At 57.6% G+C, this 45,230-nt stretch carries 41 protein-coding genes; 25 read left to right on the top strand and 16 right to left on the bottom strand.

All coding sequences use genetic code 11. The features are described 5' to 3' along the window. From EKD03_RS18840 to EKD03_RS13445, 3 genes are all read left to right on the top strand, one after another. The coding region (locus EKD03_RS18840; RefSeq protein WP_238613518.1) for a hypothetical protein at nucleotides 1-254 on the top strand (254 nt) is incomplete at its 5' end. Between the two features lie 29 nt (nucleotides 255-283). Further along, a complete protein-coding gene (locus EKD03_RS13450; protein WP_129631688.1) occupies nucleotides 284-1,066 on the top strand; it encodes a hypothetical protein in 783 nt (260 codons plus the stop codon). Beyond that, nucleotides 993-1,799, top strand: coding sequence for a hypothetical protein (locus EKD03_RS13445; RefSeq protein ID WP_129631685.1), 807 nt, complete (start codon nucleotides 993-995; stop codon nucleotides 1,797-1,799). Before EKD03_RS13450 ends, EKD03_RS13445 begins: the two co-directional genes overlap by 74 nt. Before the next feature lie 159 nt (nucleotides 1,800-1,958). Here the strand turns inward: EKD03_RS13445 and EKD03_RS13440 are convergent, their stop codons facing one another. From EKD03_RS13440 to coaBC, 6 genes are all read right to left on the bottom strand, one after another. Next, complete coding sequence (locus EKD03_RS13440) at nucleotides 1,959-2,906, bottom strand: lysylphosphatidylglycerol synthase transmembrane domain-containing protein (protein ID WP_129631682.1); 948 nt, start codon at nucleotides 2,904-2,906, stop codon at nucleotides 1,959-1,961. 6 nt (nucleotides 2,907-2,912) lie between these two features. Further along, nucleotides 2,913-3,851, bottom strand: a complete 939-nt coding sequence (locus EKD03_RS13435) for a glycosyltransferase family 2 protein (RefSeq protein ID WP_174842873.1) — start codon at nucleotides 3,849-3,851, stop codon at nucleotides 2,913-2,915. A gap of 3 nt (nucleotides 3,852-3,854) precedes the next feature. After that, the gene (locus tag EKD03_RS13430) at nucleotides 3,855-5,330 is read right to left on the bottom strand and encodes a glycosyltransferase family 39 protein (RefSeq protein ID WP_129631679.1); all 1,476 of its coding nucleotides are present in this window, start codon (nucleotides 5,328-5,330) and stop codon (nucleotides 3,855-3,857) included. A gap of 15 nt (nucleotides 5,331-5,345) precedes the next feature. Next, nucleotides 5,346-7,718 carry a glycosyltransferase family 39 protein gene (locus EKD03_RS13425; protein ID WP_238613517.1) on the bottom strand — a complete coding sequence of 791 codons (2,373 nt, stop codon included), beginning with the start codon at nucleotides 7,716-7,718 and terminating at the stop codon, nucleotides 5,346-5,348. 244 nt (nucleotides 7,719-7,962) lie between these two features. Further along, the gene (locus EKD03_RS13420) at nucleotides 7,963-9,033 is read right to left on the bottom strand and encodes a HEAT repeat domain-containing protein (protein ID WP_129631676.1); all 1,071 of its coding nucleotides are present in this window, start codon (nucleotides 9,031-9,033) and stop codon (nucleotides 7,963-7,965) included. A gap of 154 nt (nucleotides 9,034-9,187) precedes the next feature. Then, entirely contained in the window at nucleotides 9,188-10,402 is a 1,215-nt protein-coding gene (gene coaBC, locus EKD03_RS13415; RefSeq protein WP_129631673.1) for a bifunctional phosphopantothenoylcysteine decarboxylase/phosphopantothenate--cysteine ligase CoaBC, read from the bottom strand. 63 nt (nucleotides 10,403-10,465) lie between these two features. Here coaBC and EKD03_RS13410 point away from each other — a divergent pair, with 63 nt between their 5' ends. Next, a complete protein-coding gene (locus EKD03_RS13410; protein ID WP_129631670.1) occupies nucleotides 10,466-11,362 on the top strand; it encodes a class I SAM-dependent methyltransferase in 897 nt (298 codons plus the stop codon). Here the strand turns inward: EKD03_RS13410 and EKD03_RS13405 are convergent. The 5 genes from EKD03_RS13405 to EKD03_RS18450 all read right to left on the bottom strand — a co-directional run bounded on the left by EKD03_RS13405 (nucleotide 11,307) and on the right by EKD03_RS18450 (nucleotide 16,214). Further along, the gene (locus EKD03_RS13405; protein WP_129631667.1) at nucleotides 11,307-12,173 is read right to left on the bottom strand and encodes a class I SAM-dependent methyltransferase; all 867 of its coding nucleotides are present in this window, start codon (nucleotides 12,171-12,173) and stop codon (nucleotides 11,307-11,309) included. The genes EKD03_RS13410 and EKD03_RS13405 overlap by 56 nt on opposite strands. Further along, nucleotides 12,174-13,172 carry an HD-GYP domain-containing protein gene (locus tag EKD03_RS13400; protein WP_129631664.1) on the bottom strand — a complete coding sequence of 333 codons (999 nt, stop codon included), beginning with the start codon at nucleotides 13,170-13,172 and terminating at the stop codon, nucleotides 12,174-12,176. 204 nt (nucleotides 13,173-13,376) lie between these two features. Then, nucleotides 13,377-13,820 (bottom strand): HesB/IscA family protein, encoded by a 444-nt coding sequence (locus tag EKD03_RS13395; RefSeq protein WP_129631660.1) that lies wholly within the window; start codon nucleotides 13,818-13,820, stop codon nucleotides 13,377-13,379. A 230-nt stretch (nucleotides 13,821-14,050) separates the two neighbouring features. Continuing rightward, the gene (locus tag EKD03_RS13390; protein ID WP_161569264.1) at nucleotides 14,051-14,917 is read right to left on the bottom strand and encodes an FHA domain-containing protein; all 867 of its coding nucleotides are present in this window, start codon (nucleotides 14,915-14,917) and stop codon (nucleotides 14,051-14,053) included. After that, the gene (locus EKD03_RS18450; protein WP_161569263.1) at nucleotides 14,910-16,214 is read right to left on the bottom strand and encodes a VWA domain-containing protein; all 1,305 of its coding nucleotides are present in this window, start codon (nucleotides 16,212-16,214) and stop codon (nucleotides 14,910-14,912) included. Before EKD03_RS18450 ends, EKD03_RS13390 begins: the two co-directional genes overlap by 8 nt. A gap of 631 nt (nucleotides 16,215-16,845) precedes the next feature. On the opposite strand from EKD03_RS18450, the gene EKD03_RS13380 reads away from it, so the two are divergent. The 19 genes from EKD03_RS13380 to EKD03_RS13290 all read left to right on the top strand — a co-directional run bounded on the left by EKD03_RS13380 (nucleotide 16,846) and on the right by EKD03_RS13290 (nucleotide 35,176). After that, nucleotides 16,846-18,045: an ArsA family ATPase gene (locus EKD03_RS13380; RefSeq protein WP_129631651.1), complete on the top strand. Its 1,200-nt coding sequence runs from the start codon at nucleotides 16,846-16,848 to the stop codon at nucleotides 18,043-18,045. Between the two features lie 73 nt (nucleotides 18,046-18,118). Then, nucleotides 18,119-18,361, top strand: coding sequence for a bacteriochlorophyll c-binding family protein (locus EKD03_RS13375; protein WP_129631648.1), 243 nt, complete (start codon nucleotides 18,119-18,121; stop codon nucleotides 18,359-18,361). A gap of 62 nt (nucleotides 18,362-18,423) precedes the next feature. After that, nucleotides 18,424-19,644 (top strand): hypothetical protein, encoded by a 1,221-nt coding sequence (locus tag EKD03_RS13370; protein WP_238613516.1) that lies wholly within the window; start codon nucleotides 18,424-18,426, stop codon nucleotides 19,642-19,644. A gap of 67 nt (nucleotides 19,645-19,711) precedes the next feature. Beyond that, nucleotides 19,712-21,226 (top strand): hypothetical protein, encoded by a 1,515-nt coding sequence (locus tag EKD03_RS13365; RefSeq protein WP_238613515.1) that lies wholly within the window; start codon nucleotides 19,712-19,714, stop codon nucleotides 21,224-21,226. A gap of 93 nt (nucleotides 21,227-21,319) precedes the next feature. Then, entirely contained in the window at nucleotides 21,320-22,564 is a 1,245-nt protein-coding gene (locus EKD03_RS13360; RefSeq protein WP_129631645.1) for an ArsA family ATPase, read from the top strand. Nucleotides 22,565-22,630: 66 nt separating this feature from the next. After that, a complete protein-coding gene (locus tag EKD03_RS13355; protein WP_129631642.1) occupies nucleotides 22,631-23,731 on the top strand; it encodes an ArsA family ATPase in 1,101 nt (366 codons plus the stop codon). Nucleotides 23,732-24,139: 408 nt separating this feature from the next. Then, the gene (locus EKD03_RS13350; RefSeq protein ID WP_129631639.1) at nucleotides 24,140-25,132 is read left to right on the top strand and encodes an alpha/beta fold hydrolase; all 993 of its coding nucleotides are present in this window, start codon (nucleotides 24,140-24,142) and stop codon (nucleotides 25,130-25,132) included. Between the two features lie 2 nt (nucleotides 25,133-25,134). Further along, nucleotides 25,135-26,022: a hypothetical protein gene (locus EKD03_RS13345; RefSeq protein ID WP_129631636.1), complete on the top strand. Its 888-nt coding sequence runs from the start codon at nucleotides 25,135-25,137 to the stop codon at nucleotides 26,020-26,022. Between the two features lie 52 nt (nucleotides 26,023-26,074). Next, nucleotides 26,075-26,674: a hypothetical protein gene (locus tag EKD03_RS13340; protein WP_129631633.1), complete on the top strand. Its 600-nt coding sequence runs from the start codon at nucleotides 26,075-26,077 to the stop codon at nucleotides 26,672-26,674. Between the two features lie 209 nt (nucleotides 26,675-26,883). Continuing rightward, nucleotides 26,884-27,564 carry an esterase/lipase family protein gene (locus EKD03_RS13335; RefSeq protein WP_129631630.1) on the top strand — a complete coding sequence of 227 codons (681 nt, stop codon included), beginning with the start codon at nucleotides 26,884-26,886 and terminating at the stop codon, nucleotides 27,562-27,564. Between the two features lie 14 nt (nucleotides 27,565-27,578). After that, the gene (locus tag EKD03_RS13330) at nucleotides 27,579-28,268 is read left to right on the top strand and encodes an esterase/lipase family protein (RefSeq protein ID WP_174842872.1); all 690 of its coding nucleotides are present in this window, start codon (nucleotides 27,579-27,581) and stop codon (nucleotides 28,266-28,268) included. A 387-nt stretch (nucleotides 28,269-28,655) separates the two neighbouring features. Next, nucleotides 28,656-29,744 (top strand): bacteriochlorophyllide d C-20 methyltransferase BchU, encoded by a 1,089-nt coding sequence (bchU, locus tag EKD03_RS13325; protein ID WP_129631627.1) that lies wholly within the window; start codon nucleotides 28,656-28,658, stop codon nucleotides 29,742-29,744. Nucleotides 29,745-29,756: 12 nt separating this feature from the next. Next, nucleotides 29,757-30,677 carry a (bacterio)chlorophyll synthase gene (bchG, locus tag EKD03_RS13320; protein WP_174842871.1) on the top strand — a complete coding sequence of 307 codons (921 nt, stop codon included), beginning with the start codon at nucleotides 29,757-29,759 and terminating at the stop codon, nucleotides 30,675-30,677. Nucleotides 30,678-30,753: 76 nt separating this feature from the next. After that, entirely contained in the window at nucleotides 30,754-31,071 is a 318-nt protein-coding gene (locus tag EKD03_RS13315; protein WP_129631621.1) for a hypothetical protein, read from the top strand. Nucleotides 31,072-31,097: 26 nt separating this feature from the next. Further along, complete coding sequence (locus EKD03_RS13310; RefSeq protein ID WP_129631618.1) at nucleotides 31,098-31,511, top strand: hypothetical protein; 414 nt, start codon at nucleotides 31,098-31,100, stop codon at nucleotides 31,509-31,511. Nucleotides 31,512-31,735: 224 nt separating this feature from the next. Beyond that, nucleotides 31,736-32,914, top strand: a complete 1,179-nt coding sequence (locus EKD03_RS13305; protein WP_129631615.1) for an NAD(P)/FAD-dependent oxidoreductase — start codon at nucleotides 31,736-31,738, stop codon at nucleotides 32,912-32,914. Nucleotides 32,915-32,953: 39 nt separating this feature from the next. Continuing rightward, on the top strand, nucleotides 32,954-33,850 hold the full coding sequence (locus tag EKD03_RS13300) for an alpha/beta fold hydrolase (RefSeq protein ID WP_129631612.1): 897 nt from the start codon (nucleotides 32,954-32,956) through the stop codon (nucleotides 33,848-33,850). A 1-nt stretch (nucleotide 33,851) separates the two neighbouring features. Next, a complete protein-coding gene (locus tag EKD03_RS13295) occupies nucleotides 33,852-34,139 on the top strand; it encodes a hypothetical protein (protein WP_129631609.1) in 288 nt (95 codons plus the stop codon). A gap of 107 nt (nucleotides 34,140-34,246) precedes the next feature. Continuing rightward, nucleotides 34,247-35,176 (top strand): peptidoglycan DD-metalloendopeptidase family protein, encoded by a 930-nt coding sequence (locus tag EKD03_RS13290; protein WP_129631606.1) that lies wholly within the window; start codon nucleotides 34,247-34,249, stop codon nucleotides 35,174-35,176. A 31-nt stretch (nucleotides 35,177-35,207) separates the two neighbouring features. Here EKD03_RS13290 and EKD03_RS13285 read toward each other — a convergent pair whose 3' ends face one another. Further along, a complete protein-coding gene (locus EKD03_RS13285; RefSeq protein WP_129631603.1) occupies nucleotides 35,208-38,828 on the bottom strand; it encodes a glycoside hydrolase domain-containing protein in 3,621 nt (1,206 codons plus the stop codon). Nucleotides 38,829-38,947: 119 nt separating this feature from the next. Further along, on the bottom strand, nucleotides 38,948-39,370 hold the full coding sequence (locus EKD03_RS13280; protein WP_129631600.1) for a hypothetical protein: 423 nt from the start codon (nucleotides 39,368-39,370) through the stop codon (nucleotides 38,948-38,950). Nucleotides 39,371-39,563: 193 nt separating this feature from the next. On the opposite strand from EKD03_RS13280, the gene EKD03_RS13275 reads away from it, so the two are divergent. Together EKD03_RS13275 and EKD03_RS13270 are read left to right on the top strand one after the other, a co-directional pair. Next, nucleotides 39,564-40,229: a response regulator transcription factor gene (locus EKD03_RS13275; RefSeq protein ID WP_129631597.1), complete on the top strand. Its 666-nt coding sequence runs from the start codon at nucleotides 39,564-39,566 to the stop codon at nucleotides 40,227-40,229. After that, nucleotides 40,226-42,736 (top strand): sensor histidine kinase, encoded by a 2,511-nt coding sequence (locus EKD03_RS13270; protein WP_129631594.1) that lies wholly within the window; start codon nucleotides 40,226-40,228, stop codon nucleotides 42,734-42,736. The genes EKD03_RS13275 and EKD03_RS13270 overlap by 4 nt, the downstream gene beginning before the upstream one ends. A 7-nt stretch (nucleotides 42,737-42,743) precedes the next feature. Here EKD03_RS13270 and EKD03_RS13265 read toward each other — a convergent pair whose 3' ends face one another. From EKD03_RS13265 to EKD03_RS13255, 3 genes are read right to left on the bottom strand one after another with little or no spacing between them, the layout of a single operon-like run. Continuing rightward, on the bottom strand, nucleotides 42,744-43,499 hold the full coding sequence (locus EKD03_RS13265; protein WP_129631591.1) for an ABC transporter permease: 756 nt from the start codon (nucleotides 43,497-43,499) through the stop codon (nucleotides 42,744-42,746). Nucleotides 43,500-43,508: 9 nt separating this feature from the next. Continuing rightward, nucleotides 43,509-44,456, bottom strand: coding sequence for an ATP-binding cassette domain-containing protein (locus tag EKD03_RS13260; RefSeq protein WP_129631588.1), 948 nt, complete (start codon nucleotides 44,454-44,456; stop codon nucleotides 43,509-43,511). Nucleotides 44,457-44,469: 13 nt separating this feature from the next. Beyond that, nucleotides 44,470-45,045, bottom strand: a complete 576-nt coding sequence (locus EKD03_RS13255; RefSeq protein WP_129631585.1) for a PadR family transcriptional regulator — start codon at nucleotides 45,043-45,045, stop codon at nucleotides 44,470-44,472. Between the last annotated feature and the right edge of the window lie 185 nt (nucleotides 45,046-45,230).

The raw sequence follows: 45,230 nt of genomic DNA, 5'->3' as shown, positions 1-45,230 counted from the left end.
TAGAGGTCGAACAGTTCATCGTTTTTCATAGTTCAGATTGTAGCATATCCCTGATTTTCTGGGTGCGTAAGGTGAGTCATATAACATACGTCTCGCGTTCTGGTACATATGAATTTACTGACGACACAACGCTGCGAATAAATCTTGATGGAGAAACACAAATGATCGTGCATACAACCATTTCTGGTGACCGCATGCTCTGGAACATTGAGGGGCGGGAATCTGAACTAAAACGTGTTGGCCCAGAAGACTAAAAAACCAGTAGGCAAGCAGAGGAATTCTGATGCAACAGCGAATCAACAATCTAAAAGACAAACTCCGGGCAGGCGTCGAGATTGGCAAATGGCGTACCCGTGTACTCAAACTGGGTCTTGATCGTTCGTCCTCTGAGAAGGAGCGGAAAAAGGCTGTCGCCGCCCTCGGTGCCACCGCATGGGAACAGCGGGTTGAACACCCTGACTATGCTGAAGTGTTTGCCCAATTGGTTAAACTAGCACAGCAACGTAGCGCAGTGCAGACGGAAATCAGCGCACTAGAGAGCACTATCCAGCAGGCTGAGATGGAGAAGCAGCAGCTTGAAAACGACTTCACCTCGCGCCTCCATAGCGTAGAGCAACGTAAGCTCGCCGCAACGGTCAAACTCCCCAAACCAGAGCCATCGTCACAGAATCAAAGCTCCCGCACCACGAAGCAACTGGTTATAGACGAGAATCCAGCTACAGATACAACAGCAACCACTACCCCACTGGATACCGACATAGAGGAGATCCGAGCCGAAATCAGTCGCTGTGACCAAGAGATTACGGCAATCAAGGCCGAACAACAACAGGCGCTGAGCCAAGCAAACGCGAAGCTCAGTCAACTCCGCCAAGAACTCAAAGATAAGCGGGGGCAACTTGCCAGCCTAGAGCGACAGTTCCCCGCTTTGCAACAGAACCTTGGTGAACAGGTTGATCGGGTACGTCCAGAGAGTCCCCACCTTGCGGATCACTATGCCCGCCTCAACACGCTTGATCAAGACATTGCGCGGCTATCAAACGCTCAACCAACAAATCACCGGGGCTGACAAGGGGGCAACCCATGCCTTGTATTTGCTCGTAGGTGGTACAGCCATAGTGGTACTGCTACTCGGTCTGTTCGTTTTCAATAGTTTGGGTGGATTTAGTGGTGGTGGTGTTTCTGAACGCCAGATGCGAACAGATATGGCGAAGTTGGAGATATACTGGAATATTGCCAATGTGGCTAATGCATCTGGTAGTCTGATAGGTGTGCTTGAATGGGATATTCAACCCAACCAGATTAGCAAGTTCAAGATTGTGAACCGAAAAACCAATCTCGAAGCAGGTATCGATATCATATCAGCACAAGCAGAGCTACGCAATGATGTGATGACGGTCAGTATGGATTTGGAGTTCTTATATCGAAAATATGAACAGGGATGGGTACTCGATAGGGATATATCCATAGATAATGAACTTATCGTGGTAAATGTACGAGATAAACCGACTGTCGCTCGTGTTGAGCAGGATGTTCGTGATGGACATAAGAATGACCGCGAATGGAATGGTTGGTGTCCTGTCCACCGTATAAAAGATATCACTATTGAGGGTATCTATGGTGGGATGGATTCTGGAAAACCATCGCTCGTCTACTATGTCACTTCTAGCTACAATGCAGTTCCACAAGCACAACCAGGTCAACTTCAAGCACCAGATCTCTGTTCACATGGCGAGGATTGGATTGTTAAGTACCAATGGAACGGCAGTCGGTGGAGTTTGGTGAGAGTTTCAGGATGGTAGGAAAGCGGTAGAACAAGTTAACCGCAGAGGACGCAGAGGGACGCAGAGGATGAGCACACATCAGGCCATATTGCCGCAAAAGAACGCAGAGCGATGGTATATTGTCTTCCTCTGCGCTCTCTGCGTCCTCTGCGGTTGATCTCCGGGGTAATCTGTGGACTACCCTTCCTTCCCCAACGGGTACCAGAAGGAGACAATAAACCCCACCAGAATATGCTCCAGATTGATCAACAAGAAGAGCGCCGAGAGAATCAACGCCTGATCGGCGCTATACCCATACGGCATCACAATCGCAATCAGCACCGCATCGCGTATACCAACTCCAGCAATCGAGATCGGCAACACCTGCAACACCGAGGTGAGTGCCGCAGACCCCACCACCACATACAGCGGCACCGCCGTCAGGCCCAGCGCCCAAAAGAGCAACCAGATCCGCCCAAAGGTGAAACTCGCCGAGATGAGGGTTGCACCACTGATCACACCGATCAGTGCCGGGCGCAGCGTGAGACTCGATAGTTGCTCGTTCCAGGTATCCAGGCGCTCCTTCAAACGCGGCGCGACCCGTGGTAATAGCCCCGTCAATACCCACTCACGCGGGCCTCGCGCCGTGAGTACCACGGTCAATACCACCAACCCCACGCCCATCAGCACCACTAGCACCGTTTGAAGTTCGCGGCTGGGTAGCAGTTGGCCCAGTGCAAAGATGCCCAGTGTTCCCAGTACCGCCATGATAATCAGATCGAAAAGCCGATCCAAAACCACGCTCAACATCGCCGGAGCCATCGGCTGGCCGCGCTCGCGCAGGTAGACCGCCTTGAGCAGATCGCCCGCTTGCCCCGGCGTCGTCGCGCCATAGAAGAGGCCCACCGTATAGAGCGCCACCGCCGTCCGCATATCCAGGTGCAGATCCATCTCGCGCAGCAGCCGCACCCAACGCCACGATTTAATGATCACAAACGGCGGCATGAGCACTAACGAGAGGATGATCGGCCACAGCACCGCGCTCTGTAACGTCTCAATCAACGCCCCCAGGTTTGCATTGGCCAAGAAGACGATCAGCAGGAGTGGGCCGAGCAGTTTGAGTAGCCAGGGCAGGTAGCGCCGCATACACGTTTACTCCTCGCGCCGCTGGAAACGTAGCGCGGCGATCTGTTCGGCGTTCAACCCGAACATAAAGACGATGATGCTGCCCACAAACAGACCTACCGCTGAGTTGGGAATGTGGAACCGCAATGGGTCGGTGATGAAGAAGCTGATCATGAATGAGACCAGCGCCAACAACACCATCACGATGGAGACCGGGAAGTAGACCCGCAGCGGCGCGAAGAGCGAGACGATGCGCAGGATGATTAGCCCGAAGCGCACGCCGTTCTTGAGGAGCTTCTGCCCGCTCTGCCCGCCTTGCCGCCGCTGGCCCTCAATCGGTACATAGGTGACGCTATAGCCGCCTTTGAGCAGCGCCAAGGTGCTGGTGGTCGGGTAGGAGTAGCGGTTGGGCAACAGGTGAATGAATTCCATGATCACCCCGCGCCGCATCGCCCGATAGCCACTGGTCAGATCGAGTACCGGCGACTCGACCAGGTAGCCCCCCAGAGCATCGAGCGCCCGGTTGCCCCAGCGCCGCGCAATATTGTCGCCCTGGGTGGTGCGCGAACGCGCCCCCACGACCATATCGTAGCCCTCGGCCAGTTTACCCAGAATATCCGGGATGTAGCGCGGGTCCATCTGGCCGTCAGCGTCCATCAGCAACACCACATCACCGCGTGCGCGCCGAATCCCCGTCTTCACCGCCGCGCCATTACCGCGATTCATCGGGTGGCGCTCGACCCTCGCCCCGGCCAATGCCGCCTGCGCCGCCGTATCATCGCGGCTACAATCATCCACCACCAGGATCTCGGCCTCCGGCAGGGCTTCGCGCACCCGCCCAATCACCTTCGCAATCCCGTGGGCCTCGTTATAGGCCGGCATCACCACCGTTACCCGGAACGGGTAGGGGTGACACATCTCTAACGGCGCGGCCACATCCGGCGCACCGATCACATCTTGCTGCATAGCCTACCCAATCCACATACGCCCGATCTGCCAACAGAGGGCCAGCATCAGGATGAAACCGACGATCACCCCAGGGGTACTCAGGAAGTAGCGTGCATCTTCCAGACTCCCCGCAATGCCGTCACGGAGCGTGCTTACCCAAGCTCCCAACCCATAAAGACCGACTGCGCCGTAGAGCAGCAGCAGGAACCAGATCAGGACCAGATTCTGCGCTACTCCTTGGCCGAGGAGCACCATCAAGCTGGCCGAAATGAGCCACGCCCATGCCAGCACCCGCACGCCACCTTCGCGCAGCGGCGTCCCAAAGACCACCAGACTCATTGGGGCCACCAGCATCCAGATCAGGTTGCTCAGCATCCCCAACCAGCCCGCAACTCCCTCCAGGGGGAGCCGCAGCAACCCCGCCCCCCACAGGCTGTCGCGTTCGGCCCACAGCCCCGCCAGGATGGCCAGCGGCTGCTCGCGCACCAAACGCCCCATCTCAGCCAGCAGCGCCGCTTGGGGTTGCTCGGTGGGCATGGGCGCAGTGGAATCCCCAGCGGCACCCCGCAGCGCCACCACAAGATCCACGAGGCTCTGGGTATCAATCAGCATGAACTGCTGGGTCGCCCGGTAGGTCGTGATCGTCCACGGCGTCAATGTCAACACCCACGGGATGAGCAGAATCAACCCCTGCTGCACCACCGCAAAGAGCCAGCGCCGCCCAGAGAGCCGCCAACTCCAGCCGCGCACCCGCCCGCTAAAGCGGTCGGGCTGACGACCACCCGCATCGAAGCGCACATCTTTGGTTGGCACCCACTCGCCACGTACCACCTCATCATCATCCGCCAGCCGCCGCCAGACCTCGATCAGCACAAAGAGCAACGTCCAAGCCAACGCCCACAGCAGCGGCGCATAGACCAGCGTGGCAAGCGCCAGCGCCACCCCCGCCCCAACCAGCCATGCCGCACTCGGCTCGGCAGCGCGGTAGCTGTCGCGCCAATGCACCAGCAACCAGAGGTGCAACACGAGCAAGCAGAGGATCAGATTCGCACTCAACAGACGCCCCGGCAGATCAACCAGGGGCAACCAGATCGTCAGCAGCGTAGCGAAGATCACCCCGATGCGGCCATCAAAGATCCGCCGCGCCAGATCATAGCCCAGCGGAATGAGCAATACGCTCAACCCCATCTGCACCACCTGGAGCCAGAAGAGATCGAAGCCCAGTAAGAAGGTGACGAAGCGCGCATAACCGGGCACACTGAAGAGCCAGGTTTGCCCCACGTTGCCGCCGGTCTGGGTCAGCGCCAGCGCCTCCTCCAGCGTAAGCGGTGCCCGGAGCAACCAACGCAGCGCGCCGCCGCCCAGCATCAGCAGCACAAGCAGCAGCAGATCCGACGCAGCGAACCGCCATTCGGGCATACCGATGGAGAGCGAAAGACGCCGGTAGCGCCAGCGCCGCGATTCCTGGCGCATACGATCTGTCGAGGATGTCCGCATAGATTTCTGGATACCCTACGGCCCAAGCCGGTATATGCGATATCGTCCGCTACTACTCACCTGAGATGCCTGGGGATCATCGAGCGGCGGCAGGCCAAGTGTCGCATCCCAGAGCAGAAATTCAGCCCCTTGCTGCCGCAGCAGATCGAGATCCGCCGTATCACCCGCATTGGGCCACGCAACCACGCGATGGGCGATGGCGGAGTATTTGGCCAGCGGAATCCGTGCCGGAACCCGCGCCGCCAACCGCGCATCGGCTGGAAGTTCGCGCAGCACCATCTGGATCGCCGCCACCTCATCGGCAGGCTGGAGGCCCAGCGCATAGCTCACCCCGGATGACCAACCGCCCCATAGTACCACACTCAGCACCAGACCCACACCGAGCAAGCGCCGCCCGCCGCCCGTCAGCCAGTGCAGCGCCGCCGCCGCCCCCAGCGCATAGATCGGCACCAAGGGCAAAAAGAAACGCGGCAGGATGAAGGCCATCCCCACCAGCGCCACATAGAGCAGGATCAGCCCGCAGAGGGCAAACATGTAGGGGCGAAGCATCGCCCGCCATGTGACCGGAGCAAGGTGGCTTGGCTGGCGGCGATGCTTCGCCCCTACCTCCCCATCGGCATCTGTAGGGGCGCATCGCGATGCGCCCCTACGGCCAAAAACCCCCAAAATCCCCGCCACCAACCCACCCAACGCCAACCAATTCGCCGGCCACCCCAACAAGCGCAACTGATCCGCCCGCCCAAACTCACTCGTATCCTCAGCGCCACTGCCCAGGAACCCCACCACATTACGGCCCCAGTTGGTCAGAAACCGCACCGGGTCGGCCAGGATCACCTCGGTTAAGCCAATCGTATTCGGCACCTCATCCCAGCGCCCCCAATCCGTATCGGCATACACCGCCAACCAGACATTCTTGGCCTGCTGGTTATAGAGCGGGCTACCCGTCTGCATGGTGTTGATGAGCACCTGCGGCGCGGCCACCAACCCAAACCCCAGCCCAAAGAGCAGCAGCGCCCTTCCCGCCGCCCGCCCGCGCAGCAACCAGAGCGTCCCCAGCCCCCAGATCAGCACCACGAGGCCCAAATGGCGCATCAGGAAGGCCAGCCCGCCACACATCCCCGCCAGCAACACCCAGCCCCAGTGGCGGCGTTCCTGGCTGCCCCACACCAAGAGCGCCACCGCCAGATTCAGCGCCGCAGCAAAGGGCATATCGCTGCCCACATACAACCCATACTGCGCCACAAAGCCACTCAGCGCCATGGTGATCAGCGCCACCAGCGCCGCACCGGGCGGCAAGATCGCCCGCGCCAGCCCGTAGCCTGCCGCCAACACGACCGCCCCACTCAGCGCCGCCACCACCCGCCCGGCCAAGAAGGCGTTCTGGTCGGTGAAGGGCCGCACCAGCCAGAGCAAGAACGGGTAGCCCAGATTGTAGAATCCATCGGCCTGCAAAACCTGCGCCAGACTCTCGCGGGTCGCAAAGACGCGGAAATCGTTCTCCACCCCCGGACGCGCCAGCGTCACATGCGCCTCAGCCGCCAGCAAGATCGCCGCCGTCCAACCCAGCACCACCACCCCCGGTGCCACCCAGGTGAGCAAGCGCGGCCAACGCACCACCAGATCGGGGCCGATCCGCAGCAGGAGCAACCCGGCCAAAGCGAGGCAGATCGCCGGGGGCAAGCCACGCAGCGGGTAGGGGTAGAGCGGCGGCGGGCCGTGGTAGAAGATCAGCCAGAGCAGGCCATACAGGAAGAGCGCGGCCAAAACCTGGCGCCACGATGCCAACAACCCGGCCAGCAACGCCCCGATCAGACCCGCATACACCAACTGCGACGCCGCAGGCCAGACGAAGGGGCCACGCAGCGTGTAGGTGGCCGAATCTACCAGCACCCCCACCTGACGCCCATCGGTCAGCGTTGTACTAGGCGTCGCATCAATCTGCACAAAAAAGTCGTTCGCCTTGAGCATGCGCGCATCAAGCGCAACCACATGCTCCTCCCACGCGCCACTCGTCTGGAACTGCGCCAACACCTGGGAACCATTCAGCCACAGCGTGACCACGGGCAAGCCGCCAGCGCTACTCCAACCGCGCAACCGCACGCGCAGCGTACCCGGCGTTCCCGCCAGCGGAAAGCGCAGCACCGCCACCTCCGGGCGCGACCAGCGCACCGCCCCATCCGCATCGGCAAGGTAAGCTGAACCGGGCCGCTCCGGCTCAAAGAAGCCCTGAACATAGGCCGCATCATAGCCACCCACATCCACATCATGCTGGGCGGGGAACTGGGAGAGCAGGGTGATTAGCAGCACCGCCGCGCATGCAGCGAGCAAGGCCCGAACCCAAGCAGCGGCGTAACTATTCACACTTCGCCTAACATCGTAACTGTTCACACTTCTCCTAGCCTCCAGGTTTTGACGCCAAGACGCAAAGCCTGCAACAACCCTTTGCGTCTTCGCGCCTTTGCGTCAAAACGAGGTTTCTTTTACCCCAAGGGTGAACAGTTACCTAGCCTCCAGGTTTTGACGCCAAGACGCAGAGGCGCAAAGCCTGCAACAACCCTTTGCGTCTTCGCGCCTTTGCGTCAACACGGGGTTTCTTTTACCCCAAGGGTGAACAGTTACGAAGCAACACGCATTATGGGGCGGTCGTCGGCTCCTGCACCGGCAGATTACCACTGGGAGCACTCACCAGTGCCGCATTGATCCAGCCAGTACCGCTCCCATCGGGATTATCAATCCGCGAGGCCGCATTCACGCGATCCCCCAGACGCACCAGATACCACTGATTATTGGCGGTACGTGCCAGAAAGATGATCGCATCACCCTGGTTCAACTGCCCAATCGGGTTATTACTCGTGTTGGGTTGCGGGCGCACAAACGAGATCTGCAACACCGTCCCACTCACCACCACCGTCAGCGTTGGGGCCAGGGTTGGAGTCGGCGCACTTGTCGGCGCAGGCAGCAACGCCGCCGGTTCAGCGGTCGGCAACACCACCGTCGGCACCTGCGTCTGCCCCGGCACATACACCCCAAAGCGATCCCACTCGGCACGCACCGTACTCACCACACTAAACGCCAGCGTCAGGGCGAGAATCATAAGCACCGAGGTCACCGCCGTCTTGATCAGTTCAACACTCTGCCCCCACACACTGCGCTGGCTCAGTTGATCGAGCGCACTCTGCGCCGCGCCTGCCACCGGCTCACCCCAACTCGTCCGCCCCTGATCATGCTGGGCAATGCGGCGCAACTCAAAGATCGCCCGCACATCACCCACCGTCATCAAGGCCCGCACCGCGCTCCAACGCACATTACTATTCGGATGCTTGAGCGCACTCAGCAACGGCCCCGCCGCCCGCCCATCACCGATGCGCCCCGCAGCATCAGCCGCCCGATAGACCGAGAGCCAGGAACCCTGCGCATGAATCTGCTCACAGAGCAAAGGCACCACCGGCGCTCCGATTTCAACCAATTCATCCACTGCCGTGGAGTGGGAAGGATGGCTCGGATCACCCAATGCGGCGACGAGGTTGATCATCTGCTCACGCGGCGGCAGCGCCCGCCCATGACGGTAGGGGCGCGGACGACGTGCGCCTGTCGTAGGCAAGCGCCGCGTCAGCCGTTCTAGCCCTCCCCCCACCGGGCCAACCTGAGTCGTCCCACTTGCTGCCCGCTCCTCCGGAGGAGTCTCGTTGCGCTCTGTCGTCATAGTATCGTCTTAGTTATTGTAACTGTTCACACTTAGGGTAAACAGAAGCCTCTTCATTGACGCCAAGGCGCAAAGACGCAAAGACTTTGATTGGAACCGCTATTGAAGGCTTTGCGCCTTGGCGTCTTTGCGTCAAAACCAAGATGCTAAATGCTTAAATATCACGGGCAGCCCGCCACTGCGCAAACCGCTCCACAATCACATCAAGCAACGCCGCCGCCGCCGTCGCCTTAGGCTGACGCGGCAGATCCAGCCTCCCGGCGCGATCCAACACCGTCAAGGCAATTTCCGGCTGGCCAATACTCGCCACCGCATCGTTAGCCACGATCAGATCCAGCCCCTTGCGTTCCAACTTGCTCTGCGCATTAGCGAGAAGATCATTCGTCTCTGCCGCAAACCCCACCTTAAAGAAGTCACGGCGCTCAGCCAAGCCCGCCACAATATCCGGGTTAGGGATGAGATGCAGCGTCAGACCAGCATCACCCTGCTTCTTGACCTTCTCTTCAGCAGCCTGAGCGGGGCGGAAATCGGCCACCGCCGCATTCATAATCAACAGATCAGCCTCAGCCAGCGCCTCACGCAGCGCCGCCTGCATCTGAAGTGCCGTCTCAACCCACACCACCTCCACCGCCCCCGGCGGAGTCAGCGCGGTTGGCCCGCTCACCAACGTCACCCGCGCACCCAGATCGCGGGCGCGGGCGGCCAGCGCATAGCCCATCTGCCCAGAGGAGCGGTTGCCAATATAGCGCACCGGGTCAATCGGTTCCTGGGTTCCACCTGCACTAATCACCACGTGACAGCCCGCCAGTGGCCCGTGCTGCCGCCCCAACACAGCGCGGATCTCGGCTTCCAGCACCGGCGGTTCAGGCAAACGCCCCTTGCCCACCACTTGCTCGGCCATCCGCCCCTCAGCCGGTTCGAGAACAAAATAGCCACGGGCGCGCAGCGTGGCTACGTTCGCCACTGTCGCCGGGGCAGCATACATCTGCGGATTCATCGCCGGAGCAATCAGCACCGGCGCACGGGTGGCCAAGATCGTCGTGGTCAACAGATCATCGCTCAGGCCCGCCGCAATATGCGCGATCCGGTTCGCAGTTGCCGGGGCCACCACCACCAGATCCGCCTGTGCGCCTAGCGTCACATGGCCCACCGCACCATCCTCTGGCAAGGCCCACATATTCACCAACACCGGACGCCCCGTAAGCGCCTGGAACGTCGCCGCCCCCACAAAACGGGTCGCCGTCTCGGTCATGATCACATCAACCAGCGCCCCCGCCAGGGTCAGGTCACGCGCCAACTGCGCCGCTTTGTAGGCGGCGATACTGCCACAGACCCCTAGCACGATCCGCTTGCCGTTGAGCACATCCATCGCGCCCCCCTTCTGCATACAAGCTGCGCAGCCATTGTAGCACAAAGCAGCGAGGTTTGAAGATTGCACTATAATAAGCGTATGATCAACCCCCACTTTACCCACGCCATCCACGCCTTTAGCGCCCAAAACTACCCAGCCGCCGCCCATGCCGCCGCACGAGCGACCACAGACGATCCCCACAGCCTACTCTACGCCGCCGCCGCACGCTACCTAGCTCGCGTTGTCAACCATGGCCAAGCTGCAGTGTATGTAACTAGCGATGCCTTCGCAGCCTTTATCCGTGGCGGTGGCAACCTCCAACTCTACGCCCAAACCAGTGCCGCCCTGCGCCAGATCTACACCAGTTATGCCCAGATCAACCTTCTTGATATTGGTGTAGGTGATGGCATGGCGCTGCTGCCCGCCCTTAGCCCCCAGGTGAGCCAGATCTGTCTGGTTGAACCATCAGCCGCGATGCTGGCCCAGACCTGCGCAGCTCTCGATGCGCGCGGGGTCACCTACTCGGCCTTCGCTGGCAGCATCGAGGCGTTCCGTAGCCACAATGGCGCATGGGATGTGACCCAAGCCACCTTCAGCCTCCAGTCGCTTCCGCCACAGACCCGCCCTGAAATCCTTGCCTGGTTGCGCCAGCATACCCAACGCCTGCTCATCGCTGAGTTTGATGTCCCACCATGGGCCGATCTCGCTGATCCTGCTCGAATTGACTATTTCAGCACCCGCTACGAAGTGGGGTTAGCCGAATACCAAGACGATGCGGGACTCGTTGCACAGGGCTTTTTGATGCCAGTCTTCTTCGGCTGCTTTGATCGCAATAACGCCCGCACCAACTATGAGCAACCCATCAGCGCGTGGGCCGACGATCTGCGTCAGGCTGGATTCAGCCAGATCAGCCAGCAGATGATCAGCAACTACTGGTGGGCACCGGCCTATCTGCTTGATGCGCAACCAGGAGACTAAACACCACCACCCCATACTGCCACTGAGCACGCAAGCGCAGACCCGCCGCTGCATAGCGTCGGTTGAGGTCATCAAGGCGCCAGAAGGCCACCCCGCCCCGCGTTAAGAGGCGCTGAAGCATGCGCCCCGCCCGGCTCTCCGCCTGTACCAGATTCATCATCACCCCACGCCCATCGGGGGCCAGCGTGCGCCGCCACTCCGCCAGCGCACGTTCAACATCCCCAATCTCATTCAGTGCGCCACCCATCGTCAAGCCCACCACACTCCCCGTCGGGAACGGCAAGGCTTGGGCCTTGGCCCGTACATAACTGATGCGCAGCCCTTCAGCCAGCGCAAACGCCCGCGCTTGGCGCAACATCGGCCACGAATGATCGATCCCCACCGTCACCCCGGTGGCTCCGGCGCGTAGCCGTTCAAGCGTGCGCGCATACAGCCCATTGGAACAGGCCACATCCACAAACAGCCCACCCCGCTGGGGCGCAGCCAACCCCGCAATCAGGGGCAGTTCGTAGGTATACCCCAACGGCTGGCCCGTGAGCAGCGGTAAGGCGCGTGGACGCCAAAATCGCTCGTAGCCCCATGCAGTGAGCGCGAGCGCATTCGTAAACTGCGCCGGACTGCCCGGCAGAGCCAGTGGCCCCAGCAGATCGAGCACCCCGTCATTGATCGAGTAGCGCCGACCACACTGCGAGCAGCGCATCCGCCCACGCAGAATCGCCCCATCCGGCGCAGTCGTGCGGATCTCCACCAGCACCAACCCCGCCGCAGGGTGCAGCGGACACCCCAGAAAAGGCAGCGCCTCAAGATACATCTAGAGATGCCTCTCCTGCTGCGAGCGACTATCCGTGATATCTGGCTCGATCAAGCGCCCCTCTTCAATCAGCCGAATGAAGAGATCAAGCAGATCGGGGTCCCACTCATGCCCCCGTCCGGCGCGCAAGCGACACAACGTCTCTTCCAGCCCCAACGACTTACGATACGGGCGATCCGTCATCATCGCATCATACGCATCAACAATAGCCACGATGCGCGCCCCCATCGGAATATCTTCCCCACGCAACCCATCAGGGTAGCCCGATCCATCCCAGCGCTCGTGGTGGTGCCGAATGATCGGCCCAACCTCGCTCGCAAAACGCATCGGGGCCACAATCCGCGCTCCCTCCTCCGGGTGGCGCTTAATATGGTTGTATTCCTCTTCGGTAAGTTGGCTCGGTTTGCCCAAAATCGCATCATCAATCGAGATCTTGCCAATATCATGCAGCAACCCGCCCAAACGGGCCGCCTTCACCTGATGATGATCCAGATTGGCCGCTTGGGCTAACTGCTCACTATAGCTCGACAAGCGCCGCAAATGGCCCTCGGTATAGGCATCCTTCGCCTCAACCGCCAATGCCAACATAAAGATCACGCTCTCGGTTCGATCCAACTGATCTGTCAGCCGCTTGATACGCAACTGCGAACGTAAACGTGCGCGTAACAGGCTCTGCTCAATCGGCTTGGTGAGAAAGTCATCCGCGCCTACCTCAACCCCACGCCGCCGATGCTCACGATCATCAAGTCCGGTCAACATCGTAACCGGGATCAATGCGGTGCGTTCATTATCCTTCAGCCGCTTACAGACTTCAAAGCCATCCAGAATCGGCATCGTTACGTCAAGAAGAATCAGATCTGGTGACTCATGCAAGACCTTATCAAGCGCCTCAAGTCCATTGGTTGCCGTGATCGGTGTATAGTTCTCGCGTTGAAGAATACGCACAAGAATATCACGGATAGCCGGATCATCATCGACCACAAGGATCTTTGCTGACACAATAGTGGCCTTTCCCTCGCACACATCCGAGTACCTTGTGGTGCGCCATCGAGATAAAATCTCTTCGCAATGCTCATCTAGCCCCGAAGTATAGCATAGTCATCCTACCGTAAAGATATATTAATTAAAAACATCTAAACTTTTAAATACCTAAACAAAAAAAACTGGAGAGAGCCAAACTCTCTCCAGTCACCGTATCAGAAGCTAGGCGCAGCAACTACCGCAGCCGCTCGACGCATCATCGCCACAACACTCCTCATCACCATTATCATCGGCGGTACGGAAGGAGTGACCACAACCACAACTGGTGACCGCATTGGGGTTATCAATCTTGAAGCCGCTGCGATCCTCAACGACCACAAAATCAATCGAGGCACCCGTCAAATAGAGGGCGCTCTGCAAATCTACCCGGACACGCAGCGCTCCGGCCACAAACTCATGATCATTCTCTTGACGCGGCTCGCTATCAAAGATCATGCCATACTCAAAGCCTGAGCAACCCCCACCATGCACAAACACGCGCAGCGAAGAACCCTCCACCTGGCGCTCGCGCTGCATAGCCACCAACTTATCGAGGGCAGCTTCAGTCAACTGAATCATCGGCTGAGCCACAGTCTGCGCATCCAGATTCTGCTCGGTCATCGTCATACCTCGGTACCTGCTGCTTTCCACGTACCCGAAAGTACGCACTAGAAATTCCTACTTCGCCCCAACATGTCATCATCGGAATGGTCAGTCACCCTTCACGATCCCATCGCTGAAAGAGCTTCACCGCCACCCCAAACCAATGATCACGACTTCGGGAGATTCCTTAGAGAAGTATACCAGATTTTGAGCGAATGACTAGTATTTACTTATGAAAAGGGGCGGTATCAGTCCTACCTGGCCACAAACTCCAGCTCGGCACCACCAATATGAATACGATCCCCATGCTGGAGTGAGCACACCGCCCCCGGATCGAGGCTCACTCCAGCAACCTGAGTCCGACCATCCACATTGGGCAGCACCGCCAACACAAAACCGCCGTCCGCCCGCCGCACCACCGCATGCCGCCACGCCACACCCGCATCAGGCAAATAGAGGTCGTTGCCATCATAACGCCCAATCGTGGCCGTGTCGGTCACCTCACGCACCAAACCCTGTTGCTCGCCCGCAATCACCCGCAGTTCGCCGTGCGCAAAGACCTGGCGCGCCATGGGGATGAGGGCACCAATCGCTGCGCCAATCAGCACCAGACCAATACCGCTCAGTACCATCTGTACGATTCCGGCCTGCGCCAAAAAGAGTTGCGTCAACCCTTCATACAGAAGGCCGCCCAACAAGCCGCCCAGTAATCCACCTAAACCAGCATAGGCCGCCCGCTGGAGCCGGTGGTGAACCAGTAGATCGCTCAGACCAATTAACAGACCCAGCAACATCCAACTCAGCGCCCGCCCGATCCACCCGCCCAGCAGCACCAAAAAGAGCCACTGGGCCAACACCATCCCCAATGCCCCGGTCAACAATCCGGCGATACCGCCCAAGAGACCGTCGCGTAAGGCCCGTTGGGGTTTACGTTTGATCATGGCACCATCAGCCGCCGCCACAAACGCGCCAATCCCCACACCCAACCCCGCCCCCACAAAGGCCGCCGCCGCCCAGATGCTCCAGGTCTGCGTAACGACGCTCCCCACCAGCCACCAACTGGCTAAACCGCCTAACCCGCCAAAGACCGCCGAGTAGTAGATCTGGAGTTGCTTACTCATCGCTCTGCTCCCGTGCATGGGCTGGTTCACCACACACCGCACAGACGTTGGCTCCAGGTGCCAGCGGGCGACCACACATATCGCAGAAGGTGCGCCGTCCTGGCTCCGGCTGCGGCTGGCTGGTTCCACAGCGCCCACAGAAGCGCGCCCCGGCCCGCAACGGCGCAGCACACTGCACACAGTGAGCGGCGGGCATCTGCGCCTCCTCTATGGGCAAGATCGTTGGTGGGCGCGACGTTGCCCGCCCGCGCCACCACGTCGGCAGGACTAACAAGCTCAACAAGGGCAACAAGAGCGCCAACCCCACCAACGGATGCGCCGTCACAGCAATCAGATGGCGCTCCGTATAGGCCGCCACCGCCTGCGCACCCGCCACCTCGACCCGAATATCACGCCGGGTACCATCGTAGAAGGGGCGCGGGCTGCGATACGTGAGCCGGTATTCACTCTGCAAACCACCCGCAATCTGCCGGTAGAGATCGGCCAGTGCAACCGCATCGGGGCTGTACGCATAGCTGCCCCGCGTCTCAGCCGCAATCCGCTCCAACACCGCCTCATCAATCCCATCATCACCTGGGCTGCCGCGCTCCCCCAGACCAATGACGGTCACGGGTTGATTGGCCGCATTGGCATACGCAATCGCAGCATTCAGGGAAATCGAACTCCCAACATCATTGGGACAACTCGCCAGATCACGACAATCCTGGCCATCCGTCAACACCACCAGCGCTCGTCGCCCCGGCTGGTCGCGCAGCAGATCCACCCCCGCCACGATACTATCGTAGAGGGCGGTGCCCCCCTCGGCACGCAGACGCCGAATGGCCGCATCAAGTACGATCTGATCCGCAGTGAAGGGTTCTAATACCGCCACCTGATCATTAAACCCGATCAGCGCCACTTGGTCATCAGAGCGCAGCATCCCCACAAACGCCTGCGCCGCCTGCCGCGCCCCCACCATCTTCTGGCCTTCATCCATACTGCCAGAACGATCAACCACCAGCACGGTATGTATCGCACTCCCCCCCGCACCAACAAAATCGCTTAGTTCGACGGCAACCCCATCCTCTATTATGTGGAAGTCATACCCACCCAGGTCACGCCGCATCTCCCCGCTTGCATCACGCACCGTGACATAGAGCGCTACCGCTGGGTAAGCGCTCGTATCAACCTGAGTCACCCGGATCAGATCCGCTGGGCCAGGTTGCTCTGCGGTGGGTTGACGTATAAACAATATCAGGCCGATCAGCAGCGCCAAAATGAACAATCCAGCCGAGAAGAGCACGGATCGTGGACGCATGAGCAGCCTCCCGCCAAAAAGTAGTCCAATCTCAACCATAGCAATACAAAGCACATCGAACGACCGACTACAAACGCCCAAAATGTGAGCCATCAGCGAACCAAGCACGGCATTTCGATGCACCACCTCGCTCTGCATAGCCCATAAGAGTATGACGTTCATGAGCCGCAGAGAGTTCCATAGAGTTGTAAAATAACTACCTATCGGGCCAGCAAGGTTACAAATCATACAACGACGACCCAAACCGAGGGTACAAAAGGTTGACATCAGCCAGGCGACACACTGGCCCAGAAAGCGGGAAATAATGACATCATCCACCTGTTTATGCAGTGCGTTAGACTGACTGGACAGGCAGATTCGCCGCGTCAGAGCCACACCGCGCAGCATAGCCATAGCCCATTGACAAGAGCTATTTTGGTTGACACTGCTACGCAATCGTGGTACTATTGCAGCACAGTCAGGAAGGCACGACAATAATTTCGAGACAAGTCGCTTTTGGCATTTAAGCAAAAAAAGCCGAGCAATCATCGCAACGCACACTCTAGCGACCGTGGTGCCGTCGCATGGCTGGCTCGGGCTACCCGTTAGCCCCATTTGATCATTTGTACATCCCGATCCTGGAAAGGCACACATGCGTACTCTTATCTTTACCGGCAAGGGCGGCGTAGGCAAGACAAGTGTCGCTGCATCAACCGCGCTGCGGGCCGCAGACATGGGTCTCCGAACTCTGATTATGAGTACCGACCCGGCGCATAGTTTGGCCGACTCGCTCGATATTGACGGCTCACTGGGGCCAGAACCGGTGAAGATCACCTCGCACTTAGATGCGCTTGAGGTCAGTATTCACCATGATATTGAATCAAACTGGGGTGTTGTGCGTGAGCACTTTGCCCAGTTGATGATCGAGCAAGGGGTTGAGGGGATGCTGGCTGATGAGATGAGCATCCTTCCAGGGATGGAAGAAGCATTCCCGCTCATCCGCATTAAGAAACATCGCGACGAAGGCGACTACGATCTGCTCGTCGTTGACTGTGCGCCAACGGGCGAAACCCTCCGGTTGCTCTCGTCACCTGAGACCTTCAAGTGGGCAATGGGTATGCTGCGCGGAGCGGAGAAGTTTGTCATCAAGCCGTTGCTACGGCCAATGAGTAAACTCAACCCGTCGCTCAACAAAATGATCGCCCCCACCGAGGTCTATGAGGCAGTGGACGACATGTTCGCCCAGATGGTTGGTGTCACTGAAATCCTGACCAACCCGCTAGAGACCTCTGTCCGGCTCGTGATGAACCCTGAGAAGATGGTCATCAAAGAGAGCCAGCGCGCTCTGACCTATCTCTCGATGTATGGGATGACGGTCGATACGGTGGTGGTGAACAAGATCCTGCCGGTCGACAAAGACAGCGGTTATCTGAACCACTGGAAGGATGTGCAGCAGCGCTACCTCCAGGAAGTTCACCACTCGTTTAATCCGTTGCCGATCCGCCATGTACCGTACTACCCCGAAGAGGTAGTCGGTATCGAGAAGTTGCGAATAATGGGCCGTGATGTCTACGGGGACGTGAACCCGGCGGCGATTGTCTACAAAGAATCGCCGATGGACATCAACAAAGCGCCCGATGGCAGCTACCGAGTACGGATTAAGCTGCCGTTCGCTGATGTCAGCCAACTCGATCTGTTCCAGAACGGCGATGAGCTCGTGGTGCAGATTGGGGACTTCCGCCGGATTATGACCTTGCCGCTCAGCCTAACCGGGTTGGAGGCAGGCCAGGCCGAGATGGAAGATTCTTGGCTGATCGTACCCTTCTACGCCCCCCAGGGCATCACCCGATAACAGGGGTCTACCGGGGCTCCGCCCCGTGGCCTATAATGAGGAGCGTCCGGTCTACCTTTAAGGAGGAATTTGTATGGCCACTCGAGGCTGGTTCTCTGAGTCCGCTGGTCAAGTCGCTCAAATTGGCGACATCATGTTCCAGGGGCACTGGCAGTGGGTTTCCAATGCGCTGCAGGCAACGTCGGCAGCCGTTGAGACCATCAATCGCAACGCATACCCCGGCATCTCCCGCAGCGGCAGCGGCGAGGGTTCGTTCAGCACCCCGGCCGTGAGCAGCTTCCGCCCGAAGCGCATTCGCTCGCGCTTCAATCGCTAGTCGGGCTGTAGGGTACAGGAGTTAGGAACAGGGGACAGCCGAGGAGTTCCTCGCTGTCTCCTATGCCCTATCTCCTGTATCCTGTATCCTGGTATACCACCCTGATGATCAACCTGCTCTACTATAGCCATACGGTCGTCCCCGCCCACCTCGGAGAGCTTGAGACGCTGGGGCTGCTAGAGCGTGATGAGCAGGTGCTCGTCGCACTCGATGGTGTTTTGCTGGATGCTAACGGCAAACGCCTGAGCGGACCCACGCTTCATGACTACTGCCTGATCACGACGCTGCGCATTCTGCTCTGGGCGCGTGACTACGGCGGTCATATTTGCTACGCCTTCCCTCTTGCCGAATTGGCCTCGATTCAGGGCCAAGGGCTTGATCCGCTCCACGCCCAAATCATCTTCAATTTTGTCGCACTTGATGATGCTGAGGAAGATGAAGGCGAACAGCGTTTTACGCTCGCTCTGCTCCCAGTTGCCAATCTTCAGCCTGGCATGGCGCTGCTGCGCAATGCGTCCGAGACTGCCCGCGATCTGTTGAACGCTGGTATTAGTGCGCGTGAGGCTGGCCCCGATATTCTGGCTGTTCTGAGTGAACAGATCTATGGCCATGTAGATGGCCTCCGCCCCGGTGAGTCGCCCTATCGTTGGCCTGGTGCGTCTGGGCAGCAACAACTCACGCCGGTGGCTGGCTTTAACCAAGAATTGGTCAGTCTGCCCCCAGAACGGATCTATGCGGCGAGTCGTTTGGCACGTTCAGCCTGGGATACGCTGCGTCGCTCGATTCGTGATGCCGATCTGCCCTTTGACCTCAATGCGCTGAATACGACCAGTCTGCGTGACTTGACTGAGACGATTCGGGCCGTCAATGAGTTGATGCAGACTGTCGCAACCAATCCGAGTGCCCAGCAGATGGCGATGGCGTTTATCAATCGCCAAACTGGTCGCTCTGCGCCCGAACCAGCCCCCGCACCAGCACCGACACCCTATCAGGCCGCCGCTCCAAGTTCTGCACCAACCCCAGAGCCTGCCGCACAGGGTTCAGCGATGCAGTACCACGAGATACCGTTTCGTAACCGCGAACGACCTGGGAGCCAGACGTCTGCCCCCGCACCGCAAGCCGCAGCACCAGAACCCGCTCCAACCAATTCGGATCGGCGTGAGATCCCGCTGCGCCGTCGCGGGCCTGCCAATAATGGTGCTAGTCCTCGCACAACCGGGCCGCGCCCCCCGGTCTCGATCAGCGGTTCCGGCGATGCCGATGTTGATGAAGCCCGATCCTAGTATGGGCTTGGAGATCCGGCTAGCCGCCGCCGATCCGCCCCTGCCCGCAGTCCTATGGAGGTAGACGATGATTATCCGACCGTACCTCGGCAGCCATGTGACTCCAGCGAGCGCCGATGAGTTGCGCCATCGCGGTATCCTCGAAGAGGATGAGACGCTGCTGGCCATCTTTGACGGTGTCCTGCTGGACGAGAATCGCCGACGTATCGGCGGCGTCGCACTCTCCGATTTTGTGGCGCTGACTGATAAGCGCCTTGTGACATGGGCGCGGGGACTCTTTAATGATACCGTTGACTCCTTCGTCTGGAAGGATGTTGATGTGGCCCGCGCTGAGACGTGGGACCCTTGGCATGGCCGCGTCATCCTGGCTTTCCGCTTGGCTCCCATCGCTCCCCGCAGTCGGCGGATTGTCGTCAAGGGGATCGCGGCAAATGGGCAGGCCGAAGATGAGCGTGTGATTACCAATACCCTCGACTATATGCCCGCTGAGGATGTGACCCCGTTGGCCAATATGGTCGCCTGGGTCGGCGATCAGGTGGTGTCCGGGGTCTCCGGCGAGACGCTCATCCGTGGATTTACAGACCAGTTCCCCGCACCTGATCGCGAGCATGCGACTTTCTTTGCGCCAGAGCCGCCGCCCCCGCCGCCCCCACCACCGCGTCAGGTTGAGAAGCGACGCAAGAATTGGTGGCAGCGTGCCTTTGGTGAGCCAGAAGAGCCGTTGGTACCCAATAGTAGCAATCTGATCAATGCCTACGAGAGCCGCCGCAGTAGCCAACCGGCTGGCTCTGGAACGCCAACCTATCAGCCACCAATGGATACGGGTTCGCCTATGTCGCCGCTGCCATCCATGATGGAGCAACCAAGCGTCTATGAGATGAGCCGATCTATCCAACTCTTCCTTGAGGCTCCGCGCCGCCTGATGACGGGCATGCGCCGCGCTGGTGAGATGATGAGTGGCGCGACCGATCTGGTCAGTGGCTTGCAGAATCCCCAGGTGCGCCGCACGGCGATGATGGGGATCTATCAGGCAGCAGTGCAGCAAGAGGTGGATAAAGGGCCTCTCGCTCCAGTAGCTCCGATGCTGCGTGCGGCAGTACGTCTCACTGAGCCACTGCCGAATAGCGAAGGTACAGCCGGGCCAGCATCGGCCTCGCGTCGCCTTCAGGTCAAGACGGCAGCCGTCGCTCCCCGGCGCAGCCCGCCCAGCCAAATCCTGAACGCAGAACCATCACCGGCAACCGATAGTGTGCCGAGTGAAGCGCCCGTGCGCCGGAGCATTAATGTCCGGCGGGTCGAACAGGCAGAGGTAGATGAGGCCATGCCCGATAGCCCGCCACCGGTTGTACGCTCGATGCCCGCATCAGCCCGCATCGCGGTACGCCAACAAGTCGCGGTGAAGCGAACCAATGGCGCAACGGCAACCGAAGCCCCACCCTTCGCCGCAGAGCCGGTGGAAACAACACCGGCGGCAGCACGGGTTCCTGTACGCCGCATGACGATTAAACGCAATGATGAGCCGCCTACACCTGTAGCAGAAGAGCAACCTCAGGCTCCGGTCGCGGTCAGCAATGATGCGTAGTGTGGCCCCCTATCTCCACTCCCGCTTCTGCCCCGCCCCGCGCTTGCGTGGGGCGGGGTTGCACGGGAAGGGCGTAACTTCTCGGAAGGCACCATGACGCGAGTCATTATCTATTCTGGTAAAGGTGGTACGGGTAAGACGACCATCTCAGCCGCAACGGCAACGCTGTTGTCGCGGATGGGGCGGCGTACACTCGTGCTCTCAAGCGATCCCGCTCACTCGCTGGCAGATGCCCTCGGTGTCGAGATTAGCCGCGACCGCCCAACGCTGATTAGCCCGCATCTGTATGGGCTTGAGATTGATACGCTCTATGAGTGGCGTCAGAATCTGAGTGGCTTCCAGCAGTTTGTGACCTCGACCTACTCCAATCGGGGGGTTGAGCGTTCCACAGCGGCTGAACTGGCGAATCAACCCGGCCTTGATGAGATCCTCGCGCTGCAACGAGTGATGGCCGAGGCTCAGAGTGGGCGCTGGGATGCGATTATTCTTGATACCGCCCCTACCGGCAATACCCTGCGCCTTTTGGCGTACCCCGAACTGATCATCGGTGGGGATGTGGGCAAGAAGTTCTTCCGCGTCTATCGCGGGATTGCCAATGTGGCCCGCCCCTTCCGCCGCGATCTGCCCGAGGATCGGTTCTTCGATGAGGTGGGAACCTTGCTCGATAAGATGGAGCGCCTCGCAAACTTCTTGCTGAGTAGCGATGTCAGCCTGCGCTTGGTGCTCAATCCTGAGAAACTGCCGCTCCTCGAAACGCGCCGCGCCTATACCTTCATCAATCTCTATGGCCTGATGCTCGATGCTGTTATGGTCAATAAGATCCTGCCACGGCGCTCGGATCTCGGCCCCTATTTTGATTACTGGGTGGCACTCCAGCAGGGCTACCTCGAACAGATTGATACCAGTTTTACGCCCACCCCCATCTTCCGCACGGTCTTGCAGGAGGGTGAACCGATTGGGGTGGAGGCGCTCGAACGAATTGGTCGTGCCACCTTTGGCGATGCCGATCCGGGGGCACTCCTCTTTGAAGATCGTCCGATCTGGCTCGACCAGTGGAATGATGAGGGTGAACCGGGGCTCTTTGATCTCTGCCTGCGATTGCCGTTTATTGATGATAACGAGGCGATTGAGATTGTGCGCAATGGCCCGGATTTGACACTGACCATCGGGCGGTTGCACCGAACCATTTCCCTGCCACGCATCCTCTACGATTGTGTCCTGGGGAAGAATCGCTACGAAGATGGCGTGCTGCGCTTGGAATTCTTTGAAAGTCCAAGCAATGATCAATCCGAACGAACGCCCAAGTCTGCCGACAATATGCGTGTCGAAGCCGCCTAACACCAACGCTCTGTGTTGCGTGTTGAGTGTTGGGCACTCAATATTCAACACTTGTAACGCAACACTATGCAAATACTGATCTTTTCCGGCCATACGATGGTTCAGCAGAGCGCCGCTGCCCTTGCCACCGCAGTCCACGCGGCACGGCGCGGTCAGCGTGTGCTGATTGCCTCGACTGGGCCAAATCATCTGATCGGTGCCCTCCTGGCGCAGAATCTGACCACGCATCCCTTGGAGCTTGAACCGAATCTCTCGGCGGTCGAAATCGGCCCGCTTGATGAGATCGGGAATCGCTGGGAACAGATTCGCCCTTCGCTGCGCAGTGGTTTGGCCTCACGCCTGCGCGATATTGGCAGCGATGAGATCCCCTGTTTCCCAGGAATTGATGCCGTTAGCGCCCTCCTCGTCGCCGCCCGCACGCTTCAGAGCAAACAATTCGATCTGCTCGTTGTTGATGGCCCGGCTCCTGACACTCTGGTGCGTGCCCTGGCACTCTCCGATACCATGCGCTGGTTGTTGCGGCTCGTCTTTGGCCTCGACCGTGGCCCCGGTCGTTCGCGCACGTCGCAAGAGACGGCAATCATTCCCACAGCGCTCATCCCGCCAAGTACCACCGCACCACTCCAGGATCTGCGGGCGGAGTTTGAGGAGCATCGCGCACGCCTCAACGCAAATACGGGGGCGCGGATACGCCTCGTCGCCACTCCCGAAGAGTTGCACTTGCCCCCCATCCGCAATGATCTGGTCGCCTTGGGGCTGTATGGCACCGCGACGGATAAGGTGATCGTCCCCGCTGATCTCAGTGAGGTCGGGGCCGATCTGCGCCACACCTTCAGCCCAGAGGCTGGCCCCTATCGGCCAGCATTGCACTTTGGGCCGCTTCCCACCTCTCCCGCCGACCGCGATACCTGGGCACTGCGCGGTGCTGCGCTCTACCGCGATGGGGATATCGGGACACCAACCCCCTTCCCCGCTGTTGGCGAACGGGAATTGCGGCTCGGTATCCCCTTCCTGGATGCGAAAGCACTCGATATCGCCATCGCCAACGAAGAGGTGGTCATCCGCATCGGTCAACTCCGCCGCCATGTGTTACTGCCTGGTCTGAGTGAAGGTGGCCGCCTGCGTGCCCGTGTTGAGGGTGAGTCGCTGCGCCTGTGGGTTGAGTAACGACACAGCGATCTATGCGTTGCTCTTGACGGAGATTGGCAGTAAGCTACCCAAGCCTAAAGGACTTGGGCTTTACTCTGGCGCTACCAGCCGATGAGCGACTGGCATCCGAGTAGTATGGCCTGCTTACCGAGGCCCTGCCGGGCGAACCCGGCAGCGGTTGCACGTCGAAGGAACGTCCACCTTCAACCTTTTACCCATCGGAGGTTTCCCCGATGGAACCGCCAAGGTTCAGTTGTGTATGTACCAACCGTTTGCCCTGCAATCCTTCGCGACAGGGTGCCTCGTACAGAACATTTCTACTACATATCGAACGTCTGTACAACTCTGGGCTAAAGCCGCTCAAGCGGGGCACTCCTCCCACGGCTAAAGCTCGTGGGTTTCCGCGCCTAAAGGCAGGATATATCTATGAACGGCCAGATCATGACCGCGCCCTCCACAAACTCAACGCTGCCGACACAGAAGTATGAGGAGTACCGCGCCGAAGTTGAGGCGAAGTTGGCCGGGAAACTCAGCCATGGCGAGCGTCGCCGTCTTGAGCATGAACGCGAGTTACTACAACGCGCCAAGTTCATTAAACTGAATGGGGTGGTTCACCACTACCAGGATGTTGGCCCGCGTGATGGGGAGCCGCTGGTGTTGGTGCATGGCTGGGACTGTTCGGCCTTCTGGTGGCACCATATCATCGATCCGTTGGCGGCGGCAGGCTATCGGGTGATCAACTATGATCTGAAGGGCCACGGCTTCTCCGACAATGACCCGGCACATGGCTATACCGTGGCGGGTTTCAGTGAGGATCTACAGGCATTGGGCGATGCACTGCACCTGGCACCCCAGCATGTGGCCTCGTTCTCACTGGGGGCGTTCATCGCACTGCACTATGGAGCCACGGCTCCTGATCGCGTGCGCTCGCTCACCTTCTTCAATTTTAGTTTGATGAACTATAATCGGGTGGCGTCATCTATCTTGCCGATGACCCTCGATACGATCTTCAACCGGATTCTGCGCCCGATCACCCGGACTGGGTTCTGGCCGTTACCCTTCATCTATGCACGGCTGGTTCTGGCCCAAAATACGCCCACGATTGGGGATATTAAGCTCGGTACGCTTAGCCTACGCTACTGCGAACCAGCCGCGATTCGTATCTCGACCCACGAGCTTGCCCGGCGCGAAGTGCTTGATGCCGTCCCCGAACAGATGCGGCGGGTGAAACAGCCCACGCTGCTGGTGGCCGGAGCGGGCGATCCGGTGATGCGACCCAACGATGGACGAAAATTGATGGCCTTAGCCCAACACGGTACCTACCTCGAAGTGCCAAAGTGTGGGCATCTGATTCTGTTTGAGCTACCTGAGCAGGTCGTACAGATCCTGCGCCTATTTCTACGTGGTGTAAGGGGGTAACCATGCAACTACTCTTCCGTTCCGGCGGCCAGCGCATGCTGATTGACATGGAACAAGCTGGCAACCAAACGTTGCAGGTCGGTGAATATACCTACCGTCCGGGTCAGATGGCACGTAAAGTACGCCGTCTGGCAACCCAGATGTGGGGCAATAACCTTACCCCCGGTGTTCTTGAGCAGCGCCTTGTCTTTGAGGCCATGGATAATGTGGCAGCGATGAGTCCCTGGAGCGATAGCGGCAGCTTCTCGCCCAGTAGTGGCTCGGTTGTCACTTTGGGGCGCTGGGACGAAGATGGGAGCGTGGGGATTGCCCTACACGAGTTGGCCCACGAGATGCACATGCGCCACGGGGGGTACGACCATAGCGATGGGGTGTTGCGCGAAGCACTCTCGCTGCTGGCCGAGCGTGAAGCGGGGCTCCAGCGCACCTTCGAGCGTGAACCCTACTACACCGCGAGTAACCTCATCACCCAGATCTGTGATATTTCGAGCTTTGGGCGGCAATCGTTTCATAAACGCTGGGAAGAGATTGCCGACATTACCAGCGACGTTGGGCTAGCAGATCTGGTAAACTATTACCTTGATCGCAGCGAACACCTCGGTCTGGGTCGCTGGCTGAAGCGTTATACAGAAGACATTGAACTGCGCGATGCAATCTTAAACCATCTCGCCGTGGTCAGCTTGCGCTACAGCCTGAGCTATCGTCGCCACCTGATCGAGCAGTTTGTGCGTTGTCCACGCGAGATTTCGCCGGATCAACTGAGCTATGTGCTGGAGTCGATCTCCACCCTTGATCGTCGCTATCCCAATGACGATCTGGATCAGATCATCGACTTCTGTTTTGCACCGCACACCCGCCAGCGGCGGCGGTTGCTCGCTTTTGGTTCATAAGGATGATCGACCGGCGCATCGCGCCATCTGTTCGCAATGAAGAGGTAGAGTTATGAGCAACTATGAACAGAAGAAGCCGTACAGTTGGATGCCAGAAGGGCTGCGTCGCTTCCTCAACCTAGAGTATGATGATGCTCCAGCCACAGGCAGCAGCAGTTCGGCAAGCTACAGTTCGGCCCCAGTCGCCAAATCAACTCCGGCAGCAGCTCCGAGCAGCGGCTGGACACCACCGAGCAGCCCGTCGTTCCAAGCCTCGAACATGTCGGGGTACACACCACCCGCATCGTCCGGCTACAGTGCCCCAACCTTCCAGCCGGCAACGGGGAATGGCGGTAGCCCAACCGTTTCGGGGCAATTCGATGTGCTCTCGATCACTGGCGCACTGAAGGGCTTTGTCCATGGTGCGTTACCACCTCAGGGAGTTGAGGAGTTCAGCAAAGAGCTTGTCAGCACCTCGCGCAGCGTCTTCGATATGTATAGCCGCTGGTTCCTCTTCCAGACCGAAGACGTGGTTAAGCTTGGTCAGAGTGTGATCAAGACGGTGACGGATCTGCTGCCCAGCGGGAGTACCCCTGGCACCCAGCCCCGCCGGATCAAGGTGATGGTTGCCAACGGCGATCAAGAAGAGACCCCGATCAAAGTCGAAGCGTAGTCAATCAACCATTGGTGGGGATCGGGGGAGGCTTCGCCTCCCCCGCAAAACACTTTTTTCTCTGCTGTTGGCGGCTTCGCCGCCAACAGCAGAGAAAAAAAGGGTTTGGGGCGCAGCCCCAACCGTGGGTTTTAGGGCAGCAGCCCTAAACTTCATGCCCATGAAGTCTCATCCCTACCAGATCATCAGTGTTTGCAAAGAGAAAACCTATGAACCGGCCGGTTGTGATCGTAGGTGGGTGGCTCTCATCACCCGCCGACTACACTGCGATGGCCCGTGTCCTCGCTGCTCCCCCCTATAACCGCATCGTCTACATCACCGATATTAGCCGCCGCGAATGGGCTGCTCTACGCGATCCCCACTTCAGCCCAGTCCTTGATCTAGTTGCTAATACCGTCCAACTCGCCCTGCGTGAAACGGGCGCGGATCGCATCGATCTGATTGGCCACAGTGCCGGTGGGCGGGTATCGCGTGCCTATCTCGGTCATCTGCCCTTCGCCGGTGTCACCTATGATGGCCAGCGCTATGTAGCCAGCCTCACCACCCTTGGCACCGCCCACGAAACGTATGAAATCTGGGTCAAGGAGTTTGCTGGTCAGGTCAACGAGTTCTACCCTGGGGCCTTCTACGAGCATATCCAATATCGTTCGGTTGCGGGCGAGAGCGTCAAGGGGCGCAAGTACGGCAACCTCGAAGAGATGCTGGCCTACCAATCTTACGAGACCGCCTTTGGGAGTGGGAAGCAGATCGGCGATGGGATCATCCCAACCGTCAGTTGCTACCTCGCCGGTGCGGATAATCTGGTATTGAAGGGAGCACGGCACGCACCCTACAACGCGCCCAGCAACTGGTATGGTGCGCGAAATGTGATACCACTCTGGTTTGATTGATGGAACGAGGCAAGATGCGACAACCACTTGTGATCATCGGTGGCTACTTGACCGGCCCAAGTGACTTCGTCAACCTAGCCCAAGCCCTTGAGGCCGCCCCCTACAACTACGACGTCTCGATTACTCCGATCAGTCGTTTGCGCTGGGCGATCACCCGCGATTGGGACTTTCGCCCGGTGATCAATCACCTGCGCGACACAGTGCAGCAGGCGCTAGAGCGCAGCGGAGCCGAGAAGGTGACGATCCTGGGGCACAGTGTGGGTGGCAGTGTGGCGCGCATGTACCTGGGCGAAGAAGCCTATTGTGGCGAGATCTACGCTGGGCGACGTTATGTTCAGCGCCTGATTATGCTCGGAACCCCCCACCACAGTATCGAATATTGGACGCGCACTTCGGTAAGCTTCATCAACGATACCTACCCTGGGGCGTTTTACCCCGAAATTCACTACACCTCGGTAGTTGGGAGCGCCATTCAGGGCAATCCCAAGGGAAACATCGTCGAACGCATGTCGAGCAGCAGTTACCGGCGCGTCTCTGGCCCACAAGCCGACTACGCCTGGGGCGATGGCGTTACGACCCTAGAATGTGCCGCACTGAGTGGGGCGGAATTTTTGGTCGTACCCGAATTAACCCACTCGCCCTTCCATGGGCAGCCCTGGTATGGTGAACCAGCCGGTTTACCGCTCTGGGATCGGGTGTTGTAAGAGCTTTTTGTTCTTTTTTGGCGGCTTCGCCGCCAAAAAAGAATCTGGGATGCGCCACATGGCTCCTACGGGGCATTGTAGGGGCGAAGCATCGCCCTCCATAGGGCAGGGGAACTCGAACGAGGTTGGCGGGCGATGCTTCGCCCCTACGGGATGATCGGGAAACCCGGCGATGATGGGATTTCTTACCCCAAGTGTGAACAGTTACGTTGATGGTTGTTGTTTGAAATATCCCTTTTTTGTACTATAATACAAACGCATGGTGTGGAGGGCATGTGCCCAGCAAAGCAAGAGGCCCGGTGTGCCCAAGAAGGCGCAGGTTACTGCTGGCAGCCATGATTCTATAGACATGACCATTGGGATTGCAGTAAGGAAAGTAACCGTATTATGAGCAACATGACCGTACAAGATCTCCCCGCTGTAACGACTACCCCCTGTACTCCTGGCTGTCGGTGCAGCGCGAACGAAGACGAGTTGTTCGCTGGCTCCGAACGGGCCTATGATATCGTCTTCAAAGGCACGATTGACTTCTTTGCAGTCAAGGCGGCAACAGACCTGGGGCTGTTCGAGGCGATGGGCGACGGGGTGCATGAACTCAACGCCCTAGCTGAGGCCACCGGCACTGTCCCCATGCGGTTAGAGAAGTTCCTGATCACGCTGAAGGAGATCGGCCTCGCCCGCCTCGTCGAGGGTGGCTGGGCACTCACTCCCTTCGCCGTGCAGTTCTTCACCGACCCGGAGCACCACCGCAACCTGACGATGGTTCCCTTCGTGGATTACATCAGCAGCCTGGTGCAGACCTTCTATGTCAACCTCGCCGATGTCGTTCGTGGTACGATGGACTTCACCAGCTTGGTGCCCTACCCACCACGCACCCGCGAGGATAACGTCTTCTACGAGACGATCCACCGTAGCAACGTCCACTTCCCGATCCGTATGCTGCGTGAGCATGCGAAGATGGAGGGGATCACCCGGCTGCTCGATGTTGGTGGTGGTATTGGCGACATCTCCTCGGCGCTGTGCGAGGCGTTCCCTGAGTTGAACGTCACCCTGATCAACCTGCCGAGCGCGGTCGATCTGGTTTCGGAGAATGTGGCCTCGCGTGGGCTGGCCGAGCGGATTACCCCGCTGGCGCTCGATATGTACAAAGAGCCATATCCGCAGACCCAGGCGGTCATGTTTGCACGCATCCTCTATCCGATGAACGAGCAGTTCAGCACCATGATGCTCAAGAAGGCGTTTGATGCCCTGGAGCCAGGTGGGCGAGTCTTCATCCTCGACATGGTGATCAGCGATCCGCAGAAGCCGAACTACGACTACCTGACCCACTACATCTGCTCGATTGGCATGGGCTTCTCGGTGCTCGAATTCAAGGATCACGCACTCTACACGAAGGTGTTGGAGGGTATCGGTTTCACCGACGTGACGATGAATGCGGCCTATGATCATGTGCTCTACCAGGCCGTCAAGCCATAGTGATTGGGCGATATGATCACGACTTCTGAACAACAGATCCCGTTGGCCAAGCGCGTCCGGGCGCATATCGAACTGGCAGATCCGATTACCTGGATCTCGCCAGCGATGATCTGCATCTGTGGTGCGTTAGCCTCCGGGACGGCCAACGGGTTCCACTGGTGGGACGGTACCCACTGGGGGCTGATTCTGCTGGGTGCCCTGATGACCGGGCCATTGGGCACTGGTTTTAGCCAGAGCATCAATGACTACTATGATCGTGAGATTGATGCGATCAATGATCCCTCGCGCCCCATTCCAGCCGGCCTCGTAAGCCTGAATGGCGCACGCGCCAACTGGCTCTTCCTGGGGTTGGCCACCTTCCTGGTCTCGCTGATCTTCAAAGATGCGATGATCACGGTGCTGGCAGTGTTTGGGATCATCCTTTCCGTGCTCTACAGCATGCCGCCGATCAAGTTCAAGAAGAACTATCTGCTGGGGCCACCGGCGGTTGGAATCGGCTATGTGACGGTGAGTTGGATGGTCGGGCATATCATCTTTGCGCCGATCACATGGGAGAGCATCACCGTCGCGATGATCAATGGTGGCCTTACCGCCGGGATGCTGGTACTCAACGACATCAAGAGTGTCGAGGGAGATCGGCAGCATGGGCTTCAGTCGCTGGCCGTGGCGATTGGGGTGCAACCCGCGCTGTTGGTGGCCTATACAATCATCAATTTGTGCGAAATCCTGTTCCTGGTTCTGGCCGTGATATGGGGCAACTATTGGGTTGCAGCCTTCATCGCCTTTGCAGTGATTGCACCTATTTATAGCCAGATCAAGCTCTACGGTGATCCAAGTCACAAAAACTTCATGCGCTACCTCATTGCCACCAACCCATTTGTAGCGCTGATCCAAATAGTCTCGGCATTCCTTGTGGGTGGGTATTTCGGCTGATTGCGAGCCTCCCTGGGTAGTTGGGAGGGTTTCGCCGCCGAGACGTTCAGTCGGTGATAAGTAAGGGAGGTCTTCAATGTCCGAAACTCAGGGTGAAGTGCGAGTACGTAGCGTCCGCACCGCGCGGAGCGACAACCTCGTTGAGACGGTGATCGGGGTCGGGGGCGGGATCGCCCGCGTGGGTCTCTCGGTTATCACGCTACCTCTCGCGGTGCTCCCCGCTGATTCGCGTCAGCACCTGCGCAATGCTGCCAAGGAAGCACTGACCGCTGTGGTTGGTATTCCGGGCGATCTGGCCAAGGTTGCCAGCACGGTGATTGATGAGTGGGAGGCCAAGGCCGAGAGTGAGCCAGCCGCCAAGACTGCACCGAAGGATGAGTTGAGCGCTAACTAAAGACTGTAGTGAAAGCGAGTATCTCTATGAGCAATACCGAACAGAATCCGCTGATCGGTGCCGGGGCTGCCCTGGTAGGCGGAACCATTCGGCTGGGCCTCTCGGCCATCTCCGCCCCGCTTGGGCTGCTGCCCACCGCTACGCGCCGCCGCGTGCGCACTGCGATGGTCGAGACAGCCCGCGCCATCGTCGCCATTCCTAAGGAGATCTCGGTGGTCTCCGAGCGCGTGGTCGAGGAGGTCTTCTCCGGCGCTGAGCCGACCCTAAACATCCCCAGCGTTGATGCGATTGGTGAGCGCGCCCGCGCCTTCACGGATCGGATCTCCCGCGCCGCCGATGAGTTCGGCACCAGTTTGGGCCGCGTCGCCGACCGCGCTGCAAGCGAGGTGGAGCGCACCGCTGCCCGTGTTGATGAGTGGGTCGAGAAGCCCAAGGGGTAATCGGCGCTGATGTTGGAAACAAGGTGGCAGGGTGCTACACGCGGCGCGTGTGGCGCTTTGTCATCTTGTGGCATTATGTGGTATGCTGACAGCAGTTTTTGTTGGTGTTTGGCGGCTGCGCCGCCAAACACCAACAAAAGAGAGGTTTGGGGGCGGCAAGCCGCCCCCAAACCCCCACCGAAGGTGGACTCTACGGCTTTCGCGCTCTGTGTGGTGGTGTTTCTATGAAGATTGTCATCCTTGGGGCTGGGTATGGTGGGTTGCGTACTGCAATGAATTTGGAGAAGTCGCTACGCGCCCAACGTATAACGGATACGGTCGTCACCTTGATTGATCAGAATCCCTATCACCAACTGATCCAGGAACTTCATCATACCGCCACCGATGGCAGCGATAGCCGAGCTGCGATCTATGAGATTGACCAACTCATTCGCGGGCGGCAGATTGAGTTTATCTGTGCGCATGTGAGCGCGATCCTCCCAGGTGAGCAGGCAGTAGTGCTCAACGATGGGCAACGCATCAGCTATGAGCGCCTTGTGATCGCCCTAGGGAGTGTGACCGACTTCCATAACGTTCCAGGAGCCGCCGAACATACCTTGTCGCTGCGTACCTATCCCAATGCCCTCGCCATCCGCGACCATGTGATCGCTCAATTTAAGGCCGCTGCGGAGATGCGCGACCCCAAAGAGCAGCGGGTTGCCCTCACCACGGCAATTATCGGCGGCGGGTATACCGGCTGCCAACTCGCGGGGGAGTTTGCGGTCTGGGTTGATCGGCTCTGCCGCGAAACGGGCGCCCCACGCAGTGAGGTGCGAATTGCGCTCCTCGACCGCCACGATGTCCTGCTGCACCAGTTTGGACGTTGGGCGAATGATGAGGCCGAACGGGTGCTTGACCGCCGCCGAGTGAGTATCTACCTGAATATTGATGTCGAGGCGGTGGAACCCAACCTGATGCGGGTCAGTGGCAACCGCGTGCTCCGCGCCGGGACGATCATCTGGGCGGCGGGTGTGCGCGCCCCCGATCTGATTGTGCAGGCGGGGTTGCCCACCGATAAGATGGGGCGGGCACGGGTGGATCGCTATCTGCGGGTTGAGGATCGTGAAGATATTTTTGCGCTCGGTGACTGTGCTGCGATCCCGGCAGGTCTGGGCGATGAGACGATCCCCGCCACCGCGAGTTATGCAATGCGCCAGGGCGAGCATCTGGCCGAGGCGCTCTTCGATGAGGTTCAGGGGCGGCCGCCCCGCGCCTACCAACCCCTCAAGTTGGGCGAACTGGTCTCGCTTGGCCCCGATGATGGCGTGGGCAACCCGCTGGGGATGCCCATAACTGGTTATACCATCCAGTTGCTTAAGAAGGGGATCGAGCAGTTTTATCGCAATTCGATCAGTTCATCCTAAACTACCCGCGACACCTATAGAGGAAAAGCTCGTCATCCCATGGTAGAAGCCCTTCCTACAATCCAAACCCACCATATCTCTGAGTACTGGCTCGAAGGGCTGCATGGCCCGATGCGCTACTGGCACTCAGAGCCACGTCACGGAATCCCCGTGATCCTGATCCACGGCTATGGTGGGATGATCGAACATTGGCGCGCCGTGATGCGTATGATCGCCAAGGAGCATACGATCATTGCGCCGGATCTCTACTTCTTCGGCCAATCAACCATCCCACATGTGAAACCGAGCCGCGAACTCTGGCCCGATCAGATTGCCGAACTGATCGCCGAGACCGCCCACGGCCCAGCTATTCTGGTTGGACATTCGCTGGGGGGGATGATCGCCGCACAGACCGCCCACGACTACCCTCAGTTGGTACGCGGACTCGTGTTGGTGAATAGTATCGGCCTGAATGTCCCCAAATTGATTCCGCTCCCCGACATGGATCATATCTTCCGCAATGTGATGCAATCGCCGGGGGTGGGCGAGTTGTTTGCCAATCTGTTTGGGAATATTGTCGGCGCAAAACAGGGACTCTTCTCGACCTACCACCGCAAGGAGCGCATCACGCCGGAACTGATCGATCAGTTCAGTGCGCCGCTGCGCCGTAAGGGTGGACGCGAAGCCTACTTGGCGGTGAGCCGCACCTTCCACGAATTGAACATCACATTCGAGAAGAACAAGGTCAACGTGCCGAGCCTGCTGATCTGGGGCGAGCGTGATGCTTCCGTCCCTGTACGGATGGCACACGCCTTCAAAAAACACCTACTGCCACACGCAGAGGTTGCACTCATTCCAGAGAGTGGCCATTGCCCTTTTGATGAGACCCCGCAGGAGTTTTGCGATATTCTACTGCCATGGCTTGCGCGGCAGTCCCTCTCACAGAAGGAGGCTTAATATGATTCAGGAACGCCGCATCAGTGCCCGCGACCAGATCTACCTCACGAGCACCAGCTTTGAGGTCTATATGATCACTGGGCTGGTCTTCCTCTTTGTCTTCACCGCCAGTTTCTTCTTCAGCATTCAGATCCACTTCGAGTGGCTGATCTGGCCGGGAAGCTTTGTAGCGGTGGTCTTGGCCTACATCACCCTCAAGATGTTGGAGCGGCGCGAATATATGCGCAAGCTGGCCGAGATTGAGGCCAATCCGCTGGCCGATGAAGTGATTAACCGCAGCGACGACTAAGGTTTTGTCATCTTCCTGTTGGCCTTCTGTCATCTGGGGATGGGCCTGGAGCCTAGGGTAGGTGCTACCCTAGAGCGTATGGTACCGCCCACTTGCCAGGAGGCCGTATGTCTGCGCTGCGCACCCTGCGCATGAACCGCGCAATTTCCCTCTTCGATCTCGCCCGTTTAGCCGATCTGCCTGCGCGGCGTTTAGCTGAGGCAGAGTATGGCGTGCGTCCGTTGGCATGGGAGGAGTGCGAGCAACTGGCGCTCATCTTGGGGATTAGGCCGAATGAACTAGCCCCGCCCATCCCAGCCAACCAGGTGCTCCACTGGCCACAGCCGATGAGCCAGGCCGCCCCGGCGCTGTTCACCCTGACCCTCGTGGCCACGCTGGCCAGTGCGGCGCTCCAGGGCGAGCTACCCCACATACATCGCCGCCTGCCCATCCAACCCGTGCGTGCCGCACAGATCCTCGCCAGCCTCAGCCCGCGCTCCGGCCAACAGGCGGCGCAGTTTGCGGTGGCAGGGCCACAGGCGGCCCCAGAGACACCTAGCCCCGCCCTGCTGCTGCGCCCAACCCCGCCAGAGCCAGTGCCGCCCGCATTCTGGTTGAGTGCAGAAGGGCCACGTGGCTGCCCACTCCAGCCGAGCAGCGGCACGGTGGTGATCACGCAAGAGTATGGGGTCGGCAGCCATGCCCCGACGGAGGTGTTGGGGGCGGTGGATCTGGCGGTGGACGGGGATGGTGACGGCTATGCAGAACCAGGGGCGACATGGTACACCCCGGTAGTTGCCACGCATGCGGGGGTGGTGGAGGTCGATCTTGAGAGCTACCCAGCGGGGAATCATGTCTGGGTACGCGATGGAGCAAGCGGCTGGCAGACGGGCTACTCGCACCTCGCGATAGTGACCGTAATCAGTGGGCAGCAGGTACGCCCCGGCGAGGTGATCGGGATGGTGGGGAGTAGCGGGGTTTCGAGCGGGCCACACCTGGATTACCAAGTGTGGCGGGGGGAGCAGAATGTAGACCCGACGGGGTTGGTGGAGAGATAAACAAAATAGGAAATAGGCTGTACCTAGAGAACTACCGAACGAGTATCGGCAGATAGACTTTGAACGCAGGCATGGCCAGCGGTGACCATGTCTTGCCGCCATCAACAGTTGCATATAGCTCAGATTGCAACGTACAGCTTCCGCTCCCCGCCACACAGACTTGGCTCATTCCCATCGCCCAACCAGATTGAGCCGAGACAAACGCAAACTTCGTAACACCAGCGGGCAATGATTCAACCCCGGCAGGATCGGCAACGATCTGATTAGTAGCACTGAGAACCGCAACCGGCACACTCGTTCCTTGCTCAACCATACCCGAAAGAGTACGCTCATTGTGCAGCACCCAAGTTTGTCCAACATCGGTTGTCTTATAGATAGCAACCCGTGTTTGATCAGGCTGACTAAGGATAACCGGGAGGAACCCCTCCTGCGCAGAGGTGAACGTCGGGAGTTGATAAGAAGCATACTCAGTCATTTCGGACTGTATGATAGGCGCTTGGGGTGTCCAACTCGCACCACCATCGCGAGTCACATAGAGGCTACCACCATCAACACCGCCTGCTATCCAACCGACATCAGCCGAGATAAAACGTACTGGGGCAGCAATCGGCAGTTGAAACTGAGTCCAGGTGTCCCCTCCATCACGAGTACGCAGCAAAGTTCCCATGCTAAAGTTGGTTCCAGTAGGAAGTTGATAGACAATCCAACCGTTCATTGCATCGAAGAAATGGACATGGCTCATCGCGGGCAGCACAGGAGTAGCATCCATCATCACAGCCGGTAACAACTGCTGCGACCAGGACTTACCAGCATCATTCGTCTCTAACAACACCACAGCCGTACCATTCGTCACAGGAACTATAGCAGTCAGCCAGCCATGGGTTGGAGTGATAAATGTGGCCGTATGAATTGTCAGACCAGTGATTGGGGGCGTAATATTTCTCCAATCAACGCCTCGCGTTGCCGTCCAGTACAACTGCTGATCGATGATCGCCCAACCCTCTGTGTTATTCACCAAACCAATATCAGCAACCGTCCGTCCGCTACTCGTAACGTATGCAGTATCAAGTGTAGACTGAAGCTGCGTAGAAGACTGGAGAGCAGTTTGACTACCACTCACAGCAACAACCGGGCCAGTCGCTTTATTCGAGTCAATGTTGATAGTAACATTTCCCCATTTCTCATTGTGGCCACCAAGGTATTGGCGAATGCGTTGATTATTCGACCAGAGCGAGTCGCTAACACATGACAACTTAAAGGTCGAGACATTCGGGCGGTAGTAGCCCTGGAACCAAGAAGCAATCCAGACCGCATCAGGTGCTGGGTTCGCAGTCGCCCACTGGGCAACAGATGAGCCACACGCAGAGCCATACGCACCCGATTGGTTGCCAAGCTCATGGAGGCGCTGGGTCCAGCCACCAATAAATGCGGTGACAGCAGCTTTGCAGCTACTATTCGACGTATTAAAGTTCTCCATATCATAGTAGATGATGCTACCAGTACCATCGGCTGAGGTAAGACCAAGCCGCTTTGCCGCTGCTACGGCAGCATCAGCCTCACGTGCCCCCTCAACCCGTGCTGTAGCAGGATCACTACTAAACCGACTACCAAAACCTGAGCAGGGAGCCTGCGGGCCAACCCAAATCGGCACGAAGTCCCAGCCCTGCTGACCCACACGGGAAACCCACGTAGCATTGAGGTTAGGCTGGCGACATGCACGGGCAGAACCACCAATATAGATACCAATAAAATCATAAGGACTATTAAGCCATGCCCGCATCGTCGCCTCACTCGGTGCAGCACAGGTATCAAAACCCTGATCGCTACTGATAACGACCCGTTGTGCTACAGGAGGCGGGGCAGGCTGCGTAGAGGGGCAATTGGACTGCGCATAGAGGCTGAACGAACGGATGGCGTCATTAAGTGGAGCACCACCATCAAAATGATTATCGGTTAGATTCGAATCGCTACTATTCATGCAAACACTTGGACCAGTCTGATCAACACCCTGATAGAGCCGCACCGACCAACCAGGGGCGAGCAAGAGTGATGATATCTGACCAGCGCAACTTGCATGGATGTTCGCGGTCTTGGAGCCGGTTGCGTAGCAATACCCACCCGCATAGCCAATATCCGTATAGACCTCGAAAGGATAGGTAGGAACCTTGGCAATCGGTGGGCAGTTTGATTGATTATAGAGCGTAAATGACGAGATCGCATCATTGAGCAATGAGCCATCCTCAAACACATTATTGCTCAGATCAGCATCGCTCCCCACCATACACACACTTGGGCCTGTTTGGTTCTCATCACGATAGAGCCGCACCGACCAACCACTACGTAGAAGAATGGAAGAGATGCGATCATTACAGGTTGAGTGGATATTAGCCGAAGTAGGTGCATTGGAATAACACCAATTACTGGTAAAATTCGCACCTGAGTAGACCTCAAGGGCATAGGTAGGCTGACGAGCCGGTGGGCAGTTCGCCTGATTAAAGAGCTCAAACGAAGAGATTGCATTATCAAGCGGTGAGCCATCCTCAAACGTATTATTGCTCAGATCAGCATCACTCCCCACCAAACAGACACTTGATCCACCCTGATTGGCATCGCGATAGAGGCGTACCGACCAACCTGGGCGTAGTTGGATTGATGAAATCTGATCGTTACAGGTGGTATAGATATTCGCAGACTTAGGCGAATCAGCATAGCACCAGGTTGAGCTATAGTTTGGAGCATTATAGACCGTTAGTGGATAACCGGGATTATTCAGCGTAACCAACCGATCTGCACTATGCCACTGATCAATTGTTGTGGTTCGAGCTACACCCTGGATCGTATAATTGAGTGTTCGATAGATACGGTATGAAATCTGAAGAGTTACCGAACCATTAGGAATCGAGCTTGTATCAAAACTGCGGCGATACTGAGATGCGGTAAAGCGCGTATCACCAAGGTGTGTTGCAACATCTGGTCGAGACTCGCCATAGGTAGCGGTACCAAGAAACGTACCATTTACCCGCATCTGTACCTCAGTCACACCAGTTCCATCAGTAGATGCCTTATCTACAACCCAGCCACGCGCCGTCACAACACCTTGGATCGTTGATCCGTTGGCTGGATCATCAATTTCGATCCGGGGTGCGGTCACGGCTTCGGCATCGCAACTCACCTGTCCAGGGCTTGGGATGGTACAAATATAGCGCCGGGCGCGCTCCATAAAATCCGCATCTGACAGTCGGTTCTCATAGGCCGAGGCATAGATACGAAAGCGCTCACCAGTTCCCGCATTCGCATTAATAACCATCTTCCACCAACTGGTTGGACTTGGTGAACAACCGTTACTTAGGTCAGTACGGTAGAATATCTCACTTATCCAGCTTCCGATATGCTCAGAGCGCATCTGAATATGTGGCCCCTGACCACAGACCCGCAAGGCGATGGTTGTCTTGCCATTCTCGATCACCCCGAAGATCGTATCGTTGCTATGTATTGAATCCAAGCTGGCAGCAGAAGGTTCAGCAAACTCGATAGCCCCTGTACCTATCTCAGCATTTCCGGGAGCCGCAGAGTCTGCATAGGCAAAGGGGGCAGCAAAAGAGCCTAGCACGAGCATCAACATACCGATGAGGATAAGACTTCGCCGTAACATAGTGGTGCTCCTTGAGATACATTATTATAAACATCATATTTGCTATCAATAGAAAAATATTTTAATCCTAAAAACTTACCACGGTGAGGAAAACCTCACCGTGGTAGTAGCATTGCTTGTTATTTCATCCGATGGCACACTTCAGAGAAGTACCCATTCTCACGCCATTGACCACAGATCTGACTTGCGTTATCAGGGAAGCGCTGGTCAATATTGATCTTGACACTATAGGCTGCAGTCCAGCAACCTTTTTGACTATACGGGGGTATATTCGACGGAATAACATACCCATTGTTATCCTTTATCAGTACCGTAACATTCGGATCACAGATCCTACCAGTACGAAACCGCTCAAACGTTACTGTACGAACGTACTTCCCTGTTCCATCTACCTTAAAACAAAACTTCCCACCTCCGCCAACACGGCAACCAGTTGCACTTGCATCTGCAACTTGTGGAGGAAGAGCAGGCAGGCTTACCAACACAACCATAATCACAGCAAAGAACGACCACCAACGTCGCTGCCAGAACGAACTGTTCATGCCGATACCTCCTTGATCTGATATACGGGAGCCATTTCCTACGCTCTATAACACCAGATCTAATCGGCTCTTACAATCCCTAGAATCCATAGTCTTTTTAGCGCCAGAGCCTACGGGTTTCCAGAGTAGCCAGATAGGGCATTCCCATGTATCATGGTGCAATTGTGAGCCTATACATCCAATGGGGTAAGCAATGCCACCACAATCCCAGCCACTCCAAGGCAAGCGTCTTCTCTTCGCAGATGATGATCTCAACCAGCGTGATCATACAGTGCCCTATCTTGAACGAGCTGGAGCGCACGTAATATTCTGTACTAATGGTATTGAGTTACAGCGTATCTTAGCGAAAGAAGCCGTATCTTTTGATGCAGTGATTACAGATCTTCATAATATGGGGTCTGAAACGGTTCCTTTTATTCCACAACGAGATTTACTCCACCTGATCGCCCAGTACGCACCAATTCCTTTTGTTATCTATTCATCTGAGGATTATCAATTTCGACATTACGTATCGGATGGAGAATCTCCTGGTGTTCGGGGATTTGTCCTAAAGATTGATACTGCGCAAGCACTGGTGAGCGCAGTGCGCGCAATCCTCTGCGATAGGCGCGATATTGTGTATAGTCCTAGTATCGAATTGAAATATCGAATGACTCGACGCGAGTTAGAGATACTGCGCCTATCCGCTGATGGATACACAACCAATGCGATTGCTGATAGATTAACGGTAGCGCCACCTACGGTAGAATTTCATAAAAAGCGCATCCTCGATAAGCTCATCCCTGAAGAGGAAGATTCGTCGCGGCGCAATATGACCCGTGCGGTTGCGATTGCCATCCGCGAGGGGTTGATCCGATGAAGCCCCAGCGTCGTCTACCCACGATCCTGTATGGTCTCTGGGCCATAAGTGGAGCCAGTCTTGTGCTGGCAGTAGCAAGCCTCGTGCAAGCTTGGCGACGACCAGTAAGTGGCATTGCGGGGATCGCGCCCGTGAGTGATACGGTTGATGTCTTGACTGGGCGGATTTTGCATGCACCAAGTGGGCAACATGCTGGTATTGATCTCCAACCAGATGATCGAATTCTGGCCGTAGATGGCATGCTGTGGGAGCAAGTTCAGCGGCTTAACCTGCACGAACTCCCCCAACACCCCCTCCACACCACCCTGCAAGCACTCGTACAGCGCGGTGAAGAGCAGATCAGTATTGGACTGCCCCTCATACCTCCCGATGCGTGGGAACAGCTCGTTCTCGCTCGCTACGGTCTGGCAGCCCTCGTACTCTGGTTCACCCCGACAATGTTGTTGTTCACCCTTACCCGTGCCTACATGCACCAGAAGTCACATAATCTGCGGCTCTTTTTACAGCAGAGCGGTATCCCGCTCTGGTTTCTGGCATGGCAGTCGGTTGCGATTGCCCAAAGCCTAGGGAGCCTCAAATATCCAGTGGCGGTTCTGGGAGCAGATATCCTTACTCCCTTGATCGCCGCCGCGATAGCAATCACATCGCTCCCCTACCCACTTGCGCCAATTTCGGAGCGCATTCAGCGCCTTACACCGATACTTTTGGGTTACGCAACTATTTCGGCCCTGGCCACATGTCTGCATGCTTTGCAGTCACCCTTTCCAACGGATGATTGGAAGTATGCGGTTCAATTGCTCCGTCCGGTTGACCCAACATGGCGCTATGTGCGTCTACCCATCATTGTTGTGGGGGTCATGCTGGCTGTGGCAGGTATCTTTCTGACCGCACTCGCGCATCATCTGCCGGGTTGGGTGAGGCGATTATCAGTGCGCTCACCACATCCTGTGCAGCGTTGGTTGCACTGGCTTGCCGAGGCACTTGAAGATCACTACCAACGCTGCCCACCGAGTATTCAGGTGATTGCATCATTTCAGGCTGCGATCATTCTCATTTATCTCTTGCTTGACCTCATACCGCAAATCATGGGTGGTGTGGGTGGTGGTTACAGTGTGCTGCTCGCAGCTATTCCCCTCAGCTACCTCTTGCTCTTTGCAGATCGTATGACTCAGAGGCGTGGGCAACAACTGCTCTGGGGGACGCTGGTTGGCGTTGTAGGTATCCAAGTTCCCAATCTCAGCGTGCGTCTCGTAACTGGTGCGTATGGGATGGGCGCAAATCAAGCCGATATACTGACCATATTCCTCATTGCGGGGAGTACACTTGGAGGTGGGATGATGTTAGCAGGTTGGCAAGTATTTCGCCGTTGGCAAGGTAGCCACGACGCATTACAACAAGCAATAGATGCGCTCTTCGCCGCTGAGAAGCAGGAAGATCTCTGGAATGTGCTGGTAACCCGTGTTGGGCGACACATGGGGGTGGAAGATTGGCTATGGGTAACACGTGCGACAACAGCGACATCAGAACTGCAATGGGAACCCCTTGAATGGACATCTAGTGATACCCTATTGTGGCTCCGCGATCTCGATCTGCATGCTGCACTGAATCAACTGATTGCCCTGCGCCCAGAGAGCGTAACGATTGGGCGCACAACACTGCCCTCGACCTTGGTACTCTTGCCTTTAGGCGGTGATAGTGAGCATGAGGAAGTTTTGATTGCGATCAACCCACATGCAACTGGAAAATCATCAATTGACGATCCGCATGTGTATAGTCGTGTGTTGCAGGCACTGACCGTACTACGTAAGCGCGAACATGAACGGCTTATGAGTAAACGGCAACACGATCTTATCGAGAAGTATCGTGAAGTGACACACCTTCAACGACAAAACACATTCAAAGCGAATACCCGAATAAGTGGACTTATTCACGATGAAGCATTGGCCGCCCTTGGACGTATCTTAACGCATCTTGATGAGGCAATGCAACTCAACGATGCCCCGACATCGTTAGGCTCTATTCGTGAACAAGGAAGTAATCTGGCACGCAGCCTGCGCCAAATCTCCAACAATCTGCGCCCGCCGGGGGTTGGTCAGTATTTAAAACCCACGATTGAACAAGCAGTAATGGATTGGGAGTATGAATATCCAAAAATTCGATTTATTTATGATTTTGAAGCAGATGAAAGTAACCTGGACGAGTACACCCGCGATTCTATCTATATGATCATAAAGCAATTGTTCGTGAATGCGCTGAAATACGCCAATGCCCGCACGATCACAATCCGGGTTTGGCAAGCAGGCGATCAACTCCTCGTCCAGGTTACGGATGATGGCCAGGGATTTATTTATGATCCAACACACATCCGTGCCGATGCACTTGGTCTCTATCTGCGTGAAGATATGGCTCGTGATCTCAATGGGACACTCAAGATCGAGACCTCACCAGGGGCGGGTTGTCGAGCCACACTCCAGATACCGTATCCTTCGGCACCTTCACACACCTAAAACAGCCCTACTTCAACACACTACGCTGGAAGAGGCTCAACGCCAGCCAAGTACCGAGTACAGCAAAGAGCAGCACCACCGCTAAGCTGAGCAGCAACGGGAGGGTGGCGGGAACGCCGAAGGCAAGGGCGCGTACCGCATCAACTAGATAGGTGGTGGGGTTGAGCATGACGATCACGCGCATCCAGCCGGGGAGTACCGAGAGTGGGTAGAGTGCGTTGGAGGCAAACAGCAACGGCAGGTTGAAGAGAAAGATCATGCCGTGGTAGCCCATAATCGAGCGCGAGATGGCGGCGACGGCCAGGGCGAGGCCACTGAAGCCGATGGCAAAGAGGGCCAGGAGTAGCAGTGCCGCGATCCAGCCGAGGGGGTTGAGGCTCAGGCGTGCGCCCATTAAGACCCCAACCACCAACATGATCGCGGCTTGGATCATGGCCTTGGTGGCGGTGCTGCTGGCATTGCCGAGCAGAATGCTCAGGCGCGGGATGGGGGCTACCAGATACTCCTTGGTGATCCCGCGCAGGCGCTCGTCGAGCAACACGATGCCACCACCTACGGCACCGCCGAGGGCGCTCAGGGCGATGATGCCGGGCAGGATGTAGGACATGTAGTCACTGCCCTCCACGTTGCTGATCATGCCGCGCATACCCACCCCAAAGAGCACCACCCATAGAACCGACTGTAGCGCTAAGCCGAGTAACTCCTCGGTGCTGCGCCAGAATTTGGTCATGTGCTTCGACCATATCACATAGGTGGCGTGCATAGGAACTCCTTATTCGTCACGCAGGGCGTGGCCGGTATGGTGCAGAAAGACATCGGCGAGTGTGGGGCGGGCAATGGTCACGTCTTCGATCTGGTAGCCGTTGGTGTTGGCGGCGATGATCTCGACGAGGCGGCGGCTGCCTTGATCAACATAGAGCGAGAGGTGGCCACTGGCGCGGTCCGTCTCGACACGCTCGACAAAGGGCAACCGCGCTACCTGATTGAGAAACGAAGCCGGATCGCCATGCCCACGCACCCGGATCACATCGGCCCCCATCGCAGCCACGAGATCGGTGGGTTGGCCCTGAGCAACCAGTTTGCCATGGTCAACAATCCCAACCTGACTGGCAAGCGCCTCGGCCTCCTCCATATAGTGGGTGGTGAGTAGCACGGTCAGCCCGCGCTGGTGGTTAAGTTCGCGCAGGTAGCCCCAGATGCCGGTACGGTTTTGGGGATCGAGGCCCTGGGTTGGCTCGTCAAGGAAGAGGATGGCCGGATCGGTCATCAAGCCACGGGCCAATTCGAGACGGCGCTTCATACCGCCCGAATAGGTCTTGACTAGGCGATCTATCGCATCACCCAACTGCACCAGATCAACCAGATCGGCGATCCGCTTGCGGCGCAGATCGGTGGGTTGGCGATAGAGTTGGCCATGAATATCGAGCACCTGACGCCCGGTGAGATCGTTATCCAGCACAATATCTTGGAAGGTGACACCGATGCGCGTGCGTACCTGTGCAGCTTCACGCAGCAGATCGTACCCGGCCACACGGCCCTCACCGGCAGTAGGGCGCACAAGCGTGGTGAGCATACTGATCGTCGTGGTCTTGCCGGCCCCATTGGGGCCAAGCAGGGCATAGATCATGCCCGCCGGCACCTGAAGATCAATCCCATCAACCGCTGTCACCTCGGCATAACGTTTGACGAGACCACGGGCCTCAATAGCCATCTCAGTCATAGAAGACCTCGTATCATTCTGAAGCGGCAGCGCAGGGGATGTGAGGCGAAACAGATACCCCATCCGAAGTAGGCAGCCGGGCAGTACGATCCGCAATCAGGCGATCCACCCAGGTCAGTTCGGCCTCAAGGTGGAGGATATGGTGATCGATCACCGCCGTATGGGACGGAGGGAGATGCTGATAGAGCGCATGTACCCGTTCACGATGGCGCAGAATCGCCTCGCGGCGGGTATGCAGGAGAGCGAGGCTCTCGGCGGGGGGCAACTGGTGCTCAAAGATAATCCCCATATCTTCGGGATAGAAGGGCGGGGCATAGACGGAGAGATTCTGGCGCAGCAGATCCTGGAAGAGCGCTTCCCCAGTGGGGGTAATGTGATAAACCTTGCGTTCGGGGCGGTTACCCTCGCGCTCGACCTCTTCTTCGACATAGCCATCACGGCAGAGTTTATCGAGCAGGTAGTAGGCGGTTGAGCGCTTCAAATCCACACAAAAATTCATCTGCTGATCAATAAACTCATTGAGTTGGTAGCCATGCATCTCTTGGGCGCGCAGCAGACCGAGTAGGAGCAGTTGGCGATCCATAGACATAGTCGGGTTCCTTGTTTGAATACTCAGTTTTGAGTATATCGCCTTGGTATCGGGTTGTCAAACCCAGTTTGAAACATATTTAGGGCATGTGCAACGTCCTTGGGGCTGCGCCCCAAACCCCAATTTTTGTGGTGTTTTGGCGGCTTCGCCGCCAAAACACCACAAAAAAAGATCTTCGGGGGCGG

The sequence above is a fragment of the Candidatus Oscillochloris fontis genome, assembly GCF_004138135.1.
GTDB lineage: Bacteria > Chloroflexota > Chloroflexia > Chloroflexales > Chloroflexaceae > Oscillochloris > Oscillochloris fontis.
Note: the sequence above shows the minus strand (reverse complement) of the source record. Positions and strands in the feature narration are given on the sequence as shown.

Bases quoted from the DNA above. Each gene is read 5' to 3' on its own strand.
- EKD03_RS13450 (WP_129631688.1), top strand. From the start codon at position 284: ATGCAACAGCGAATCAACAATCTAAAAGACAAACTCCGGGCAGGCGTC.
- EKD03_RS13445 (WP_129631685.1), top strand. From the start codon at position 993: ATGCCCGCCTCAACACGCTTGATCAAGACATTGCGCGGCTATCAAACG.
- EKD03_RS13440 (WP_129631682.1), bottom strand. From the start codon at position 2,906: ATGCGGCGCTACCTGCCCTGGCTACTCAAACTGCTCGGCCCACTCCTG.
- EKD03_RS13435 (WP_174842873.1), bottom strand. From the start codon at position 3,851: ATGCAGCAAGATGTGATCGGTGCGCCGGATGTGGCCGCGCCGTTAGAG.
- EKD03_RS13430 (WP_129631679.1), bottom strand. From the start codon at position 5,330: ATGCGGACATCCTCGACAGATCGTATGCGCCAGGAATCGCGGCGCTGG.
- EKD03_RS13420 (WP_129631676.1), bottom strand. From the start codon at position 9,033: ATGACGACAGAGCGCAACGAGACTCCTCCGGAGGAGCGGGCAGCAAGT.
- coaBC (WP_129631673.1), bottom strand. From the start codon at position 10,402: ATGGATGTGCTCAACGGCAAGCGGATCGTGCTAGGGGTCTGTGGCAGT.
- EKD03_RS13405 (WP_129631667.1), bottom strand. From the start codon at position 12,173: ATGTATCTTGAGGCGCTGCCTTTTCTGGGGTGTCCGCTGCACCCTGCG.
- EKD03_RS13395 (WP_129631660.1), bottom strand. From the start codon at position 13,820: ATGACGATGACCGAGCAGAATCTGGATGCGCAGACTGTGGCTCAGCCG.
- EKD03_RS13390 (WP_161569264.1), bottom strand. From the start codon at position 14,917: ATGAGTAAGCAACTCCAGATCTACTACTCGGCGGTCTTTGGCGGGTTA.
- EKD03_RS18450 (WP_161569263.1), bottom strand. From the start codon at position 16,214: ATGCGTCCACGATCCGTGCTCTTCTCGGCTGGATTGTTCATTTTGGCG.
- EKD03_RS13380 (WP_129631651.1), top strand. From the start codon at position 16,846: ATGCGTACTCTTATCTTTACCGGCAAGGGCGGCGTAGGCAAGACAAGT.
- EKD03_RS13375 (WP_129631648.1), top strand. From the start codon at position 18,119: ATGGCCACTCGAGGCTGGTTCTCTGAGTCCGCTGGTCAAGTCGCTCAA.
- EKD03_RS13370 (WP_238613516.1), top strand. From the start codon at position 18,424: ATGCCCTATCTCCTGTATCCTGTATCCTGGTATACCACCCTGATGATC.
- EKD03_RS13365 (WP_238613515.1), top strand. From the start codon at position 19,712: ATGATTATCCGACCGTACCTCGGCAGCCATGTGACTCCAGCGAGCGCC.
- EKD03_RS13360 (WP_129631645.1), top strand. From the start codon at position 21,320: ATGACGCGAGTCATTATCTATTCTGGTAAAGGTGGTACGGGTAAGACG.
- EKD03_RS13355 (WP_129631642.1), top strand. From the start codon at position 22,631: ATGCAAATACTGATCTTTTCCGGCCATACGATGGTTCAGCAGAGCGCC.
- EKD03_RS13350 (WP_129631639.1), top strand. From the start codon at position 24,140: ATGAACGGCCAGATCATGACCGCGCCCTCCACAAACTCAACGCTGCCG.
- EKD03_RS13345 (WP_129631636.1), top strand. From the start codon at position 25,135: ATGCAACTACTCTTCCGTTCCGGCGGCCAGCGCATGCTGATTGACATG.
- EKD03_RS13340 (WP_129631633.1), top strand. From the start codon at position 26,075: ATGAGCAACTATGAACAGAAGAAGCCGTACAGTTGGATGCCAGAAGGG.
- EKD03_RS13335 (WP_129631630.1), top strand. From the start codon at position 26,884: ATGAACCGGCCGGTTGTGATCGTAGGTGGGTGGCTCTCATCACCCGCC.
- EKD03_RS13330 (WP_174842872.1), top strand. From the start codon at position 27,579: ATGCGACAACCACTTGTGATCATCGGTGGCTACTTGACCGGCCCAAGT.
- bchU (WP_129631627.1), top strand. From the start codon at position 28,656: ATGAGCAACATGACCGTACAAGATCTCCCCGCTGTAACGACTACCCCC.
- bchG (WP_174842871.1), top strand. From the start codon at position 29,757: ATGATCACGACTTCTGAACAACAGATCCCGTTGGCCAAGCGCGTCCGG.
- EKD03_RS13315 (WP_129631621.1), top strand. From the start codon at position 30,754: ATGTCCGAAACTCAGGGTGAAGTGCGAGTACGTAGCGTCCGCACCGCG.
- EKD03_RS13310 (WP_129631618.1), top strand. From the start codon at position 31,098: ATGAGCAATACCGAACAGAATCCGCTGATCGGTGCCGGGGCTGCCCTG.
- EKD03_RS13305 (WP_129631615.1), top strand. From the start codon at position 31,736: ATGAAGATTGTCATCCTTGGGGCTGGGTATGGTGGGTTGCGTACTGCA.
- EKD03_RS13300 (WP_129631612.1), top strand. From the start codon at position 32,954: ATGGTAGAAGCCCTTCCTACAATCCAAACCCACCATATCTCTGAGTAC.
- EKD03_RS13295 (WP_129631609.1), top strand. From the start codon at position 33,852: ATGATTCAGGAACGCCGCATCAGTGCCCGCGACCAGATCTACCTCACG.
- EKD03_RS13290 (WP_129631606.1), top strand. From the start codon at position 34,247: ATGTCTGCGCTGCGCACCCTGCGCATGAACCGCGCAATTTCCCTCTTC.
- EKD03_RS13285 (WP_129631603.1), bottom strand. From the start codon at position 38,828: ATGTTACGGCGAAGTCTTATCCTCATCGGTATGTTGATGCTCGTGCTA.
- EKD03_RS13280 (WP_129631600.1), bottom strand. From the start codon at position 39,370: ATGAACAGTTCGTTCTGGCAGCGACGTTGGTGGTCGTTCTTTGCTGTG.
- EKD03_RS13275 (WP_129631597.1), top strand. From the start codon at position 39,564: ATGCCACCACAATCCCAGCCACTCCAAGGCAAGCGTCTTCTCTTCGCA.
- EKD03_RS13270 (WP_129631594.1), top strand. From the start codon at position 40,226: ATGAAGCCCCAGCGTCGTCTACCCACGATCCTGTATGGTCTCTGGGCC.
- EKD03_RS13265 (WP_129631591.1), bottom strand. From the start codon at position 43,499: ATGCACGCCACCTATGTGATATGGTCGAAGCACATGACCAAATTCTGG.
- EKD03_RS13260 (WP_129631588.1), bottom strand. From the start codon at position 44,456: ATGACTGAGATGGCTATTGAGGCCCGTGGTCTCGTCAAACGTTATGCC.
- EKD03_RS13255 (WP_129631585.1), bottom strand. From the start codon at position 45,045: ATGTCTATGGATCGCCAACTGCTCCTACTCGGTCTGCTGCGCGCCCAA.